39 protein-coding genes, 1 tRNA gene and 1 riboswitch (1 of these 41 running past the window's edge) are annotated in these 57,671 nt (G+C 46.3%); of the genes, 24 read left to right on the forward strand and 16 right to left on the reverse strand.

Annotated features, from left to right (window positions below; translation table 11 throughout):
• Nucleotides 1-376 precede the first annotated feature (376 nt).
• From Q0110_RS12735 to Q0110_RS12790, 12 genes are all read left to right on the forward strand, one after another.
• Nucleotides 377-3,757, forward strand: coding sequence for a TonB-dependent receptor (locus Q0110_RS12735; protein WP_297906864.1), 3,381 nt, complete (start codon nt 377-379; stop codon nt 3,755-3,757).
• Between the two features lie 46 nt (nt 3,758-3,803).
• Nucleotides 3,804-5,651 carry a RagB/SusD family nutrient uptake outer membrane protein gene (locus Q0110_RS12740; RefSeq protein WP_297906867.1) on the forward strand — a complete coding sequence of 616 codons (1,848 nt, stop codon included), beginning with the start codon at nt 3,804-3,806 and terminating at the stop codon, nt 5,649-5,651.
• A gap of 162 nt (nt 5,652-5,813) precedes the next feature.
• Nucleotides 5,814-6,536, forward strand: a complete 723-nt coding sequence (locus Q0110_RS12745) for an MBL fold metallo-hydrolase (RefSeq protein ID WP_297907007.1) — start codon at nt 5,814-5,816, stop codon at nt 6,534-6,536.
• Between the two features lie 47 nt (nt 6,537-6,583).
• Nucleotides 6,584-6,961: a VOC family protein gene (locus tag Q0110_RS12750; protein ID WP_297906870.1), complete on the forward strand. Its 378-nt coding sequence runs from the start codon at nt 6,584-6,586 to the stop codon at nt 6,959-6,961.
• Between the two features lie 168 nt (nt 6,962-7,129).
• Nucleotides 7,130-8,116 (forward strand): ROK family protein, encoded by a 987-nt coding sequence (locus Q0110_RS12755; protein WP_297906872.1) that lies wholly within the window; start codon nt 7,130-7,132, stop codon nt 8,114-8,116.
• Between the two features lie 103 nt (nt 8,117-8,219).
• Entirely contained in the window at nt 8,220-8,747 is a 528-nt protein-coding gene (locus Q0110_RS12760) for an NUDIX domain-containing protein (RefSeq protein WP_297906875.1), read from the forward strand.
• 306 nt (nt 8,748-9,053) lie between these two features.
• On the forward strand, nt 9,054-12,053 hold the full coding sequence (locus Q0110_RS12765) for a tetratricopeptide repeat protein (protein WP_297906878.1): 3,000 nt from the start codon (nt 9,054-9,056) through the stop codon (nt 12,051-12,053).
• Nucleotides 12,054-12,062: 9 nt separating this feature from the next.
• Nucleotides 12,063-13,859, forward strand: a complete 1,797-nt coding sequence (locus tag Q0110_RS12770; protein WP_297906881.1) for a TonB-dependent receptor — start codon at nt 12,063-12,065, stop codon at nt 13,857-13,859.
• Between the two features lie 15 nt (nt 13,860-13,874).
• Entirely contained in the window at nt 13,875-14,975 is a 1,101-nt protein-coding gene (locus tag Q0110_RS12775) for a HAMP domain-containing sensor histidine kinase (RefSeq protein ID WP_297906884.1), read from the forward strand.
• Between the two features lie 14 nt (nt 14,976-14,989).
• Complete coding sequence (locus tag Q0110_RS12780) at nt 14,990-16,120, forward strand: HAMP domain-containing sensor histidine kinase (RefSeq protein WP_297906887.1); 1,131 nt, start codon at nt 14,990-14,992, stop codon at nt 16,118-16,120.
• 2 nt (nt 16,121-16,122) lie between these two features.
• Nucleotides 16,123-16,974, forward strand: a complete 852-nt coding sequence (locus tag Q0110_RS12785) for an ATP-binding protein (RefSeq protein WP_297906890.1) — start codon at nt 16,123-16,125, stop codon at nt 16,972-16,974.
• Between the two features lie 11 nt (nt 16,975-16,985).
• A complete protein-coding gene (locus tag Q0110_RS12790) occupies nt 16,986-18,149 on the forward strand; it encodes a SpoIIE family protein phosphatase (protein ID WP_297906893.1) in 1,164 nt (387 codons plus the stop codon).
• An 18-nt stretch (nt 18,150-18,167) separates the two neighbouring features.
• Here Q0110_RS12790 and Q0110_RS12795 read toward each other — a convergent pair whose 3' ends face one another.
• Together Q0110_RS12795 and Q0110_RS12800 are read right to left on the reverse strand one after the other, a co-directional pair.
• Nucleotides 18,168-20,156: an SUMF1/EgtB/PvdO family nonheme iron enzyme gene (locus Q0110_RS12795; protein ID WP_297906896.1), complete on the reverse strand. Its 1,989-nt coding sequence runs from the start codon at nt 20,154-20,156 to the stop codon at nt 18,168-18,170.
• Between the two features lie 5 nt (nt 20,157-20,161).
• Nucleotides 20,162-20,425 (reverse strand): tetratricopeptide repeat protein, encoded by a 264-nt coding sequence (locus tag Q0110_RS12800; protein ID WP_297906899.1) that lies wholly within the window; start codon nt 20,423-20,425, stop codon nt 20,162-20,164.
• A 170-nt stretch (nt 20,426-20,595) separates the two neighbouring features.
• Here Q0110_RS12800 and topA point away from each other — a divergent pair, with 170 nt between their 5' ends.
• Nucleotides 20,596-22,944, forward strand: coding sequence for a type I DNA topoisomerase (topA, locus tag Q0110_RS12805; protein ID WP_297906902.1), 2,349 nt, complete (start codon nt 20,596-20,598; stop codon nt 22,942-22,944).
• 135 nt (nt 22,945-23,079) lie between these two features.
• On the opposite strand, the gene Q0110_RS12810 is transcribed toward topA, so the two are convergent.
• From Q0110_RS12810 to Q0110_RS12820, 3 genes are read right to left on the reverse strand one after another with little or no spacing between them, the layout of a single operon-like run.
• Nucleotides 23,080-24,855, reverse strand: a complete 1,776-nt coding sequence (locus tag Q0110_RS12810; protein WP_297906905.1) for a glycoside hydrolase domain-containing protein — start codon at nt 24,853-24,855, stop codon at nt 23,080-23,082.
• 49 nt (nt 24,856-24,904) lie between these two features.
• On the reverse strand, nt 24,905-25,981 hold the full coding sequence (locus tag Q0110_RS12815) for a TIGR04133 family radical SAM/SPASM protein (protein ID WP_297906908.1): 1,077 nt from the start codon (nt 25,979-25,981) through the stop codon (nt 24,905-24,907).
• 15 nt (nt 25,982-25,996) lie between these two features.
• On the reverse strand, nt 25,997-26,830 hold the full coding sequence (locus Q0110_RS12820; RefSeq protein ID WP_297906911.1) for a radical SAM-associated putative lipoprotein: 834 nt from the start codon (nt 26,828-26,830) through the stop codon (nt 25,997-25,999).
• A 129-nt stretch (nt 26,831-26,959) separates the two neighbouring features.
• On the opposite strand from Q0110_RS12820, the gene Q0110_RS12825 reads away from it, so the two are divergent.
• Nucleotides 26,960-28,807 carry an ABC transporter ATP-binding protein gene (locus Q0110_RS12825; RefSeq protein ID WP_297906914.1) on the forward strand — a complete coding sequence of 616 codons (1,848 nt, stop codon included), beginning with the start codon at nt 26,960-26,962 and terminating at the stop codon, nt 28,805-28,807.
• A 152-nt stretch (nt 28,808-28,959) separates the two neighbouring features.
• Nucleotides 28,960-31,389 carry a glycoside hydrolase family 95 protein gene (locus Q0110_RS12830; RefSeq protein ID WP_297906917.1) on the forward strand — a complete coding sequence of 810 codons (2,430 nt, stop codon included), beginning with the start codon at nt 28,960-28,962 and terminating at the stop codon, nt 31,387-31,389.
• 128 nt (nt 31,390-31,517) lie between these two features.
• Here the strand turns inward: Q0110_RS12830 and Q0110_RS12835 are convergent, their stop codons facing one another.
• From Q0110_RS12835 to Q0110_RS12865, 7 genes are all read right to left on the reverse strand, one after another.
• Nucleotides 31,518-32,741, reverse strand: a complete 1,224-nt coding sequence (locus Q0110_RS12835) for an OprO/OprP family phosphate-selective porin (RefSeq protein WP_297906921.1) — start codon at nt 32,739-32,741, stop codon at nt 31,518-31,520.
• 40 nt (nt 32,742-32,781) lie between these two features.
• Nucleotides 32,782-33,456: a phosphate signaling complex protein PhoU gene (gene phoU / locus Q0110_RS12840; protein WP_297906924.1), complete on the reverse strand. Its 675-nt coding sequence runs from the start codon at nt 33,454-33,456 to the stop codon at nt 32,782-32,784.
• 38 nt (nt 33,457-33,494) lie between these two features.
• Complete coding sequence (pstB, locus tag Q0110_RS12845) at nt 33,495-34,247, reverse strand: phosphate ABC transporter ATP-binding protein PstB (RefSeq protein ID WP_297906928.1); 753 nt, start codon at nt 34,245-34,247, stop codon at nt 33,495-33,497.
• A gap of 18 nt (nt 34,248-34,265) precedes the next feature.
• Nucleotides 34,266-35,153, reverse strand: coding sequence for a phosphate ABC transporter permease PstA (gene pstA, locus Q0110_RS12850; RefSeq protein ID WP_297906930.1), 888 nt, complete (start codon nt 35,151-35,153; stop codon nt 34,266-34,268).
• 7 nt (nt 35,154-35,160) lie between these two features.
• Nucleotides 35,161-36,348, reverse strand: a complete 1,188-nt coding sequence (gene pstC / locus Q0110_RS12855; protein ID WP_297906933.1) for a phosphate ABC transporter permease subunit PstC — start codon at nt 36,346-36,348, stop codon at nt 35,161-35,163.
• A 185-nt stretch (nt 36,349-36,533) separates the two neighbouring features.
• The gene (locus tag Q0110_RS12860; RefSeq protein WP_297906936.1) at nt 36,534-38,030 is read right to left on the reverse strand and encodes an acetyl-CoA hydrolase/transferase family protein; all 1,497 of its coding nucleotides are present in this window, start codon (nt 38,028-38,030) and stop codon (nt 36,534-36,536) included.
• Nucleotides 38,031-38,131: 101 nt separating this feature from the next.
• Complete coding sequence (locus Q0110_RS12865; protein ID WP_297906939.1) at nt 38,132-38,587, reverse strand: hypothetical protein; 456 nt, start codon at nt 38,585-38,587, stop codon at nt 38,132-38,134.
• A gap of 264 nt (nt 38,588-38,851) precedes the next feature.
• Between Q0110_RS12865 and miaB the strand changes: the two genes are divergently transcribed.
• Together miaB and Q0110_RS12875 are read left to right on the forward strand one after the other, a co-directional pair.
• Nucleotides 38,852-40,222 carry a tRNA (N6-isopentenyl adenosine(37)-C2)-methylthiotransferase MiaB gene (gene miaB, locus Q0110_RS12870; protein WP_297906942.1) on the forward strand — a complete coding sequence of 457 codons (1,371 nt, stop codon included), beginning with the start codon at nt 38,852-38,854 and terminating at the stop codon, nt 40,220-40,222.
• Nucleotides 40,223-40,746: 524 nt separating this feature from the next.
• Entirely contained in the window at nt 40,747-44,100 is a 3,354-nt protein-coding gene (locus Q0110_RS12875; protein ID WP_297906944.1) for a TonB-dependent receptor, read from the forward strand.
• A 114-nt stretch (nt 44,101-44,214) separates the two neighbouring features.
• On the opposite strand, the gene Q0110_RS12880 is transcribed toward Q0110_RS12875, so the two are convergent.
• The 4 genes from Q0110_RS12880 to Q0110_RS12895 all read right to left on the reverse strand — a co-directional run bounded on the left by Q0110_RS12880 (nt 44,215) and on the right by Q0110_RS12895 (nt 47,175).
• Entirely contained in the window at nt 44,215-45,069 is an 855-nt protein-coding gene (locus Q0110_RS12880) for a sugar phosphate isomerase/epimerase family protein (RefSeq protein ID WP_297906946.1), read from the reverse strand.
• A 100-nt stretch (nt 45,070-45,169) separates the two neighbouring features.
• A complete protein-coding gene (locus tag Q0110_RS12885) occupies nt 45,170-45,385 on the reverse strand; it encodes a winged helix-turn-helix domain-containing protein (RefSeq protein WP_297906949.1) in 216 nt (71 codons plus the stop codon).
• A 126-nt stretch (nt 45,386-45,511) separates the two neighbouring features.
• Complete coding sequence (locus Q0110_RS12890) at nt 45,512-47,005, reverse strand: NAD(P)-dependent oxidoreductase (RefSeq protein WP_297906951.1); 1,494 nt, start codon at nt 47,003-47,005, stop codon at nt 45,512-45,514.
• A 98-nt stretch (nt 47,006-47,103) separates the two neighbouring features.
• Nucleotides 47,104-47,175 (reverse strand) — tRNA-Glu (locus Q0110_RS12895).
• A gap of 395 nt (nt 47,176-47,570) precedes the next feature.
• On the opposite strand from Q0110_RS12895, the gene mutA reads away from it, so the two are divergent.
• From mutA to Q0110_RS12930, 7 genes are all read left to right on the forward strand, one after another.
• Nucleotides 47,571-49,430 carry a methylmalonyl-CoA mutase small subunit gene (mutA, locus tag Q0110_RS12900; RefSeq protein WP_297906953.1) on the forward strand — a complete coding sequence of 620 codons (1,860 nt, stop codon included), beginning with the start codon at nt 47,571-47,573 and terminating at the stop codon, nt 49,428-49,430.
• A gap of 12 nt (nt 49,431-49,442) precedes the next feature.
• Nucleotides 49,443-51,590 carry a methylmalonyl-CoA mutase gene (gene scpA / locus Q0110_RS12905; RefSeq protein WP_297906955.1) on the forward strand — a complete coding sequence of 716 codons (2,148 nt, stop codon included), beginning with the start codon at nt 49,443-49,445 and terminating at the stop codon, nt 51,588-51,590.
• Nucleotides 51,591-51,720: 130 nt separating this feature from the next.
• The gene (coaW, locus tag Q0110_RS12910) at nt 51,721-52,563 is read left to right on the forward strand and encodes a type II pantothenate kinase (RefSeq protein ID WP_297906957.1); all 843 of its coding nucleotides are present in this window, start codon (nt 51,721-51,723) and stop codon (nt 52,561-52,563) included.
• Nucleotides 52,564-52,594: 31 nt separating this feature from the next.
• Nucleotides 52,595-52,798, forward strand: a riboswitch (cobalamin riboswitch).
• Nucleotides 52,799-53,092: 294 nt separating this feature from the next.
• Nucleotides 53,093-53,701 carry a porin family protein gene (locus Q0110_RS12915; protein WP_297906959.1) on the forward strand — a complete coding sequence of 203 codons (609 nt, stop codon included), beginning with the start codon at nt 53,093-53,095 and terminating at the stop codon, nt 53,699-53,701.
• Nucleotides 53,702-53,788: 87 nt separating this feature from the next.
• Nucleotides 53,789-56,251 (forward strand): primosomal protein N', encoded by a 2,463-nt coding sequence (gene priA / locus Q0110_RS12920; RefSeq protein ID WP_297906961.1) that lies wholly within the window; start codon nt 53,789-53,791, stop codon nt 56,249-56,251.
• 34 nt (nt 56,252-56,285) lie between these two features.
• Nucleotides 56,286-56,798 (forward strand): low molecular weight protein-tyrosine-phosphatase, encoded by a 513-nt coding sequence (locus Q0110_RS12925; protein ID WP_297906963.1) that lies wholly within the window; start codon nt 56,286-56,288, stop codon nt 56,796-56,798.
• Nucleotides 56,799-56,888: 90 nt separating this feature from the next.
• Nucleotides 56,889-57,671, forward strand: the 5' portion of a protein-coding gene (locus Q0110_RS12930; RefSeq protein ID WP_297906965.1) for a 6-bladed beta-propeller. Its footprint extends 429 nt past the window's final position; the window shows 783 of its 1,212 coding nt (coding positions 1-783); the start codon lies at nt 56,889-56,891; its stop codon lies beyond the right edge, outside the window.

Genomic DNA, 57,671 nt, shown 5'->3' on the forward strand with positions numbered 1-57,671 from the left:
AAGCTATTCCTTTCTCTCTTTCTTAAATATGGAAAAACGACTAGTGAAAACGATCGTTTAAATCTTGCGTTTTTAAAACAAGAAAAAGAATATTTGAGAGAAAGAAAACTTTTTAGGAAGATTGAAGCGTATCCTTCCCATTTGCAATAAGATAAAATAAAAAAAAATCAACAAAAAGTTGTATGTATCGAAAAAAAAACAGACCTTTACAAACGACTAAAAGAAATGATCGTTTCGATTAGTCGTTTATGAAAAAACATTTAGACCATAATATTCGGAGATTTTTTGAATTCAGGAATGTTATTGTATATGAAAAGATCATTTTTCTGTTAGATTGTGGTTTTTAATTGATTTATACCTTAAATTCTAATGTTGTATGAGTAATGTAGTATTTTGGAGACAGGTGTTTCTAGGAGCCTCTTTATTCCTTTGTGGCGTAAGTCCAGCCATGGCCGCAGAAACAGGCGATTTAACACCAGATGTAAGGAGGAATGCCTTACAACAAGATGGACGTAGAGTCACTTGCACTATTTCGGACAAAGCAGGACCAATTGTTGGAGCGAATGTTCTTGTAAAGGGAACAACTATCGGGAATATTTCCGATATGGACGGACGGGTTATACTTGAAGGTGTACCGGATAATGCCATATTGGTAATATCTTACATTGGCTATGTAACTCAAGAAATTTCCCTGAAAAATAGCCAGAACAATGCCAAAATTAAATTAGTGGAAGACACACAAGCCTTGGATGAGGTGGTTGTTGTCGGTTATGGTACTCAAGCGAAAAAAGACATTACGGGGTCTGTCGCTGTCGTGTCTACGGAGGAATTGAAGGAAACTCCGGTAGCGACATTCTCCGAGGCCTTGCAAGGAAAGGCTTCCGGCGTGTATATCTCGAATTCTGGAGGTCCCAGTGGTGAGACAACTATTCGTATCCGTGGTGTCGGTTCATTGAATGGTTCGGACCCGTTGATCGTTGTGGATGGTGTCTCGAACGTAGATATCGATGCGGTTAACCCGAATGATATAGAGTCGTTGCAAGTTTTGAAAGATGCTTCTGCTACCGCTATATATGGTGCGCAAGGTGCGAATGGCGTAATTATCATCACGACTAAGCAAGGAACCAAGAGCGGCCGGGTACGCGTGTCTTACGATGGCTATTTCGGTGTGGCGAAAATGGCAAATAGCGGGTATGATTTGTTGAATGGATGGGAAGCGATGGAATGGCAGGCGCAAGGTATGAGAAATTTACGGGATTACCGCGGGCAAACTCCTGCCGCTCATCCTCAATTCGGCTCGTTGAATGATAAAGATGAATTGACGATGCCCTATGCCATTAAACCGTCTGGTTTGTCGAGAGATCAGGTAATCTCCCAATTTGGCAGTATAGACGCATGGGTGGCTTCGTATAAGCCGGATGGCAGTAGCTCTTGGTCTCGTTCCGCTTACTATCAGATGCTGGAGGATGGTTATTCGGAAGCTGAGGCTAGGGAAGGAACGAATTGGTATGATATGGTGACACGCACAGGTAAGGTGCAAGATCATCAGGTCTCTTTACTAGGAGGTGGAGAAAAAGGAACATATTCTGCATCTTTAGGTTATACGAACCGGGAGGGAACGATTATCTCCTCTTTTTTCAAACGCTATTCTTTGCGCGCTAATTCTACATATAATGCGAATAAATACTTTACGATAGGTCAGAATTCTAATGTCGCCGTAATGGAAATGGGAGGTGAGCGTGGTCGTCAGGGAGATGATAACGTATTCGCCCAGACATATACGATTCAGCCATGGGTACCTGTTTATAACGTAGGTGGTGATTATGCGGGTTCGCAAGCTTCGGAAGGTGGACGTGCGAATACGGCTTACCAGACTGCTATGAACCAGCAGGACGATTGGACTCGTTTCATGCGATTGCAGAGTGCTGCGTTTGCGGAGTTGAAACCAATCAAGGGGTTAAGTCTTCGTACGCAGTTCAGTGTCCGCTTGATGGGTATGTGGAGCCAGGCGTTAAGTGAGAAAACGATCGCTACTAATAAGGAGGGGCAATCTCAAAATTATTTGGAGGAAAATGCGAACTGGAGGTTGGATTATCAGTGGACCAATACGGCAACTTATAAGACCAAATTCAACGATGATCATGACGTGACATTTATGATCGGTACGGAAGCCATGAAATTTGGTGTCGGACGAAGTATGAAAGCCATTCGTTATGATTATATCTTCGAGAATAATCCTAATACATGGATATTGAATAACGGTTCGTCCGATAATATGAAGAATGAGGGAAAAATGTTTGACAAAAGTACGATGTTTGGCATGTTTTTCCGTGGCGATTATTCCTACAAAGGTAAATATTTAGCTACCGTTACGGTACGTCGGGACGCTTCTTCTCGCTTTGGTGAGGATAATCGTTGGGGAACTTTCCCTTCTGTTTCTTTAGGTTGGCGTATGTCGGATGAGTTCTTCATGGAAAAAACACGTTCGTGGCTGGACGATTTAAAGGTTCGTTTGGGGTATGGTACAACTGGCAACTCCAATATTGGCGCCTATAATTATGCGTTTCAATATGCGACCGGGAATGATTATTTATATGGAATTACGGGGGCAGACTCTGGTGCGTCTCCGGGCTATGCGATCTCTAACCTGGGAGATGTGAATGCCAAGTGGGAAACAACCAAGATGTTTAATGTCGGTTTAGACGTAACCGCTTTGAATAATCGTTTGACTGGAAGTTTAGACTATTACATCAAAAAGACTTCCGATTTGTTGGTAGACGCAAACTGGTCCGCTTTAGCCGGTAACGCGACAAAGCCAAAGATCAATATCGGCGATATGCAGAATAAAGGACTTGATTTCAGTGTAGGTTGGAGAGACAAGGTGGGTGATTTTAGCTACTCGGTAAACGCTAATATTTCGACCTATCGAAATAAGGTGACCAAACTAGGCTCCTCGGATCTGTTTACGAATACGCGTTTGAGTAAAGTGAACATTACTACGGTAGGCCAACCGGTCGCGATGTTTTATGGTTATCAGGTAGATGGAATTTATACAAGCGAACAAGATGTATTGAACTATAAGACTGCGGATGGTAAAACGATCTTGCCGTATGCCGTGGCAGACGAGGCCAGTTTGAATCCCCAATCATGGGTAGGGCGTTATAAAATTCGCGACGTGAACGGAGATGGGAAGATTGGAGCGGAAGACCGCACGATTATCGGTAACCCTCACCCGGACTTCACGGGAGGCGTGAATCTCAGTCTCGGTTGGAAAGGGTTCGATTTAAGTACCTTCCTCTATTTCTCTGTGGGTAATGATTTGTATAAACATTATCAATATTATACACACTTCGGGGCGTTACAGAGTAACTTCTCTAAAGACCGTGTGGATAATTCTTGGGATCCCGTCACGAATCCGGATGGAATCTATCCATTGTGGGCTGGTACGTCTAATGAAGGTACAGAGGCGGCCAACGAGTCTAATTCTACTTATATTGAGGACGGCTCATACTTGCGTATGCAGACATTGACACTCGGTTATACGTTGCCGAAGAGTATCTTGAATAAGATCAAATTTGAGAAGATCCGTATTTACGGCCAAGTATCGAATGTATTTACATTGACGGGTTATTCAGGCTTAGACCCGGAGGTCCGTAGCAATAATGGAGATAACAGTAATGATATGATGAAAGGTATCGACTATGGTTCTTATGGCATGCCACGCCAGTTCATTTTAGGCGTGAATATTTCTTTCTAGAAAGGAATTTCGATAAAGGGTATTGATAACGATTAAAAAAAACAGTATGAAAAGACTATTTATATATTCAATATTAGTGGTGTCTTCGCTGGGAACGATGAGTTCTTGCTCGGACTTTTTGGATGTGAAACCGGTAGGTGCGGTAAGTGAAGAAGAGTTACTGAATCAGGAAGGCATAAATTATGCGATTACGGGAATGTATTCGTCTATGCTTACGCAGGAGTATTTTGCGGCTCCTTTGACCAATTATGCCTATGGCGACGTACTGGGTGGAAGCGCTAATAAAGGATCTACGTTTACAGACCAGTCTGATTTCACGAATCTGGAGACGTATGCGATCACTACGGACAACGGATATTTGAATACAAAGTGGAAAGTGGTTTACGAAGGAGTCTACCGTGCGAACAACGTGATTAATATGATTGAGAAAATCAAAGACGAGCTTTCCTCGGTAAAGGGTGTGTCGAAAGACTTTTATACCGAAGCGATCGCTCAAGCCCGGTTCTTCCGAGGATTCTGGCATTTTGAGGGGATGAAGTTGTTCGGGGCCGCTATCCCTTACGTAGGTAGCGAGGAATTCGTTAGTGATGTGAACCCGAAAGTCTCCAATGTGGATGAGTCTGGTAACTATATTTACATTTGGGATAAGGTCGCCGAGGATCTACAATTCGCTTATGACAATTTGCCGGACGTTTGGTCGAGCGATAAAGGACGTGTCAATAAATGGGCGGCTGCCGCTTTCTTGGCGAAACTGAGATTGTATCAATCCTCTCCCTATAACGGAACGAATGGTACTTCCGATCATTGGGCAGATGCGAGGGCTTTATTGGAGACTATTATCGCGAATGGACAAGATAATAATGGCACGAAATATGACTTGGCGGATACTTATGAGGAACTGTTTACGGCTGGTAGCGCCGATTGGAGCGGTGAATCCGTGTTCGATATACAACGGACTATCTCCGGTTCTCAGGTAATCACAAACTCTATCGAAGGTTCATGGCATACGGCTCCTCCGGGGGGTATGGGTACGTCCGGTTGGGGATTCTACCAGCCTTCCTATGAATTGGTGAACTCGCATATCGTAAACGAGAGCGGTTTGCCGTATCTGGATAGGTCATATCAAGATAAACCAACATTGACAACTTTGACGGATAATATCCCGCATACGGATTTGGAGGTTTATACCGATCCCCGCCTGGATATCAGTACCGGTCGTTTCGAGGTTCCCTATTGGGACTGGGCGGTTCCTTCTATATTGGATGGCTGGGTACGTGATATTGCGAATGGCGGTCCTTATATGAATAAGAAACGGCAACCGAAAAAGGCCGATAAAGGAGGTACGAGCGTTTCGACGGAGACGAGTTCTACGGCCAAGAATTATCATTTGATCCGTTATGCGGATGTCTTGCTTTGGTATGCGGAAGTTTTAATCCACGATGGAAATTATAAGGAGGCCGGAAATTATATAAACCGGGTACGTGCTCGTGCGGCTAACTCGTATGTGAAAGGAGTTGACGCTGCCACGATGTTGCCGACTTCTACCTCTTATGTCTTAGATGATAAAGTGAACGGGAAAGTAGATTCGAACGCCGCCGCTAATTACCGTGTAGGTCTATATCCGGATTCACAATTCAACAGCAAAGAGGGGGCTTGGGCTGCTTTACGTTTCGAGCGTAAATTGGAGTTGGCGATGGAGGGGCATCGTTGGTATGACTTGGCTCGTTGGGGTATAGTGTACGACGAGATAAGTAATTATATCGCTTACGAGAAAAAGTATCTCGGAAAGTTTGCCAACAGCGTCTATAACGCTAAATGGGTGACTCTGCCGATCCCGAACGATCAGATCGTGACTATGGAAGGCGTTTTGGTCCAGAATGAGAATTGGAAATAAATCAGGGGTTAATAATCTATATCGGCCGGGCATCTCGCATGCCTGGCCGTTTTTAGTTTTAAGCAAACCATTTCATGTTTTTTGAAGGCTTTCGTATATTTGCGGCGTGAAGTCAACAACCCGGAGGATTTCGATGTTTTTAGGTAAACAAGGAGAAACATGATGAGACTAGTGTATATTTATCATAGCGGATTCGTAGTGGAGGCAGAAGGCTTCTCGATCTTGATCGATTATTTCAAGGATACGAACGCAGATCCGGCAAATGGATTTGTATGCGGGGAGTTATTAAAGCGTCCGGGTACGTTGTACGTATTGGCGTCGCATTTCCATCCGGATCATTTTAATCCGGACGTGTTGAAATGGAAAGAGGAGAAAAAGGATATCAAATATGTTTTCTCCAAGGATATTCTGAAGCGCCGCCGTGCGAAAGCCGAGGATGCCTTTTACATGAAGAAAGGAGATATCTACCAAGATGAACATTTAACGATTAGGGCATTCGGATCAACCGATGTAGGTATCTCTTTTTTGATCGAGGCGCAAGGAAAACGGATCTTTCATGCCGGAGACTTGAATAATTGGCATTGGAAAGATGAGTCTACGCCGCGGGAAGTAGCGGAGGCAGAAGGAAATTATCTGAAAGAACTGGATATGATAGCGAGATATACGCAGGCGATGGATGTTGCCATGTTTCCGGTAGACCCTCGTTTAGGGACCGATTTTATGCGAGGCGCCCAGCAATTTGTCGATCGGATAAAGACCGGTATCTTTGTTCCGATGCATTTTTGGGAACGTCCGGCGGAAGTCATGGCTTTTGCCCCGTATGCCGAATCGAAAGGTTGCCGGTATGTCGTTCTGTCCGTACCGGGTGAAGGCACCGATATATGACATATATTAATGTATAGGTTTTTAAAAACATATAAAATTATTTAGGTATGGAAATTAAAGGCAGATTTGACCATTTCAATATTAATGTGTTGGATTTGGAGAAAAGTATCGCTTTTTATAATAAAGCGTTAGGATTGAAAGAACATCATCGTAAAGTAGCGGAAGACGGTTCTTTTATCTTGGTTTATTTAACGGATGAGCAGACCGGTTTCTTGTTGGAACTGACTTGGCTGCGCGACCGGAAAGAACCTTATGAACTAGGAGATAATGAGAGCCATCTCTGTTTCCGGGTAGCTGGCGACTATGACGAGGCGCACGAATACCACAAGGAAATGGGAGCGGTTTGTTTCGAGAATACCGAGATGGGATTATATTTTATTAATGATCCGGATGACTATTGGATCGAGATATTACCGTTGCGATAATTCCCTATTATTATAGAACAATGTTGCTTAACATAAGTTTTTGGAAAAAGAAGATAAAATGACAGGAATCTGTAAAATTTTCTTCAAATCGTATTGCAACTTGTGTTAAACCTCTTATATTTGCTACCCAGAAAGAAGAAAATCATTATTAATCCTAAATATAAAATCATGGAGAAGCCTTATGTAGTAGGTATCGATATAGGTGGTACCAACACTGTTTTTGGGGTAGTTGACGCAAGAGGAACAATCTTGTATAGTGGATCAATTAAGACGGGTAAATATGCGGACATTAATGACTATGTCGCAGAACTGGCTAAAGGATTGAAATCTGTTATTGATCAGGCCGGTGGTCCGGACAAGATAAAAGGTGTGGGTGTAGGTGCTCCGAACGGAAACTTTTTCAACGGATGTATCGAATTCGCCCCGAATTTGCCTTGGAAAGGTAAAATTCCTTTGGCTCAATTGATCAGTGAACAGATCGATGGTATTCCTGTTGCTTTAACAAACGACGCCAACGCTGCCGCTATCGGTGAGATGACTTATGGAGCCGCTCGCGGTATGAAAGATTTTATCGTGATCACTTTGGGTACCGGCGTAGGTAGCGGTATCGTAATCGGTGGTAACTTAGTATACGGACACGACGGTTTCGCGGGTGAGTTAGGACACGTTATCATGCGTCGTAACAACGGCCGTCAATGCGGTTGCGGTCGCCAGGGATGTTTGGAGGCTTATGCCTCGGCTACCGGCGTAGCTCGCACGGCTCGTGAGTATCTGGAGATCCGTAAGGACGAGAGCGTCCTTCGTGATCTGGATCCGGATGAGATCACTTCAAAAGACGTATACGATGCGGCTATGAAGAATGACAAGATCGCTCTTGAGATTTTCGAGGCTACCGGTTCTATGCTGGGAGAGGCTTTTGCCGATTTCGTCGCGTTCTCTAGTCCGGAGGCTATCATTTTGTTTGGTGGTCTTACGAAAGCGGGCGATTTGATCATGAATCCGATTAAGCGTGCGATGGAGAAGAATATGTTGAAAGTATACGCAGGTAAGACTAAATTATTATTCTCTCAATTAAAAGAGAGCGACGCTGCCGTTTTAGGAGCAAGTGCTTTGGGTTGGGAAGTAAGAGATCAAAGCGCAGGTCTGGAAGTCTGATCCTGTTTTCCGTGAATTACGAGAGAAATAGAAGTATAATAAGGCAAGCCGCATCTGTTAAGGTGCGGCTTGTTGTTTTTTAATCGAATTATAATCATAGTGTATGAGACATCCGTTCTATCAGTTTCAGTTTTGCCCGGTTTGTGGGGCAAAGTCTTTTGTGGAGCATAATGAGAAGGCGAAAAAATGCTTGGTATGTGGTTTTGTCTATTATTTCAATCCGTCGTCGGCCGTCGCTTGTTTTATAAAAGACGCGAGAGGAAATCTGTTGCTGGTACGTCGTGGGAAAGAGCCGGCTAAAGGTACGCTGGATTTGCCCGGAGGCTTTGTGGATATGTTTGAGTCGGGAGAGGAGGCCGCTTGTCGGGAAGTAAGGGAAGAGACGGGATTGCGAATCCAAGATTGCCGTTATTTGTTTTCCCTGCCTAATTTGTATATGTATTCCGGCTTTGAGGTACATACGCTAGACATGTTTTACGAGTGTCTGGTGGATAACTTCAACAACGTACATGCGGAAGACGATGCCGCCGAGATCGTGATCCTCCGTCCGGAGGATATGAATCCGGCAGATTTCGGACTCCATTCCATACAGCGAGCCATCCCTTTGTATAAACAATCTTATCTTATATAATAGAATATTGATTATTAACATATTGCGGTTCTCCTCAATTTCTTGTGCGGGAAACTGTGGTTTCTTGCTATGGAAACTACAGTTTCTTCTAATAGAAACTATAGTTTCCTCTAGGGAAAACTGGTACGTTTTCCGGGTGAGGCAAAGGGAAGCTTATGGAATGGCGTTACACTTGGAGCGGTAAATCCGTAAATCTTGTGATATATTAATTATAACTTACCTTCTGTTTGGCGCATATTCCTTATATTTGCGATTTAGAACGAATAGGCACTGATGTAAGTGCCTGTATTAAAAAGCAAATGAGTGATGAAAAGAATACTTATTCCGCTGTGTCTGGTAGTAGGCAGCCACATGGCAAGCGGGCAAAGATCGTATCAGTTTGATGCGCCAAACCGTTTGTTTGTCGAGGGCAAGGAGTTGTTTAGTTTGAAGAATTATTCAGGTTGCATCGATAAATTGGAAGCGTATAAACAACATTCCACGGATGCCGACTTGATTCAGGAAGCCGATTATATGCTGGTCTACTCCGCTTATGAGCAAGGCCGTCCCAATGCCGTAGAGTTATTGAAAGATTACCTGGATGTGTACCCTGATTCCCGCCATGCGGACGAGGTGAGCTTCTTGATCGGTTCGGCCCATTTCGGGAAGGAGGAATATCAAAAAGCGATCTTCTGGTTTAATGAGTCGGATATCGATATGCTGAGCCTGGAGCAACAGGAAACCTATTGTTTTCGTCTGGCATACTCCTTGTTGCAAACCGGGGATATGGATAAGGCCCGTGGTTATTTCGCTCGGATCGAGCAAATCGGGACGAAATACCGGGAAGCCTCTACCTATTATGTCGCTTATATCGATTACGCGACCGGTAAATACAACAACGCTTTGGTGGAATTTACCCGCTTGAAAGATTTACCCGATTATAGGAAACAATCTTTATACTATATCACGCAAATTTATTTTATCCAGAATAAATACGAGAAAGTAGTCAGCGAAGGCCGGGAATTGCTTGCCTCTTATCCGGATAGCGAGAACAATGGCGAGGTATACCGTGTCATGGGTAACGCTTTCTATCATCTGGGAAATGAGGAGCAGGCAATCAAGATGTTGAGTAAATATGTATCCTCCACGAATGATCCGTTGAGAGGAGATTTATATATCTTGGGTGTATGCTATTACAACAGTGGCAACTACAGTAGCGCCGTGAACGCCTTGGGACAAACGGTTCGTGAGAACGACGCCCTTTCGCAGAATGCTTATCTGTATCTGGGGCAAAGCTATTTGCGACTGAAAGATAAAAATAACGCTCGTATGGCCTTCGAGTCTGCCGCTACTTCATCTTTCGACAAGCAAGTGAAGGAGGCGGCTATGTATAATTATGCGCTATTGATCCACGAGACAGCTTTCACCGGCTTTGGCGAGTCGGTGACGATCTTCGAGGATTTCCTGAATGATTTCCCGAATTCCAAATATGCCGATAAGGTAAACGATTATCTGGTAGAGGTTTATCTGACTACCAAGAATTATCAAGCGGCTTTAAACTCTATCGAGAAGATCAAGCATCCGAGCACGAAGATACTGGAGGCGAAGCAAGATATCTTGTTCCAGTTAGGAACACAAGCGTTCACGAATATGGAATTAGACAAGGCGGTCGATCTTTTCAGCCGCTCGATCTCGTTGGGCGCTTATAACCTGGAATCTCGCAACGACGCTTATTTCTGGCGCGGTGAGTCTTACTATCGACAAGGAGAATATAACCAGGCGATTTCCGATTATCGCACTTATTTGAATAATACCCGCAGGCGCGATACGGATATGTATGCTTTGGCGCATTATAACTTAGGTTACAGTTACTTCAAGTTGAAAGACTATAGCGAGGCGTTGAATCGTTTCCGTCAATACGTGAATCTGGAGAGCAATCAGCAGACTCCGGCGTATGCGGACGCTTATAATCGTATCGGCGATTGCTTGTTCCACAACCGCCAGTTCGCTATGGCGGAAGAGAATTATACCCGGGCGGCGCAATTGCAACCATCTGCCGGAGATTATTCGGTATATCAGAAAGGCTTCCTGCTGGGATTGCAGAAAGATTATAAGGGAAAGATCAGCGTGATGGATCGTCTGATCCGTGAGTTCCCTGAATCGCAATATGTAGACGATGCCTTGTTCGAGAAGGGACGTTCTTATGTGTTGCTGGACAACAACCAAGCGGCCGCGACAACTTTTGAACAGTTGGTACGCGATTTCCCGCAAAGCAGTCTGGCCCGTAAAGCCGGCGTACAGCTAGGTTTGATTTATTTCAACGACAACCAACCGGAGAAAGCTGCCGAGGCTTATAAGGCGGTGATTAGTAACTATCCGGGTAGCGAGGAAGCAAAAGTGGCCTTGCAAGACTTGAAGTCCGTGTATATCGAGCTGAACGATATCAACTCGTTCGCCGCTTATGCGAACTCATTGGGTGGAAATATCCGCTTCGAGGTAAGCGAGCAGGATTCCTTGACCTATCTGGCGGCCGAGAAGTTATTTATGCGAGGCGATAATGAGGGGGCTCGTCGTAGTTTGACGAATTATTTGCAAACATTCCCGCAGGGAGCGTTTAGCTCGAACGCCAATTTCTATTTGGCAAGTATCGCTTTCGCCAAGAATGAATATGAGGAGGCGAAACGTTTGTATTCGTTGGTATTGGAAAGCGGTGATACGAAATTCAAGGAAGAGTCTTGGGCCCGTAAAGCCGAGATCGAGTATCTGGATAAGGATTACACCGCCGCTATGGAAAGTTTCAAGCGTTTGCTGGCGGTAGCGGAAAACCCGGAGAATAAAGAGGCCGCTAAGTTGGGCCTGATGCGTTGCGCCGAATTGACCGGGCAACCGCAAGAGGCTTTGCTTGCCGCCAACGATCTGTTGAAGGAACCGAAACTGTCTCCCGAGATCATGTCCGAGGCCCGTTATGTGCGTGCGAAGGCTTATATCAGCTTGGAGCAGGAGAATAAGGCGTTGGCCGACTTGAAAGAGATTAGCAAGGATACCCGTACGGTGCATGGGGCAGAGGCTAAATATCTGTTGGCTCAATTGTATTATGATAATAAGGATGACAAGAACGCCGAGACAGTCTTGATGAACTTCATCGAGAATGGTACGCCTCACCAATATTGGTTGGCGAGGGGATTTATCTTGTTGGCTGATATTTATATCCGCCAGGGCGATGATTTCCAGGCTCGTCAATATCTGACCAGTTTGCAAAACAACTATAAGGGCGATGACGAGATCGCCGCGATGATCGAAGACAGATTGGGTAAACTAAAGAAATAAAAGAAAGCGATGAAGACTATATATAATGTAAAGGCGTTGTGTGTGGTAGCTTTGCTGGGTTCGGCTGCTGCCGCGAGCGCGCAAGAGGATGTCACGAAAGAAAAGAACCTGAACCGAGAGATGACGCTTGAGCGGGAGTATGATCCTTCCGTACAGGATGCCAGCAAGGTAAATACGCTTCCCGTGGTAAAAGAACCGGAGGTGCGTAAGATCCCGATCGATTACTCGGACTATACGATCGCCGCTGATCCGCGGAAGGAGATCAGCTTGTTGCCTTCCGGAAATATCATGACGCAAATGGATTACAACAAGCGTCGGGGATATTTCAATTTTGGTATCGGCACGTATCTGAATATGAACGGAGACGTGGGCTATCATATCTTGAGTACCGAGAAGAATCAGTTGAATGTTTGGTATTCGCATCGTTCCACGAATGGGAACGTGAAGTATATCCAATTGGACGACGAGAAGGTAAAGGCGAAGCTCAACGATAATCTGGGGGGTATCAACTTCAGGCATGTTTTTGATAAGACGGTGTTTAGTATTGGCGCGAAGTATGGTTATTCTGCGTTTAATTACTACGGGTTGCCTATTGACGTGACATCAACCGCGAACGTGGGGTTATTAGATAGAGCGGATCGGGAAACCAACCAAGTGAACCAGACGATAGCCGCCAATATCGGATTTGAGTCGAAGGAAGATGCCGCATTCGGGTACTTGCTGGATTTGGGTTATATAAATTTCTCTCATAAATACGGATTGGGTAAACCTGCGGATGGTCCTACGGAACATACCTTCGACGCTAAGTTTGACTTGAACGCCGGTTTTAACGGTGATATGAAGATTGGTCTGGGTGGACAGGTTGAGTATTTTAATTATAGCCTGCCCGGAAAAAAGAAGACTTCGAAGGGAGACTATTATACCTATGAGTTTGAGAACCATGCGGAGGTAACCCTTTCTCCTTATTATAAAGTCGAGGGGGATAGCTGGAACCTGAAATTGGGTGCCAACGTGATGCTGGTGACCGGCGATGACAGTAAGTTCATGGCCTCGCCTAATATAGCGGCAGATATAGAGGTCGCGGATAAGACTTTGCTCTATTTAAATGCTGGCGGTAAGTTATATTCCAATAGCATGTATGAGACCTCTTTGGTGAACCGTTATGTAAACCCGACGGAAGAGATCGCTCCGTCTCGTAATTGGTTGGACGCGATTCTGGGTATTAAGAGCGGCGTGGCTCCGGGATTTTGGTTCGATGTGTTCGCCGGTTATAAGATAACCAGTAGCGATGTGCTTTTCTTGCCGTCGAGAGTTTATAATAGGGATCATTTCGGGAATTTCTGTGAGGCGATGTATGATATCGATACGAAACAGCTTTTTATTGGCGCTAACTTGAAATATAGTTATCAACAGTTGTTTGATATCTCTTTGAAGGGAGTCTATAATAATTGGAAAGCGAACTTCGGTGATACCTGGATCGGAGGGAAGGTTAATGGAGAGCTGGAACATGCTTGGGGCAAACCGGAGATGGAGGTGACTGCGGGCTTGACGGTCCGTCCGGTAAAGAACCTCTCCGTTTTATTGGATTATTATCTGGCTACCGGACGTTATACCCAATTGGATGGTGCCGGAGAATATAAGATGAACAACATCAATGAGTTGAACCTGACTGGTACTTATACTTTCAATGATACCTTCGGTGTTTATGCCAAACTGAATAATATCCTTTGCCAGAAGTACGAGGTATATTATGGTTACCCTTTGCAGAGCTTTAGCGCGATGATCGGAGTGAATATCAATTTTTAATATGCGAACGGAAGGATGAGCGACATAAATATCAAACAACTGGAAAGCCTTCGCTGGAGGATACGGGTGATCGAGACGCTGACCGTAATCGGGACGGCGTGGATCGCCTTGGCGGTTTACCAGAGGAAGGAAGAACTGGTCTATTATTTGGTGGGAGCCGTAGTCCTTCTATTCCTGTTAAAGTATTATACGCAATTTTGTTTGCGGAAAAGGCAGTTTGTGTCTAATCTCGTTGAGCAGCGTACAATGGAGTTGCGTTTTCAGCGAGACGCGATGCAAGCGGAATCGGAGAAACTGTCTCGGGCGCTTTCTGCCTTGGCAGACGCTCAAGACGAGCTGGTTCGCAAAGAACGTCTGGCCTCGATCGGCCAATTGACAAAAGGGCTGGTAGACCGCATCTTGAATCCGTTGAACTACATCAACAACTTCGCCCATTTGTCTACCTCCTTGGCGAAAGACATCAAGCAGAATATCGACGAGGATGAAAAGACCGGTAAGCACGATAATTATAATGATACGCAAGAGTTGTTGGTGCTTTTGACGGGTAATCTGGATAAGATTGCCAAGCATGGCGATAATACGGTGCGGATCGTGAAAGCGATGGAGGAATTGCTGAGAGATCATTCCGTGAATCGTACTTGCGTGGATATCAATGATCTGTGTAAGGTCAATCTGGATATATTGCGGAAGAATTACGCGAAGGAGATCGAGAGGAATCGAGTAAATATATCATTCTCGGGGCTTTCCGTACCGCTGACGATCGAGGTGAATATCGATCAGATGGGGAAAGCGTTGCTACAGATATTGGATAATAGTATATACGCGGTCTTGAAAAAAGCGGGAGAGCCGGGTTATCAGCCTTCTGTCTCGTTGGTATTGCGTATTCAGGCAGATAAGTTGCAAGTGGTGATTCGAGATAATGGTGTTGGCATAGAAGAAACGATAAAGTCAAAGGTATTTTCTCCTTTCTTTACAACCAAGCCGACAGCGGAGGCGGCGGGCACAGGACTTTACCTCAGCCGTGAAGTTGTGTTGAACCATAAAGGGACGATCGCTATCGAGTCGGAGAAAGATAAATATACGGAAGTTACGGTTACGTTGCCTATTTATAGCTAGGAAAGGAGGTCTTCATGATACAGGATTTACATATCGAGATCGATAAACTAAAGAGCCGGATCAAGCTATGCGAGCGGGTAACGTTGGCTAGCTTGGTGGGTATCTGTGTATCTGTGAAGTTCGGTCATAATGAATGGATCTGGTTGATCTGCCTTATCTTGATCTGCCAGATAGGTAAATTCATTTTTAAGCGGAAGCTGAGGCAAAAGGAGTATTTGGTAAAAGAGGTAGAGGAACGCACGCAGGAGATCCGTTCGGAGAAAGACGCGATCCAAGAGGAGTCCGAGAAGTTGGCGGCAGCCTTGAAAGCCTTGGGCGAGGCGCAAGACGAGCTGGTCCGTAAGGAACGGATGGCTACCATAGGACAGTTGACTCAAGGTTTGGTAGACCGTATCTTGAATCCGCTGAATTATATCAATAACTTCGCTAATCTGACATCGGGCTTGGCCAAGGATCTCCGGGAAAATCTGGATAGCCAGAAAGAGAACCTGAAACCGGAGGTATACGATGACTCCGTGGATTTGCTGAATATGATGACCGGTAATTTGGAGAAGATCTCCGAGCATGGTTTCAATACGGTGCGTATCGTTAAGGCGATGGAGGAATTGCTGAAAGACCGGAGGGGTAATCTTACGCTTACCAATATCAACGGATTATGCCGGGTCGCCTTGGATAAATTGAAGAAGACCTATGAGCAGGATATCCGGGAGAAAAATATCCGGATTATTTTCGATAACCTGACGTTGTCTTTGATGATGGAAGTGAACGTGGAGCAATTCAGCAAGGTCTTGACCGGGATGTTGAAGAATTCCATGTATGCCTTGTTGAAGAAATCAGAAACCGTGACTTTTAGCCCGGAGATTTTCCTTGGCTTGAAAGTCAATAAGGATATGCTGGAAATAACGATCCGTGATAACGGGTCTGGTATCGACGAGAATATAAAAGACAAGATATTCGCTCCTTTCTTCACGACGAAGACTACCGGGGAAGCGGCTGGTGTAGGGCTTTACCTATGCCGTGAGATTGTGCAGAACCATCGGGGAACTATCGAGGTGGAGAGTAAGAAAGGGGAATATACCAAGTTTCTAATTACTATCCCGGTGTATCAACCGAAAACGGTTACACCGCCTAAAGAGGAGGAATAGATATGGAAGACCAGAGTAAGGAAATAGAACGGCTGCGTTTGCAAGTGAAGAACTTAGAGAAATTATCTTCTTTAGGTATGTTGAGTGCCGGGATCGCGCATGAGATTCAGAATCCGCTCAACTTTGTCATCAATTTCAGTAAATTGTCTTCTAAGCTCGTAGATGATTTGGAGGATATATTGGAAGAAGAGAAAGATGTCTTACCGCCGGAATCTTGGGAGAAACTTACCGCTCTTCACGAAGAGTTTAGCGAGATCGTGGGCGATTTACATGCTAACTTGAAAAAGATCGAGGAGCATGGTAACCGGGCGACAAGCATCATCCGGGGGATCTTGCTTTATTCCAGAGGAAAGGACGACGAGTATATCCCTACGGATGTCAAGAATCTGGTGAAGGAATACGTTTGGTTGGCTTACCATTCGATGCGAGCGAACTATAAAGGTTTCAATATCGCGATCCGGGAGAATTACGAGGAGGGACTTCCGGCGTTGAAGGTGATCCCGCAAGATTTGAGTCGTGCGGTATTGAATGTCATGAATAACGCTTGCTATGCGGTCTATAGTAAATCCAAGCTCTCGCCGATCGGATATGAACCGGTTATATCCGTGGATTTACGGAGGGAGGGGGATCATCTAAGATTAAGTATCGAGGATAACGGCATCGGTATGCCGGAGAGTATACGGGAACAGATATTCTCCGCTTTTTTTACCACCAAACCAGTAGGGGAGGGAACAGGTTTAGGGCTGTCTATTACCCGGACTATTATAGAGGAGAAACATGACGGGAAGATAAAAGTGGAATCGAAAGAAGGCGAGTTTACCCGTTTCATATTCCTTATTCCATTAACGAAATAAATAGAAGAATTATGGCTATCAAGATATTAAGTGTAGACGACGAACAGGATCTGGAGGCGTTGCTAACCCAATATTTCCGCAGGAAGATCCGTAAGGGAGAGTATGAGTTCTCTTTTGCCCATAATGGTTTGGAAGCGTTGAAGATGATGTTAGACCATCCGGACTTTGATATCATATTGAGCGATATTAATATGCCGGAGATGGATGGCCTGACTTTGTTGACGAAGATCAACGAGATGCGTAACCCTGCCTTGAAATGTATCATCGTATCGGCTTATGGGGATATGGAGAATATTCGTACCGCCATGAACCATGGGGCTTTCGATTTTGCCACCAAGCCGATTGATATGGAAGATTTGGAACGTACGATCGAGAAGGCGGTCGAGCAAATCTCTTTTATCAAGGAAGCCCAGAAAGAACATCATCAGTTGGAGGAGATCCAGTACGACTTGAATGTGGCGCGCGAGATACAGCAGTCGATCTTGCCCAAGCAGTTCCCCCCGTTCCCGCAATATAAACAATTCGATCTCTATGCGACCATGAGCGCCGCTAAATCAGTGGGAGGCGATTTCTATGATTTCTTCCTGGTAGATGATAATCATCTGGGATTTACGATCGCGGATGTGTCGGACAAAGGGATTCCTGCCGCTATTTTTATGGCGATTAGCCGTACGGTAATCCGTGCCACGGCACTCAGGCAGCTTTCCCCGGCGGTTTGCATGAAGGAATCGAATGATTTGTTGTGTCGTGAGAGTGTCAACGGGATGTTTGTCACTACTTTTTATGCGATCCTGAATATCCATACCGGCGATGTGGTTTATTGCAATGGAGGACATAACCGTCCGGTTTGGATCCGTAAGAACGATAAGGTTTCTCTTTTGCCGATGACCGGCGATATGGCTTTAGGGGTCGTGCCGGGATTAATCTATAAAGAGCAATCCTTGAGGTTGGAGGCGGGCGATAGCTTGTTCCTTTATACGGATGGGATCAGCGAGGCGATGAACCCGAGAAACGAGCAATATGGGGACATCCGTTTGGTAGAGGCATGTTGCTCCGTAAGAGGCCAATCCCCGTGGTCTATGATTGAGGGGATATCCGAGTCTGTCCGGTCTTTCGTAGACGGGGCGACGCAGAGTGATGATATCACGATGTTGGCACTGACTTATAAAGGGTAAGACCATAAGCTGGAAGATCTATCGATCTTCCAGCCATGCAAGGTTGAACTTGTAATATAGACGGCTGCTTACCAGATGGATCATATGATCCGGGCTTTGAGTGGCAGCCATATAACCTCTTGGTTCCGCGTGCGTTTTGTCCATCTCGAAGAATTGAGTCCATGCGCCGCCATTTAGGAATCGATGAACACCATCCGTCATTAATTTTTTTACGGGCCAAGTTTTCCCTTCATCATAAGAAAGAGCCGCATATAACCCGAAACCTCGGTATGAGTTCCCATCTTTATCAGGGAAGATAAGGCCTCGTTCGTTTTCCGGTGTCCTTAACGGGTGGTCGGTGAATGAGATTAATAACAAAGGCCCCTCCTGCAATCGTAATAAAACCAATCTTTGGCCTCCGTCGATCGGAGGAAGCTCTGAGGCGAAATAAGTCCATGTCTTACCCCAATCCTTGGATATGCTCATGGGCATGCGGAGTTGCCCTTCTTTATTCTTGATACTATTTCCACGTCCCAGTGCCATAAGGCTTCCATCTTTCAACTGGACGATTCCGGCATGGATTCCGGCGATCGTACTTCCGGTACCCCCTTCCTTAAAATCGGGTAAAGGCGCTCCGTCCCAAGGATCTATCCAAGTCTTGCCATGATCCTTGCTGATGTGGATCGCCGCACCGTCATGGCTACCCGGACCGGCGTCACAGGCTTGGATAAACCAACCTTCGCGGGTCTGGATGGTTCCGGCGATAACCTGGTGGCGTTTGGTGTGCTCCGGCGCTATGATCTTGGGGGCAGACCAGGTTTGTCCGTTGTCCGTACTGGTACGCTGTACCATGATTAGGTTTTGCCAGTCTCCGGCGGCTTCTACGCCGTTGATGTGATAGAGGGTTCCGGCACCGTCGTTGAAAAGAGCTAATCCTGTCATATTGCGATCGGGGACTTTAAAGAACAAAGAGGCTTTTTCCCATTCGTCGCTTCCTGCCCGTAGGCGGGAGGCAAGGACTACCATCCCGCGGCCATTCTCCTCGTCGGCAGAGAACCAACTTGCCAATAGATCTCCGTTGTCGCACCAAGTGATGGCTGGTTGGTGGTTATGTTTGAAGAAAGGTTCGTTGGAGGAGCAATCCGGAGGTATCACATAAACGCGGGGTGGTATAAACAAGGGACTATTTTCAGCGTCTCGCCAGTGGAATTTCTCTTGTTTCACATTGGTGGCGTTTAAATGAGATGCTTTATTGAGGTATGAAGGTTCCGGTGGATAATCAGCTTGTACGACACGAAAACCGGTTAAGGCATGCTTATCTTCCGGTATCATGGCCATACGGTTTCCACTTCTTAGGTATTTCTCTGGTGTATTGTGGCTACCTCCCCGAGTCACTCGGAAGTCTCCGTTCTTATATCCGCAAGGGTCTGTTTGATCTTCCTGCCTGTAGGGGCCGTACCAATCCAAGCACCATTCTTCCACATTTCCATGCATATCGTATAATCCGAAAGCATTGGCTGGAGTTTGCCCTACTTTTAAAGAAACGGGTGCGTAATTGCGTACATTTTTTTGATTTTTGTGATAGTCTCCGGGCAGGCCGTCACCCGTATGAAAAGCGTAATAGGTACCGGCCCTGCAAGCATATTCCCATTCGGCCTCGGTTGGAAGCCGGTAAGTTTTTCCCTCTTTTTGGCTGAGCCATTCACAGAAAGCGATCGCATCATGGTAACTGACGTAGACCACGGCTTCATCATCTTCTTTAGATAAGCCGTTTTTACCCCGCAAGGCCTTGTGCTCGGGTCGGAATAATTCGAATTGAGCGTTGGTTACCTCTGTTTGTCCCATCCGGAATGGCTGGGTAAAAGTTACCTTATGTACCGGGGCCTCGTCGGAATCTTCTCCGAGCCCTTCCCCGCCCATGTAAAAACTTCCCGCTGGTATATCGACCAAAGGGATAGTGGGGTGTTGCGCGTATATTCCGCAAAAACAGGCGCTAGTCAAAACTGAAATAAATAGAAACCTTCTCATATAGTTCAATGGTTATACATATCTTTATTATAAAAATCCAATACCTTAATTGCCATATTGTAAGCTTCTCGTGCCGGGCTTTCCGGATTGATCTCTATGGCCTGCAGGTAACTGTTGAGGGCTAGGCGCACATTACCTAGCTTATAATATACTTTCCCGAGAAGAAACCAGGCCTCGTCGGATTTCGGTTGTTTCTGGAGGTATTCATTCAAAAGTCGGATCGCTTCCTCTGATTTGTTATCTGAAATAAGTCGCTTTATTTCTTCCATATTTTTGAATAATTATTTTATTTTTTGTTCTACAAAGGTATAACAGAAATGTATCTTTGCTATTATAATGTAGTTAAAAAGCGGTTTTTTTACAGACGATGTACTGTTACGTTAATTATTTATGTATGTTTGCACTCGATTTCTAACAAGCAAACAAGCAAAAATTAGATATGCAAAAGAACCTGGTAATAGTGGAGTCACCCGCCAAAGCGAAAACCATCGAGAAGTTCCTAGGGAAGGACTATAAGGTTATGTCTAGCTACGGCCATATCCGCGACTTGAAGACGAAAGATTTTAGTATAGATCTCGAACACAATTACGCCCCGGAATATGTAATTCCCGCTGATAAGAAGAAGCTCGTGACCGAACTGAAAAACGAAGCGAAAAAAGCCGAGCAGGTTTGGTTGGCTTCCGATGAGGACCGCGAGGGGGAGGCCATATCTTGGCATCTATATGAGGTATTGGGGCTGAAGCCTGAGAATACTAAACGAATTGTTTTCCATGAAATTACCAAGAACGCCATATTACATGCGATTGAGACTCCGAGAGACATTAATATTGATTTGGTAAATGCGCAGCAGGCTCGCCGTGTCTTAGACCGTATCGTGGGTTTCGAGTTATCTCCGATCTTATGGCGTAAGGTGAAACCTGCTTTATCTGCGGGACGTGTACAATCTGTCGCCGTACGTTTAATCGTGGAGCGGGAGCGGGAAATCAATGAGTTTGTCTCGGAAGCCGCTTACCGTGTGATCGCTAGTTTTGTCTTGCCGGATGGCACGACAATCCTTAAGACCGAATTAAACCGTCGTTTAAAAGATAAGAAAGAGGTTGAGGCATTCCTTGAATCTTGCAAGGATGCTTCCTTCGTGATTGATGATATCTCGAAAAAACCGGTGCGTAAGACACCGGCTCCTCCTTTTACTACATCTACCTTGCAGCAAGAGGCTGCCCGCAAGCTGGGCTATTCGGTTTCCCAGACCATGATGATCGCCCAGCGCCTGTATGAGTCCGGGTTGATCACGTATATGCGTACCGACTCCGTGAACTTAAGCGATCTGGCATTGGGTACGGCTAAAGAGACTATCTTGGATACCTACGGCGAGAAATATTATAAATTCCGTCAATATCATACCAAGAGCAAGGGAGCGCAGGAGGCACACGAGGCGATTCGCCCTACCTATATCAGTAATGATGAAATAACCGGTACTGCCCAAGAAAAGAAATTATACGATTTGATCCGTAAACGTACGATAGCCTGCCAGATGGCAGATGCCGAGTTGGAACGTACGACTATCTCTGTGGGTATTGGCGGTAAGAAAGAGAAATTCATAGCTACGGGCGAGGTCATTACTTTCGATGGTTTCCTTCAGGTATACCGTGAGAGTTTTGATGAAGAGAATGAGAAGGAACAAGAAAACGGTTTGCTTCCTCCTGTGGTTTTGAATGAGGTGCTGGAGATGAAGGATATCGTTGCGACCGAGCGTTTCACGCAACGTCCTCCCCGTTATACGGAAGCTAGTTTGGTACGCCGTTTGGAGGAACTGGGTATCGGTCGTCCTTCTACCTATGCGCCTACGATCCAGACGATTCAGAACCGCGAGTATGTCGTGAAGGGGGATCGGGAAGGAATAGAACGTTCTTATAATATCATAACCTTGGCTCAGGGGACGATCAAGGAAATCCAGAAAACCGAGATCGTGGGGGCAGACCGGAATAAGTTGATGCCTACTGATATAGGTACGGTCGTGAATGATTTCTTGATGGAATATTTCCCGGGGGTTATGGATTATAATTTCACGGCAAGCGTAGAGAAAGAGTTCGATGCCGTAGCGGAAGGCGAGATGGTATGGACGGATGCGATCGATAAATTCTATAAGCTATTCCATCCGATCGTGGAAGCGGCGGCCTCTGTCCGTACGGAGCATAAAGTAGGTGAGCGTGAGTTGGGTATCGATCCGAAAAGCGGTAATCCTGTTTTCGTGAAGATCGGTCGTTATGGCCCGGTCGTACAGATCGGACAAGCGCATCCGGAGGACAAAGAGGCTCCTAAGCCTCAGTTCGCGACTTTGATGAAAGGACAGTCTATTGAGACGATTACCTTGGAGGAGGCTTTGAAATTGTTTGATTTGCCGCGTACGATCGGTGAATATGAAGGCAAGGTGATGGTTGCCGCTGTCGGTCGTTTTGGTCCGTTTATCCGTCATGATGGAAAGTTTGTTTCCATCCCGAAGAACTTGAATCCTCTGACGATAACTGCGGATGAGGCTATCGAGTTGATCAAGGCAAAGAAACAGAAGGATGAACAGCGATTTATCCGGGGATTTGATGAGGAACCGGAATTAGAGATCTTAAATGGTCGATTCGGTCCTTATATCTCTTATAAGAAGAAGAATTACAGAATACCGAAGACTATAGAGAAACCGGATAATCTGACCTTGGAGGAATGCCAGAAGATTATCGCTGATGCGGATGGAAAGGCAACAACCGCGAAAAAACGAACGACAAGAAAAAAGGCTTGATTATAAGTGTAAGGTATCGGCGATAAGGGTTTCGTTTCTTGATGAAATCAAACGTTTAGTTATATACTTAGGGAAGGAGGACACAGGTAACACAAGGTATGGAAAGAGATCTTGTGTTACCTGTGTCCGGTTTATTTATAAAGAGTTCAATAACTTGTGAATCTCATTGACCATCTGCGTGGCGGATTCTTGTGTCTCAGACAAACCTTCCGGGGTGATCTTGGCAACGGTTTTGTTCAGTTTCTCAAGCTTGCCCTTAGCGCCTTTCTCGGTCAGCTCTTTCCGGAGGATACGGATTTTCTCGCAATCTTGTATACCCTCGATCAGACGCTCGAAGCGGATACTGCTGCGCGGGCCGGGATAAATACTGTATGTATCGCCAGCCGCCCAAGTCCGGAAACGTGAATCGCGGAGAGGATCGGCGGTCCAGCTATTAACAGCCCAGCGTAGATAACCATCGTAACCACCGGCTACGGCATGCAAGACTGTCCACGCCGCTTCAGCCGGATCGGAGAAAGTGAAGGTGTTCGGGAACGCTTCCGAGCAACAGGTATAAACGGTACTGATCTGCCCCGCTTTATCCCGGGCGGCTTTTACGTCTTCAGGAAATTTATGTCCGTAAGGGATACTTAAATAGTATAAGTCTGATTGGATTTCCGGATGATAATTTCCGGCCAGCGTGATCTTGAATTCCGGATCGGCTTGCTTGATAACCTTGATCGCCTCACGCATCGCCTCCATAGGGCGTTCGTCCATAGAGATGGCGGTTTTCTCGAACCAGCCTTTTTGCCGGAGGTGACGGGAGAAGTCTTTCAGGAAAGTACCCCAATAGTCTGCGTAAGCAGCATCGCCTGGTTTTGTGTTGAGGAATTGTACCCGGTTGGTCGCCTCGTCGTAATAATCGAAAGATAAAGCCCAAGGGATCATGGTATAGCAACTGATCATATCATCGATACCGATCTCATTCATCATAAACTCCACCCATTTGTCGAATACGGCGTAGTCATATTTCCAAGTGCCGTCTATTCTCTTGATTCGGGTAATCATGCTGTCGAAATGATCTTCCGTTTGTCCGGCCCAAGGCTTGTGCATGATACTGGTCGTGATAGAGCGTTGTCCGGCATTTGCCAACATCTTCATTATCGGTCGCATCGCGTCAAAATGCTCTTTACTCCAAAGAGGAACTTGGTAATAGCGGGCCACGGCATATGGGTTCTGCCATAAATCCAAATGAAAAGCCCAGTCTTTCGGGGCGGGAAGCGTGCGGTTCAATACGTCTACTTCTATCTGTAACTCCATGGGGGAGGTGTCTTTTCCCGTGACGGTCAATGTTCCTTTATATTTGCCGGCTTTAGCCGATTGAGGAACCCAAATATTCATCCAGATCGGTTGGGTAGTACGTGCTTTGATATCACGGATCTTTACGATATCCAAGACATCGGCGACAACCGAGGAATCCCATTCCGCTTTATTCTCACGATGGCCACAGCCGCCTTTACGGTCTTTATTCAGCTCATCGGTCATGACGTAACGGACAAAATGGGTCGTGATCGCTGAGGAAGGGATGACAGAAGAGCCGCTCTTTAGATCGCTTACGCTGATGGAGGCATCCTCAAGCCCCGCCTTAGTCCATAACACGGCTTGGGCGTTTACTCGCTCCCCTTTCCATGCTTTAGCCTGCCAGCGATTGCTTTTCTTGACATCGGGGATACTAAGCTTCGGATACCGTATATCGGTCGTACCCCAACTTAATTGGGTAGGGGTCGATAACTTGTCCCAGACCTCATCGCTGTCATGTGGTTTCGTATCAGTCAGTTCCGTATAATCGCCAAGCGGATACTTATCGGATTGCTGGGCTACGGTAAAAGAACTTAGTGCCAGAAAGACACAAAGGATGAAAGTGTTTTTCATACGATTACTTATTTTAGAATATTAACTAGACAAAGATAGGAATTAGTTGTCAACTATCAACTAACCTTTTGTAGTGGCATACAAGTAAATTGCCTTCGTCATCGTATAAGTGCATACCGTTGCCTTCACAATAACGGAACATATCGCAATTGGCGCATTCACCTTTCTTTGTCCAGCTACGGTCTCGGTATGGCTTGAATTTATTATTCCAGATATCGATGAATTTATCTTTATAGATGTTTCCTTGATGGAAATTCGCCCGTATGCTGGGGCAACCGGAGATAGTACCATCCGCTAGGACAGAAGCCGTGTTGATACCAGCGTTGCATTGGAAGATCGAGTCTCTCACCTCTGCCTCATAATTCCCGAGAAAACCTTCACAGCCGTAGCTTGTGTGGATTTTACCCTCTTTCCGGCAGAAACGGATAAAATTCATGACCCATGTGAACTGCTCGTTTGTCAGTTGCAAATCCTTATCGGTCGCGGCACGTCCGACGGGGAAAATTGTAAAGATGCGCCACCGTTTTGCGCCCATCTCGATCAAGAAGTCCTTGAAGAGCATCAAATCCTTGATGTTACGTTGGTTTACACAAGTCACCACATCCCAGATGATATCCTTTTCCTCGGCCAACATGCAAATGGCATTCACAGCCTTCTCGAAACTTTTTGGATTACGGCGGAGCCAGTTATGCGCCTCTTCGAAACCATCCAGACTGATAGTCGCGGAATGCAACCCGGAAGCCAAGAGTGAATCTAGCCGTTCCCGGGTCATCAGGTAACCGTTGGATACGATCCCCCAAGGATACCCCCTGCGGTACAATTCCAATCCGCATTTCTCGATATCCTTACGCACCAGCGCCTCTCCTCCGGTAAAGATAACGAGCACTTTGTTGGGCTCCACATAAGGTGTGATATCGTCTACGACTTTTAGGAAATCCTCGATAGGCATATCCGGTACTGCGGCCGAGACATGGCAGTCGCTTCCGCAATGGCGGCAAGATACATTACAACGAAGCGTACACTCCCAAAAGAGCGTACGCAATTCATGTAATTTGGCCCTGTTCTTCTTGATACTTCGAAAAAGCTCAAGGGCGATACGTTTTTTGATGTTTGGGCGTTTGTCCATATTATATTTTCAATATTACCTGCATGTTAGCTGGAAGTTGATTTCTTTTGAGCCTTTACCGATTAACATCCCTTTCCCGCCAGATAGTTCAATTTCGGCGAAATTTACGATAATCGAATCAGTTTTGCAAGTATTTGGGTCATTCCAGTAGGAAGATAATTTTGTGTAGATGGTATGTTCGGTGGCGGTAGCTTTATCATAGGTGAATTGGTACCGCCCAGTCTCATCCGTGATTGCGGGAAAACTAAACGGGTCATTCTCTTGGTTGGGGGTGTAGGCCGGTGAGGTCAGGATAGCTACTCCGGCCATCGGGTAACCATCCTCGTCTGTTACCTTACCGTAAATTGTGTATAATGCGTAAGGTTCCGTATGTGTATCTACATATTTCTTAAGCGTGATCTTGATTTCTTTGGAAGCGCTACCTGCGTACCAGTTATCGCCTCCGGTAAATTCTTCGCTACCGAAAGTTACTTGGGTCGTATCGGAAGCGAATTGTCCCCCGTTCTTCTCGTCATCGATATCTTCCGTGATCAATCGGTATCTCAAGATCGGGAAGTCGCTTTTCTTCCACTCGAATTCTCCGTTAGCATCGGTTTTTATGGTATCGGTATGTAACCATCCGTAAGAATAAACGTCTGCGTCGTTCTGGTTGATACGTATTTGAGCATTAGGTATCGGGTTCTCGTTTGTATCCACGACCTTTCCTTTTATCTGAAAGTTGGCATAGGGAGTTCCGTATTCGCAACTACCCCCTCCTTCTTCATTGGAACAAGAGAAACCTAAAAGCATTAATAAACTCGCCAATATATAATTGGCTTTTTTCAACAATTTCAAGTGCATCCTTTTCATAACGCGAATTATTTTTATTTACGATTCTAATTACTTGATGAATGGGGCAACGAAATAGTTGCATGCGAATGCGTAAGAAAATGCGATGACTTTTTGTATCTTTGCCACTTCAATGTAACAGATCAATTTATGAGAGATTTCATACGTATTTTAAAACGTTTCGTTCCCCCTTACAAAAAGTATATGGCTCTGAACATCGTGTTCAATGTTCTTTCCGCTATCTTAAACTTGTTTTCTTTCGCCTTAATTATCCCGATCCTTCAGATATTGTTCAAGATCAATGAGGGTGATTACACCTTTATGGACTGGAACTTTAACGCGGGGAGCTGGGAATCATGGAAGGCTTTGCCGGAACTGATCAAGAATAACTTTTTTTGGTACGTATCCGATATAATAGAGATACATGGAGGTTCTTTTGCCTTGATTATGCTGGGTATTTTCTTGATCGTGGCCACCTTCATGAAAGTAGCCACGATGTATCTGGCTTTTTATACGATGATTCCGATACGTACCGGAGTCGTTCGCGATATCCGTAACCAGATAAACAGGAAGATTACGCAGTTGCCGTTAAGCTTTTTCTCCGAGGAACGAAAAGGGGATATTATCGCCCGTGTTTCCGGAGACGTGAACGAGATAGAGACTTCCATCATGAGTTCGTTGGATATGTTATTCAAGAACCCGATACTGATCTTGATCTATTTAGTGGGTATGATTGCGATCAGTTGGCAGCTTACCGTATTTGTCTTGATCTTGCTGCCGCTGGCGGGCTACGTGATGGGACAGGTCGGCAAGAAATTGAAGCGAAAATCCTTGGAAGGGCAGCAACAATGGGGATTCCTTATGAGCCAGATCGAGGAGACATTGGGTGGGCTTCGGATTATCAAGGCTTTTAACGCCGAGAAAAAGATACAAAACCGCTTTGAACGGAGTAACGAGACTTTCCGTCGGCTGACAAACCGGATTTATCGTCGCCAGCAAATGGCGCACCCGATGAGTGAGTTTTTGGGGACCGTTACGATCGCCATCGTACTTTGGTATGGAGGCACGCTGATCTTGAGCGCGGATAGCCCGATCGACGCTCCTACGTTTATTTATTATCTGGTAATCTTCTACAGTATCATAAATCCTGCGAAAGATTTGAGTAAGTCGGTGTATGCGATCCAGAAAGGTCTGGCCTCCATGGAACGTGTCGATAAGATATTGAAAGCGGAGACGGATATCCATGATCCGGAACGTCCGAGAGAGATTTCCTTGAAAGAGAAAATCAGTTATCAGGATGTTTGGTTTAAATATCAGGAAGCTTGGGTATTGAAAGGGATCAATCTGGAGATCCGTAAAGGAACGACCGTAGCTTTAGTCGGTCAATCCGGTTCGGGTAAAAGTACGTTGGTGGATTTATTACCTCGTTTTTACGATGTGAATAAAGGAAGTATCCGTATCGATGATACGGATATCCGGGAGGCTACCCTATTCGATCTTAGGGGATTGATGGGGAATGTCAACCAAGAGGCTATCTTGTTTAACGATACATTTTTCAATAATATCGCCTTTGGAGTGGAAGGAGCCACGATGGAGCAGGTAGAGGAAGCCGCACGTATTGCCAACGCCCACGATTTTATTATGGCGAGCGAGAAAGGTTACGATACCAATATCGGCGACCGGGGAGGAAAACTATCCGGCGGGCAACGTCAGCGGATCAGTATCGCCCGTGCGATCTTAAAGAATCCCCCGATTTTGATCTTAGATGAGGCCACATCCGCTTTGGATACGGAATCTGAACGCTTGGTACAAGAAGCTTTGGAGAACTTGATGAAGAACCGTACGACAGTGGTGATCGCCCACCGCCTTTCTACGATCCGCAACGCAGATGAGATTTGTGTGATGCATGAGGGAGAAATCGTAGAACGAGGCAAGCACGAGGAGTTGCTGGCCTTGGACGGTTATTATAAACGACTTTGTGACATGCAAAGCTTTTAAGATGTCACCGCAACGGCCTTGCGGTGACATCTTAAAAGCTTTGCGGAAATACAGCATCGGCGCTGCGGTACAACTGTACCTCTGATTGTGGTGAAGCGCCTCTTTGGGCCTTTGATGGGAAAACAATATAACTAAGGAATAATCGTATGAATATGAAAGGAATTTGTTTGATTTTATTATCGTTCCTTTTCGGTTGCAATTTGCCGGATATGAAAACGGGGAAGAAAGAGTTTTATTATTTTGACCAACCCGCACATATCTGGGAAGAGACTTTGCCTTTAGGGAATGGTCGTATCGGTATGATGCCGGATGGCGGTATCGAACGGGAGAACGTGGTTTTGAACGAGATTTCCCTATGGTCCGGGAGTAAGCAAGATACGGACAACCCATACGCTTATTATTCCTTGGCGAATATTCGTCGTCTTTTATTCGAGGGACGGAATGATGAGGCGCAGGATTTGATGTACAAGACCTTCATTTGTAAAGGGGCCGGAAGTAACTTGGGTGACGGAGCGGATGCTCCATATGGCAGTTACCAATTATTCGGGAATCTGGTATTGAAATATACGTATCCGAACACTTCGGATTCTATCGCAGGATATCGTAGGATGTTGAACTTGAGTGAAGCTATCGCTTCGGTCTCTTTTAAAAGGGGAGATGTAAATTATCTGCGGGAAATGTTTACCTCCTTTTCCGGGGATCTTGGAGTCATCCATCTGATGGCAGATGCGGATCGTGCCTTGAGTTTTTCATTGGGCATGAATCGTCCGGAGCATGCCTCGGTCTCTTTGGATGGAAAAGACCTGCTGTTGCAGGGACAATTGCCGGACGGGGTGGATACGCTGGAGATGAAAGGGATGCGTTTCGCCTCTCGTGTCCGTGTGGTCTTGCCAAAAGGTGGCGATTTATCGACTACGGATAGTAGCCTGTCGGTACAAAGGGCTTCGGAAGCGATCGTTCTGGTAAGTTTGGGAACCGATTATTTCGATAAAGACGATATCGACGAACAATTGAAAAAACAGTTATCGCAAGCGGAATCCAAGGATTTCCCCACATTACGCCGGGAACATACGCTTGCCTATCGTTCCTTGTTTGATCGGGTCTCTTTGGATCTGGGAAGGAGCGAGCGGGATAACCTTCCGATCAATGAGCGCCTGGCTGCTTTCGCACAGGATAAGAATGACCCGGGCTTGGCGGCCTTGTACTTTCAGTTCGGCCGGTATTTGCTGATTTCTTCGACCCGGCAAGGATTACTTCCTCCGAATTTGCAGGGATTGTGGTGTAATACGATCCATACGCCTTGGAATGGGGATTACCATTTGAATATCAATTTGCAGATGAATCATTGGCCTGCGGAGGTGGCGAATCTCTCCGAGTTGCATCTTCCGTTGATCGAATGGACAAAGCAACAAGTGCCTAGCGGGGAACGCACGGCTAAAGCTTTCTATAACGCACGGGGGTGGGTAACGCATATTTTAGGTAATGTCTGGAATTTTACCGCTCCGGGCGAACATCCGTCGTGGGGAGCCACGAATACTTCTGCCGCATGGCTGTGCGAGCATTTGTATACGCATTATCAATATACGTTGGATAAAGAGTATTTAAAAGAGGTTTATCCGACGATGAAAGGGGCTGCCTTGTTCTTTGTGGATATGTTGGTACAAGATCCCCGAACCAAATATTTGGTGACAGCTCCCACGACCTCTCCGGAGAATGGCTATAAGATGCCAAACGGTAATGTCGTAAGTATTTGCGCCGGATCGACAATGGACAATCAGATTTTGCGTGAATTGTTTACGAATACGATAGAGGCCGCTGGAATTTTAGGCGTGGATAGCGCATTCGCAAAAGAACTGACTGAGAAACGAGATCGCTTGATGCCTACGACTGTTGGTAAAGACGGGCGTATCATGGAATGGCTTGAGGCGTATGAGGAGGTAGAACCTACCCATCGCCATGTCTCCCATTTGTATGGGCTTTATCCCGGTAATGAGATCTCGGTGGAGCATACGCCGGAGTTGGCAGAGGCTGCTCGTAAATCCTTGGAGGTTCGTGGCGATCAAAGCACGGGTTGGTCTATGGCTTGGAAAATTAATTTTTGGGCACGTTTGCATGATGGTGATCACGCTTATAAATTACTGGGTGATTTGTTGCGCCCATGCGTAGATGAACGGACGAAGGAAGTTAAAGGAGGAGGTTCTTATCCGAATTTATTTTGTGCTCATCCTCCTTTCCAGATCGACGGGAACTTCGGGGGAACAGCCGGTATCGCGGAGATGTTAATACAGAGTCAATCCGGATTGATTGAGTTCTTACCTGCTTTGCCTTCCGCTTGGAAAAACGGAAGCTATAGCGGTTTGAAAGTCCGGAACGGAGGAATCGTTTCCGCTAAATGGGCAGAAGGGCTATTGACAGAAGCCCGATTGAAAGCGATCGTTCCCGGTTCTTTCCAGATCAAGCTTCCGGCGAATTCCGCGAACATGAGCCTCAAAAAGAACCAAAAGCCGGTTTCCCTACCTGTAGTCGATGGAATAGTAACGGTAGACTTGCTGCAAGGGGAAGAGATTGTGTTACAATTCTAGCTAATTTTATCTGGATTTGTTGTAGAGACGCAGCGTGCTGCGTCTCCCATCGTCTGATAGTATTCTAAGTTACCATTCTGAGGAGATGAGACGCAGCACGCTGCGTCCCTACAACAAATGAGGAAAATTTAATATAAGGGTAATCGATAGATAAAGCCGATTGAAAGGCGCACGGTATCGTACAAAGAGGCATCGAGCGCCTTCGCTCGTTCAGTGAGGTGGTATTTTTTGCCTATGGCAGTCAAGAAAATATGTAGATTGCCATCGGCCATCGGATAGAATTCAAGTCCCCCTTGATATCCCCACGCCGTACGGTATTTTCCTTTTTCATAGACATCGTAGGCTTTATAGATCGATGCGCTTTCATACATACCTTTTGCGAATAGTTGCCATTTGGGGTGGAAACGATATTGTATTTCCCCCACCAAGGAAAGATAAGCGGCATTTTGCGTGCGAACAGGAATTTCCGGTTCCTCTTCTTCTGATACTCCTGATATTTCGGGCTGGACCAACTCGGTCAATAACCCTAGCGGATCTAATTTACCCTGCGAATACATGACATCGAAATAAGCATATACCGGTCCGGCCTCTATGCTTTGCCCCGTGAAGACGCTATACATATATTTCCCCTGGGCTTGCTCTGCGGCAGATACGGAGTACCGTAAGAGGACCGATTCATCCAGAAAGCAACCATTCCAGTTCAATGTGTAAAATAATGGAACTCTCGGTTTCTTAAATCCTGCCGGTAAACGTCCGTACTCATCTTCCATAGACCCCATGCGGCTATTTGTCACTTGTATGCGGATCTCTTGCGATTCGCTCGGTTGATACCCTAGTCCGACTCCCGTCAGGTAACAAAGAGAATATTCGTTCATATCGCTGTATTCGTAAATAAGCAGAGGATTCTCATCATATTCGAAACCTCCATAGAACACGTCTTGTTTTCCTGCGGTTAGGGTAAAACGCTCATTCAGTTTGTAGCCGATATATGCATACTCGATCGACTCGTTCAGATTCTCCAAGGATAATCCTTCATAGCCACCATTCAACGTTTGACGGTACCAGTAGAATAACCGGTCATTCACTTCCCCGGTAACATCAATCTTGACATCCCTGAAGCGAAAGGCGGCTTCATCGAGTTCCCCGGAAGAAAAATCCGCGTTGAATCCTGCGTGCATCTCCAAGTCTAGATTGAATACCTTGTTACGTTTTGGGATCTTGGTCGCATATTCAAAAAAAGACACCGAGGAAGAATCCCACTCCGGGATCGAGATATTTGTCTGAGCGTAAGAAGTCAATACGGAACTGATAAGTAAGAAGCCCGATAGCCAAGCCACTGTTAATCGTTTCATTCACTGATGTTAATCATTAAAGTGGCCGCAAAGATATAAATTATTGCTCAGTTTTGCCCATATGCTTCATGACTTTAGCGTCCAGATAGAAAATAAGCTCTTCCGCAATGTTTGTACAATGATCGCCGAAGCGTTCCATTTTCCGGATTACGCCGGCCATATATAGACCTGCCAGCGCGCTGCTCTTATGTTCCTCAATATACCGGGCGATGATAGCGGTGGAGTTATGATTGATCTCATCGATCAAATTATCTTTCAAGAAGATACGGGAGGCGATCTCCGAGCTTTCTTTCTCGAAAGCCTCTTTGGTAAGTGAGATCATACTCAGTAACTCCGACAACATTTCTTCAACCCGGGTCTCCTTGATCAATTGCGGGTCAAGCGGTTCCCCTTCGGGAAGGTTACCGGCGAAGCGGGCGATACTTTCGGCAAAGTCTCCCAAACGCTCCAGATTTGTGTTGATCTTGTACATTGCCAGCACGAAACGCAGGTCGATCGCTACCGGTGCGTATAAGGCGATGATATCCTCACAATCGCTATCGATCTTTAGCTCGAAAGCGTTTACCCGGCGTTCCCGGTTGATTACCTTATAGGCGAGCTCTTTATCTCCGGTAAGCATGGCCTCCCCGGCATTGTATAATTGTTGGTGGACTAATGCCCACATCTCACTGATACTATTTTTTAAGGCTTGAATCTCTTGCTCTATAACCTTCATAATCCTTTAATTTTCAATTTTAAATCCTCAATTTTCAATTACCCAAACCGTCCGGTGATATAATTCTGCGTAGATTCTTTCTCCGGATTGGTAAAGATCTTCCGGGTATTGTCGTACTCGATCAATTCTCCTAAGTAAAAATACCCGGTCTTGTCGCTGACACGAGCCGCTTGTTGCATGTTGTGGGTGACGATAACGATCGTATAGTCATTTTTAAGCTCATGTATTAAATCCTCGATCTTGCTGGTAGAGATCGGGTCTAACGCGGAAGTGGGCTCGTCCATCAATAAGATAGAGGGAGAGATCGCCAAGGCACGGGCAATACATAAGCGTTGTTGCTGTCCGCCGGAAAGAGCGAATGCGGATTCTTTTAGCTTATCTTTAACTTCCTCCCAAAGAACGACCTGTTTTAAGGTCTTGACCACCGTTTCCTCGATATAGTTCTCGTCTTTGATACCGTTTACCCGCAGGCCGTAAGCGACATTCTCGTAAATCGTCTTAGGAAACGGATTGGGTTTTTGGAATACCATTCCCACGTTTTTACGTAAGCGGTCTACTTTCTCACTTTTCGTATAGATGTCTCGCCCGTCGATCAGGATTTGCCCTTGCATGCGGGTACCCGGGATCAGATCATTCATACGGTTGAACAGACGTAAGAAAGTAGACTTCCCGCAGCCGGACGGCCCGATGAAGGCGGTTGACGTATTCGGCTCAATCTCCATGGAAATGTTTTTCAACGCATGGAAATCCCCGTAATAAAAGTCTACGTTTTTAGCATCGATCTTTATCATAATTGTCTTGTTGTTTTTTTAGTTCATTTTTACCTTCTTTGCGAAGTAACTTCGCAAGGCATTCGCTAAAAGGTTTACCAATAGTACGATGACGATAAGCACGAGGGCCGTGCCATAAGCCATTCCCCGGGAAGCCTCGATATCCGTGCCGCTTGTAGAGATAACATATAAGTGGTACGGTAATGCCATACATTGGTCGAAGATACTTTTCGGTAATTGTGGCAAGAAATAAGCGGCTACCGTAAAAAGGATAGGAGCGGTCTCGCCAGACACACGACCGATCGAAAGAATCAACCCCGTGATGATATTTGGAAATGCCATCGGCAACACGACTCTGCGGATGGTTTGTAGCTTTGTAGCCCCTAAAGCCAAGCTGCCGTGGCGGAAAGAATCGTCGATACTCTTCAAAGCCTCTTCCGTTGTACGGATGATAAGTGGCAAAGACATCAGCGCCAAAGTAAACGAGCCTGCTATGATAGAATCTCCCCAGCCCAAGGTACTTACGAATAGAGACATTCCGAATAAACCGAAAACAACGGATGGAACACCGCTTAGGTTATTCGTCATGATACGGATGAAACGGATGAGTTTCCCGTTCGTAGCGTACTCATTCATATAAATACCACTCATGATACCGATCGGGAAACTGATCAGGCTGCTTCCGATCACCAAATAGAGCGTACCTACGATAGCCGGAAAGATACCGCCGGAGGTCATACCCTCTGATGGAGCTTGCGTCAGGAAATCCCAACTGATCACGCTCGCGCCCTTTAGGATAATGAACCCAAGGATCACGAATAAGATCGCTACGACTAAATAACTCAGGAACGAGAAGAAACCGAACGCGATCTTTTGTGAGGCCCGCTTCCTCTTATCAATATTTCCTAGATGTTGAATAGGTGCCATATCTTTATTAGATTTTACGTTTGGATGAAATATATTCTACGGCGATACTTAGCGATAAGGTGATGAGGAACAATACGGCCCCCAACAAAAACAAGGCTTGGTAATGTGCGCCACCTGCGGGAGCTTCGCCCAATTCTGCCGCTATCGTGGCGGGAATCGTTCGTACCGGCTCGAAGAACGAGGTGGGTATAACGGCGGCATTTCCGGTTACCATCAATACAGCCATCGTCTCACCGATCGCACGCCCTATGCCCAATACGACGGCAGAGGTGATACCGGATATGGAATAGGGAATGATTACCTTGTAGATTGTTTGCCATTGTGTGGCGCCTAATGCTAAGCTGGCTTCTTTCATGGCTCTAGGTGTGGTTCGCATGGCATCTTCCGCAACCGTGATAATAGTCGGCAACGCCATGATCGCCAAAACCACGCTTCCCGCGAAGGCCGTCTCGCCTACCGGAAGGTTTAATGTTTTTTGGATAAGGGGAACGATCACTACCAGCCCGAAGAAACCGTAAACGACCGAAGGGATACCTGCCAGCAACTCGATAACCGGTTTTAAAAAATTACGGGTTCTTGTGTTAGCGATCTCTGCCAGATAGATCGCTACCGCTATTCCGAAAGGAAGAGATAGGACGATTGCGCCTATACTAACTAAAAGTGTACCCAGTAATAGGGGGATTAGCCCAAAGATCGGGGCAGGAGTAGAGGTTGGATACCATTTGGTCCCTCCAAAGAACTCTGATGGCTTGATAGTGGCTCCGGATATGATCTTTCCTTGAAAATTCTCCGCTTGGTATTGTTCAGGGAAGAATGCGATGATCCCGGGTTCCTTGTGGATAAGTTCATTGATTTTCTCGGGAACGTATTGGAATTCGTCACCCAGCTCTTCTTCCGTGTAATAGTTGGTTAAGTCCGAAAGCCGGAAAACGAGTATATCTTGGTTCTTCCCGTTTAAATCTGCCCAATTGGTAATATTGGCATCGAAGACATCCATGATTTGTTCGGGCGATAAATGTTCGACCGGGTTTTCTGGATTGACTGCCAGTACATACCCTTCCTCTACCTCGGGACTGTTAAAAAGACCTGTGGCCTCTTTAAATAAGAAGACGATGATCAATAAGATCGTAAAGCTGCTGACGCTTCCGCTGATCAAAAGCCCTCCTTCTACTAATTTCTCGATAAACTTTCTCACGATCTTTGCCTATTTGTTCTGGTGCAAAGAAATGGCTTCTATATTAAGGAGTGATTAAACTCGCTTGAAGGAATTGTTTCAAAACTATTACAAATGTGTTACGCGTTATCTGCCATAAAAATAGGGCATGAGTTTGATCAACCCCATGCCCTATTATATGTCATTCTATTTGTAATACGTTTGTATTACTTATTATATTTACTCCAAACTACATTGTGCATATCACCGCTAGCCGCCAATTCCTCATGGAAAGCGAAGCAACATTTCAAGTTCTGAGGAGTATGTCCCTTGATACCCATGGCGAGATACTCTTCCAATAATGGCCTGTAATCCGGGTGAACGCAGTTATCGATGATGCAACGAGCGCGTTGGATCGGGGATTTGCCGCGTAAGTCCGCTACACCATATTCGGTGATAATGATCTTTACGGAGTGCTCGCTATGATCCAAGTGAGATACCATCGGGACAAATGCGCTAATCTTTCCCTCCTTCGCTGTAGACGGAGTCGTGAAGATCGACAACATAGCCGAACGGGTAAAGTCGCCGGAACCACCGATACCATTCATCATACGAGTACCGGATACGTGCGTAGAGTTGATATTACCGAAGATATCTGCTTCCAAAGCCGTATTGATCGCAACCAAACCTAAACGACGGGCAACTTCCGGGTTGTTAGAGATCTCTTGCGGACGAAGCAAAATCTTATCCTTGAAGAAATCAAGATTTGCGTAGATCTCACGGATTACCTCGTTACTTACGGACAAAGAGCAACCACTGGCGAATTTAACGCGCCCTTGTTTCATCAACTCGATGACAGCGTCTTGAATAACCTCTGTATATACATTGAACGCAGGGATAGACTCATTCGCTCCCATACAACCCAAGACCGCATTAGCCACGTTACCCACGCCACTCTGCAATGGAACGAACTCTTTCGGAAGACGGCCGGCCTTGATCTCGCTAACCAAGAAGTCCGCTACATTTTTACCGATCGCCATCGTGACATCATCCAGCGGGGAGAATTTTCCACCCTCGTTCGGCTCGTCTGTTTTTACCACGCCGACGATTTTTGCCGGATCTACTTTTACGCAATCCTGACCGATACGATCGGACGGAGTGTAAATAGGAATCTCACGGCGATAAGGGGGATCTGCCGGCTCGTAGATATCGTGCATACCACGGATCTCCTTCGGATGGCGGCAGTTCAACTCAACGATGATGCGGTCTGCCATACGGCAGATAGTAGGTAGGATACCGACACCGGAAGTCGGAACGATCTCACCGTCCTCAGTGACATCTGCAGCCTCTACGATCGCTACATCGATCTTACCCAAGAATCCATAACGCAAGCTTTGTGCCAACTCGGACAAATGTAAATCGAAATATTGTGCCTGATGAGCATTTAATGCCGCACGTAAGTCTTTGTTTGATTGGTATGGTGTACGGAATTTAATAGCGTTAGCGCGAGCCAACTCTCCGTCTAGCTTGTCACCGGTAGAAGCACCGGTAAACATCCCGATTTGGAAAGGGTTACCTTTAGCGTGTTCTTCCGCAGCTTTCCGGGCGATTGCGCCGGGAACAACTTTCGGGCATCCTGCAGGTGTAAAACCACTGAAACCGACATTGTCATCATGATGTACATAAGATGCGGCTTCTTCAGCTGTAATGAATTTTAATGCCATGATAATTAGTTTTTATGTTTTTAGGTAAATACTTACTGTTCAATATTTCGGGCGCAAACTTACATAAAATTACGCTGAATCAGATATAAGTGTGGCGTAAATTAATACTTCCTATTTAGAATCTCTGCGCAAATGATCGCTTTCTTTAGTTCCTCGATGTTCCTGAATGTATCTTCCGGCATAAGTCCCGGTTCTTCCTCGATAACGCCCATTTTTACGGATGGCCGGGGTACGATATGTTCGGGTATATTCTTCTCGGTGGAAAGGAATGGAGACGGGGAAGGCGATGGGGTTGCGACCTTCGGTTTCTCGACCTTGGGCTTTGCTTGCTTTTGCCGGGGGGAAGGTTTAGGCTTTTGTGCTTCCTTTTGTATATCTTCCAGTATCTCCCAGAAGCCTTTTTCTTCCGATGGTTGGTCATTAGGCACGATTTCCCTGTCGGGTTGCCCCAATATATCGGGGCGACTCTTCTTTTTTTTGTCTTTCGAGTTGAATAAGCCACTGACTGCGGCAATGACCAGGAAAACAATATATAACCAATCTCCTACGTTATCCATAAACTTTGATTATTTTTGCACCTCAAATGTAAGAAGAATAATTGAGAAGTGGAAAAAATGGGAGTATATAAAACATCTTGTAGGGGTATAAAAGTAAATAAGGGTAACTTCACAGCCACCCTTATTCGATTTAACCAAAACCTTAACTATGAAAAAATTTACGTTTTTCGAATGCAAATATAACGGTGAGATTTGAACCGTGCAAGCTTTTATGTGATTATTTTTCAGAAAATCTATTATTTAAACTCTATTAACATTAAAGGGATGAATCAAAAAAATGGTGTGGACTTAAAATCCACTACCCAAAGTGCTGAACGAAAGTTATTTATCGAGACGTATGGCTGTCAAATGAATGTTGCGGACAGCGAGGTCGTAGCCTCCATCATGAAGATGGATGGTTATAGTATGACGGAGAATATTGAGGAAGCAGACGCTATCTTTGTGAACACATGTTCCGTACGCGACAACGCCGAGCAGAAAATTTATGGGCGGCTACAGTATTTTCAGTCTTTAAGGCGGAAAAAGAAGTCTTTGATTGTCGGTGTGCTGGGATGTATGGCCGAGCGGGTGAAAGAAGATTTGATCAACGTACACCACGCAGATTTGGTGGTCGGCCCGGATTCCTATCTGGATTTACCGAATTTGGTGGGAGCGGTAGAGCGAGGAGAGAAGGCGATCAATGTGGAGCTTTCTACTCAAGAGACTTATAAGGATGTTATTCCTTTGAAATTGCCGGGTGTGCATATATCCGGTTTTGTATCCATTATGCGCGGCTGCAATAATTTCTGTACATATTGTATCGTACCTTATACAAGAGGACGTGAGCGTAGCCGGGATATCGAAAGTATCTTGAATGAGATACGGGATATGCGCGAGAAGGGCTTCAAGGAAGTTACACTGTTAGGGCAGAATGTAAACTCTTATTCTTTTGAGAAGGAAGGGGAGACTATCACTTTCCCGGTCTTATTGGATCGTGTGGCGAAAGAGGTACCCGATATGCGAATTCGTTTTACTACCTCCCATCCGAAAGATATGAGCGATGATACCTTGCGTGTGATTGCCGCGAACGACAATATCTGTAAGTTTATCCATCTGCCCGCCCAGTCCGGTAGCAGTCGTATCTTGAAAGTGATGAACCGCAAATACACCCGTGAATGGTATTTAGACCGCATAGCGGCGATTCGCCGTATCATTCCGGATTGTGGTATCTCTACCGATTTATTCTGCGGTTTTCATTCCGAGACCGAGGAGGACTATCAAGAGACTCTGTCTTTGATGCGTGAGGTGGGGTATGATAGTGCCTTTTTATTTAAGTATTCCGAGCGTCCTGGTACGTACGCCGCTAAGCATTTGGAGGATAATGTGCCGGAGGAGGAGAAAGTGCGCCGTCTGCAAGGAATGATCGATTTGCAGAATAAGTTATCGGAGGAAAGTAATCTGCGGGATATCGGTAAGGTTTTTGATGTATTGATCGAAGGTTTCTCCAAGCGTTCGCGCGAACAATTGTTTGGTCGTACCAGTCAGAATAAAGTGGTAATCTTCGATAAGAAAAATTATCATGTAGGCCAATTTATAAAGGTCAAGATTTATAAAGCTTCTTCGGCTACCTTATTTGGGGAACCGGTGGAGGAATAGGAAGAGAAAACGCCAACATCGCCCGAAAAAAGGTGTGTTGGCGTTTTTCTGTTATTTTATTTTTCTTAAAGGGAATATCCGTTCATTGCTTAGTGTGGTTAACATAATAAAAACTTTTGTAAAGTTATGCGCTATTTTGCGTATGATCGTATGTGTTCTTGTTTGATATTCTGCTTCATCTCTGTGAAGTTGTTGGAATGGAGGTGACTTTTGCGATATTCTTATCCCGGAAATAGACGATTTGCCTTGATGAAAAAGATCGAATAGTGATAGAATTTTAATTTGATGATTCCTGACAAATTTATCCTTTAAGGAGATAGATTGAAAGAGAAATGGAAGATAGTCTTTGATTTGAATGCGTTATAGGTGATATTTTATTGAAAATGTTATAGTTGGTGTAAGAGTCGGGAGTGTTAACGCGATGAATATTATATGCTATTTGTGACAAAAAGAAATATCTAATCCCTATCTTTGTGGCGGTGTATAAAAATGTTATAATTATTTTTAATATAAATACTTTTTGTATGAGGAAAGCTTATCTACTTTTAACATTACTATTGTTGTGCGTGGGAATATCCATACGTGCGCAGGTAACAACGGCTAGTATGAGTGGTAAAGTCACGGATATCTCTTCGGAAACAATGATCGGAGTGAATATCAAGGCCACACATACGCCGACGGGTACCGAGTACTACACGATTACCCAGCCAAATGGTTCTTATTCTTTTAATAACCTTCGTATCGGAGGGCCTTATGTGGTGGAATTCTCTTATATCGGATACAATACGGAGAGCCGGACAGGGATAAATTTGGTTTTAGGAGAGGATCTGAAACTGAATGTAGTCATGCGGGAAGATACCCAAAATCTTGACGAGGTAGTTGTGGTAGCGGATAAAAACCCGATTATTTCAGGAAGCCGTACCGGGGCGCAGGAAATCATCACCCGGGAGAAGATGGATAAATTACCTACGATTAACCGTTCATTGGACGACTTCGTAAAATTGACCCCGATGAGTAGCGGCAAGAATTTCGGCGGTGTCTCTTATCGTTTTAATAATGTGACGGTAGACGGCGCCTCTTTTAATAATTCGTTCGGCTTGGCTTCTGCTTTGGGCGCTTCCGGTACGGAACCGATTTCCTTGGAGGCGTTGGAACAGGTACAGGTGATGATCGCTCCTTTTGACGTTCGAAATGGTGGATTTACGGGAGCGGGTATCAACTCGGTGACGAAGTCTGGTTCTAATGAGTTCCATGCATCTGTGTATATGTATACGAAAAGCCCGTCGATGATGGGGTATCGTGTGAAGGATGAGACGGTCGGTGTCTCAGAATTTTCCAATCACCAATATGGTATCAGTTTATCCGGTCCGATCATTAAGAATAAATTGTTCTTCTTTATCAATGGTGAGATGGACCGTCAGGAGGAGCCGATTTCTTATACGACCGCTAATTCCGCGGCAGATGCGACTGTTTTGCAGGGTTTGTCCGATTTCTTGGGAGAAGAGCTGGGTTACAATCCGGGAAAGTTCGATGTGAATAAGACGAATACCCAAGCGGATCGAATCACGGCCCGTCTGGATTGGAATATCAACTCGAACAATGTGTTGAGCTTGAAATATTATTATTTGAAATCGTTTAATACGAATAACCCGTCTACTTCCGGTGCGCCGAATAACGGACGTGGACCGAATGCGTTCGCTATTCCCTTCTCTTCTTCTTTCTACCGGACGAACAATAACTTCAATATTTGGATGGCCGATTTGAATACCACCATTAACGACCATATGTCTAACTATTTGAAAATAGGTTATTCCCGTTTACGCGACTATCGTGATATGGATGGCGGTTACTTTCCGCAGGTAGATATCCTGGATGGCGATAATAACGCTTATACGACATTTGGAACTGAGGCGAATTCTTATAACAATCAGTTGAACACTGATATCTGGCAGATACAAGATAACTTCTTGATGAATTTTGGTAAACACCAGATTACGGTCGGGACACAAAGTGATTATCGCGCATTTAAGAATGGTTTCGCCCAAAACTATCCGGGTTCCTGGGTATTTAACTCGGTCGATGATTTCAAATTCAATGTGCTGGCTACCAAACAATATATGGCCGCTCATAACGGGAGTGTACAAGGGTTTGACATTCGGGAGTTTAACCCGGGAGATTTTGGGTTTGGCCCCAACGTGACGGGTATTACGAATTCCGCTTCTACGGGTTATCAATACTATGCGCAGAGGTATTCGATGACAGACGATTTCCCGTTCGCCGAGATAAACGTTTTCCAGTTGGGATTGTATGCCCAAGATAAATGGACGGTAAGTGATAAATTGAACTTAACGTTTGGCCTACGTGTCGATGTCCCCTTCTTTATGACAGATTTACAGTCGAATGATAAGGTTGCCGCCGAGACATACCGGGATGGGATCAAGATCGATGTCTCTAAATACCCGAACACTAAGCCTCAGTTCTCTCCGCGATTTGGCTTTAATTACAAGCCGTTCGACGATGAGAATGGTAGTTTGCAGATACGTGGCGGTACAGGTCTTTTCACGGGCACTCCTCCTTATGTATGGATTAGTAATCAGGCCGGGAACAATGGCGTTTTGTTTGGCGACTTGAATATCCGTGCGGTAAAGGATAAAGATGATAACATCATCAGCGATGGCCGGCCTTCGCTTGGCTTCACCGGAAATATGGATACCTATAAGCCGGAAAAAGGTAGCGCTACCCGTTCGGATATAGCGATCACGGACCCGGACTTCAAGTATCCGAGCTTATGGAAAAGCAATATCGCTGCCGATTATAAGTTTGGTGATGGCTGGGTCGCTACCGTGGAGTTGCTCTACTCGAAAGACATTAACGCTATATACCACGATAACATCGGATTATACCGGACCGAACAGTTTGTAAATGATGGCGGTACGGGTAATGTACGCCCTTATTACAATGGTTATTATAGTGATAGGGAAGGAAATCAGGAAGCGGCGAACCATGTCGTGATGTTGCGCAACACCAGCAAAGGCCATTCTCTTTATACGACTTTCCAGTTACAGAAGAATTTTATTAATGGAATTCTGAAAGGCCTATATTTGAACGGGTCTTACTCGTTCGGACAGTCTAGGGGGGTGACAGACGGGACATCGTCTGTAGCGACTTCCGCTTGGAAATACCGTGCTGCCTTGGATGGAAACGCGGAGGAAGTTGGTTATACGGCGGGTTCATTTGATGGCCGTTTGTTATTGTCCGCTTCTTATACGGCAAACTGGAGTAAATACGCGGCGACAAGCTTTGGCTTGATCTACCAGCGTTATCGTCCGTTCCGTTATTCTTATTGTTATAATGGCGACGCGAATGGTGATTCTCAATTCTCCAATGACTTGATATATATTCCCGCGAGTTTTGACGAGGTAAAAGACCATTTGTTACCGGGAGATTTCGCTAGCCAAGAAGAGGCGTGGGAAGCGATGGATGCCTTTATCGAGCAAGATCCTTATTTGAGCGAGCACAGGGGTGAGTATGCGGAGCGTAACGGTGCGGTCGCCCCGTTTGCGAATCAATTGGATTTGAGTGTTTCTCATGACATAAGGATTTACCAAAAGAATGGCCGCTCCCATACCTTGCGTTTCAGTTTCAATATCGCTAATTTCTTGAATCTGCTAAATCGTAACTGGGGCGTGGTGCAGACCACCGTTTTGGGAAACCAGCAATATCAATTCTTGACGATCCCGAAAGGACAAGGCCCGAGTGCCGCGAACAACTATACCTTGAAATATACTATGGCGAAAGATTTAGACGAAACGTTCAAGGATAATTTAAATGATGTGTCTCGCTGGCAAATGCAGTTCGGTATCAAATATATCTTCTAGCGAGAGGATACCCCTGTTATTAAAGAAACTAACGATTGGAAGAGGTTCGCTGTTTTAGCGGACCTCTTCTCTATTAAAATACGATGTGAATAATCTTCTCTCCCCCGACGGGTGCTAGTAGGATTGATATTTAGCGGTCATTTCGCGCATAAACTCCAAACTACCTTTCGCCAACTCATCGGCATTGTATTTAGACGGACGCCACAAAGATACGGCTTCCGCCATGCCGGGGATGGAGTTGGAGAAATTCTCCAAGACTAGGTTTCCGTTGAAATCAATTTCCCGTAACCCCCGGAACAAATCATCCCAACGCACGTTTCCCTCGCCAAGCATGCCCCTGTCGCTTTCGGTCATGTGAATATGGCGAAGCTTGTTACCTGCCATGACCACGGGCTCATAAAAGCTTGTCTCCTCTATGTTCATATGGAAAGTGTCTAGATGCAAGGATAAGTTTGCGGCGCCAGTACGTTTGATAAAACGCAAGACCTCCTCCGCGGATGTACACATATAGCTTTCATAGCGGTTGATCGGCTCGATACCGATCGTGATCCCGGATCGTCCGGCATATTCCGCGACCTCCTGCCATACTTCGCAGAGCGTATTCTCCTCTTCCTGTGTCCGCTGTTTGCCGGAGAAGACTCCGATGCCGGAATGTAAGACACCTCCCAAATAATCCACCTCCAGCTCGCTCGCTTTGTCCAGTGCCTCCTTGATCAGGCGAGTCGCCTCCTTGGGATAAAAGGGGATATGCGCTTCTTGGGGAAGGTTAAGCGAACAAGTGGCCTTTAACCCGTATTGTTTCAATTGTCGTTTTACGGTTGGGGCGTCGAACTCCATGGAAGGGGGTAATAAGATTTCCAGTAAATCAAATCCGGCGGCAGACGCTTGCTGGATGGCGAAAAGACCGCCTTCTGGTGTCCACAAGGGTGGTATCCAAGAAAGGATGGAAGCTCCGAAAGTAGGATTCATAATCGTATTATTTTTGTTAGGGTTACAAAGTAAGTGCTTTTTTGAGGATTTCATTGCGAAGAAAGTGAAATCCTTCGCAATGAAATACCATAAATGTCATTTAAAAATAAAAGTTGGTACCCGGACAGAAAATAGGGTGACTGCTGGTGTTATCAATTTCAATCTTGTTTTCTCTAGCGAGCCAACCGATAGCGGACCATAGATCCGCGTCTGTTAGAGCGGATTTTGCCTTCAACGCCTCAAAACTCCAATGTTGGCCATCTGAAAGCAAATTCCAGATAGCTCCTGCATTTAATCCGATCGATCCTTTTGTCATGATAAAATCTGTTTTTTTGTTTATGGTATATAGTGCTTATGTTGTTATAACAGATAATATCCGGTAAAAGTATGTTGCGTTGAGATAAATAATCTAAAAAACAAAAAACTCTATATACGTTGGATTTCATTCTTTGAAGTTGGCGAATATGGATTCATCGTATACGTTGTGCTCCTTTTTGTCATGGAACGGATACCATACTTGGGCGAAGAACGGATTCCCTTTGGCTATCTCGTCGTAATTCCAGGGAAGCGGCAGGCATTCCGGGCACCAATGGCCTCCTAGCAGTACCAAAGCGGGAGAGGCCTTGAATTTATGCCCGAATTGGCATTCCCACTCAAGCGGGGTTGATAAGTCTCCCTTTTTCATGGCTGGCGACAAGCATTTGCCGCCCCTGAATTCCGCGGCTTTACGCATGTCCTCGATCTCCCATTCCGATCTCGGTTTACTCTCGTCGTAACCATGATCTAGAAAGGCCGGCGTTTGCGAGGGGCGTTCTGTACGGATCTTATCCCATCCCGGGATGGCTTGCCAAGCCTCGTATGAGCCAAAATATGCGGAGATACGATCCTGGTCTCTATTCTTGATCCAGTTACGGGTTCCCAAGCCCGGTTTTTTAGCGATCGCTCCCATACCCAGTTTTATAAGGATAGGAGGGACGATCTTGGCCAGATGGAAATACCAAGGGACTTGGCTGGCCATCCATTTAAAGTAGTCGTCGCAAGTTTGGTTACCGCGGAAATGCAGATAATTTTCCAGCAGGTCTGAGTCTGTATACCATTGTCCGTGGAAATTCCGGATAGCGAACCAATTCGGTTCGAATATTTTCTCCGGTGGGGGGCAACCGATCGCCTTTAACAGCTTACTCTCGAACTCGTAATTCGTCAGCCGGAAAGATGGGCCGCTACTGATATTATAAAAGCGGTTCCAGAACTCGTCTGGCACCTCCTCCTCGCATACGTTTGCCAACAAACGTCCGGAATCCTCGGCGGTAGCCCATTCCAGCACGCCGTTTAGGGGCACATGAAACGTGATAGGGTCTGAGCCTTTAAACAATAATTCGGGGCATAAGATACCGGTTTGGCGGAGGCACGCCCAATGCTTGATACCCGACTCCACGAAAATACGTTCCGCTATCGTTTTCGAGATGGCGTAATGGTCGTATACGCTTATGTTGATCGGATCTCCCGTGCGCCCCCAGTGAATCGGCGCGTTACGATGGCCGGTTTGCGCCACGGAACCGATATAGACCACCTTTACCTGGTCTGCGTTCGGTTGCGCTTTTACGGCGTCTACGATATATTGGGCGGCGGTCGTGTTTACTTTTAATGTCTTTTTGGGAAAATAATCTGCCGCGGGAGAGACCATTCCTCCTACGTGTAATACATAATCTGCCCCCGTTACCCCATTTAAGACATCCCGGTAATTTGTCAAGTCTCCCCAGACGATACGGACTCCCTCCATGGCTTCATATGCGGCCAATTTTTTTTTATTGATTTTACTCGGACGGGCCAAGAGCGTTATGTTAAAGCGGTCGAGCCGTTTGGATAACTCGACTAATCCCGCGTGGCCCATCGTCCCGGTAGCCCCGGTCAGAAAGACGGTTTTTTTACTTTTCATGATATATTTAGTGTATAAAAAAGACTTAGGATACTGATATTATCGGATAGCGAAGATAGATAAAAAAAAGCTCCCAACCAACATGTTGAGAGCTTTTGTAGTGGATACGAGAATCGAACTCGTATTGCATGCGTGAGAGGCATGTGTCCTAACCGTTAGACGAATCCACCATTTGAATGTCATTGTTTTTGTTTGACGATGCAAAGGTAAGCATATTTTTTAAACCTGCAATACCCGGAGCGATTTTTTTTCAAGAAAGCGTGCTTTTTTTGTTTTTTGCCAGGGAATACATATAATAAAAAAGGGGGAGAAACGGCTCAAAAAAACACGTACGTGAATTTTGAAAAACATGTACGTGATTTCCCAAAAACATGTACGTGTTTTCCGGAAGGGGTTGACAAGTTTAGGAAAAAAGGAATATGTACCTCTAAAAGGCGTTAAAAATATTAGCGATTTCATTCTTATACCATTGTTGATCCTGTTTATTTATTCTACCTTTGCCATCTGTAATTGAACAAAATAGTATTGAACATTACTAATACCAGTTTAATAAACAACTAATATTATGGCAGAACTAAAAGAAAAACTTTTCTCAGAATTCGCTCCCGTGTCTACTGAAGAGTGGATGGCGAAGATAACGGCCGACCTGAAAGGGGCTCCGTTTGAGAAAAAGCTTGTCTGGAAGACAGGCGAGGGATTTAATGTGAATCCTTTCTATCGTGCAGAAGACATTGAGGGCTTGAAGACAGCGGAATCTCTTCCCGGCGAATTCCCTTATGTTCGCGGAACAAAGAAGGACAACGATTGGAAGGTACGCCAGAACATTGAGGTTTGCTGCTTCAAGGGCGCTAACGAGAAAGCGCTCGACCTTTTGACGAAGGGTATTACTTCTCTAGGCTTCATCATCAAGGGTGAAGACGTGAATGAGGAGAATATCGCTACTTTATTGGAGGGTATTTGCCCGGCTTCCGTAGAGTTGAACTTCAATACTTGCAATTGCAAGGCAGGGAAGTTGATCGGGATCTTGGCAGATTACTTCAAGGGAAAAGGTATCGACTTGGAGCAATGCTATGGTTCTGTAAACTATGACGCTTTTAAGAAACCTTTGGTGAAAGGTAAGGAAAACACGGAATGGGTAGAAGGTGCGGTGGCTGTGCTCAAAGCCGGACAAGCTTTGCCTAATTACCGTGTATTGGCGGTTAACGCGTTCCTTTTGAACAACGCGGGCGCTTACATTACCCAAGAGTTGGGGTATGCCTTGGCTTGGGGTAATGAATTGGTGGCTAAATTAACGGAGGCTGGTTTTGCGGCTGAAGAAGTGGCCGGCAAGATTAAATTTAATTTCGGTATCAGCTCCAACTACTTCATGGAGATCGCCAAGTTCCGTGCGGCCCGTTGGTTGTGGGCAGAGATCGTAGCCGCTTATAAGCCGGCTTGCGAATGCGCTTGCAAGATGCATGTACATGCCCAGACTTCCGAGTGGAACATGACGATTTACGATGCTCACGTAAACTTGTTGCGTTCTCAGACGGAAACTATGTCTGCCGCTATCGCCGGAGTGGATTCTATCACTGTTCGTCCGTTCGACAAGACATATCAGACTCCTGATGATTTCTCTGAGCGTATCGCTCGTAACCAACAATTATTGTTGAAAGAGGAATGCCATTTCGATAAGGTTGTCGATCCTTCCGCAGGTTCTTATTATGTAGAGGTATTGACCAACTCCTTGGCCGATGTAGCTTGGAAGTTGTTCTTGGAAGTAGAAGAGAAAGGTGGTTTTGCGGCTCAGGCGAACGCCGGCGAGATCCAGGCCGCTGTCAACGCTTCCAACGCGGCCCGTAAAAAGAACGTGGCTACTCGCCGCGAGGTCTTGCTGGGTTCCAACCAGTTCCCGAACTTCACGGAAGTCGCTGCCGGAAAGATCAAGGAGACCGCTTCTTGCTGCTGCGGCGGTAACCATTGCGGTGAGTCTACGATTACGGCTCTTGATTTCTCTCGCGGAGCGTCTGAGTTCGAGAAGTTGCGTTTGGCGACGGAGAAGAGCGGTAAGACCCCGAAGGTATTCATGTTGACGATCGGAAACTTGGCGATGCGCCTGGCCCGTTCTCAATTCTCTAGTAACTTCTTCGCTTGCGCAGGGTATAAGGTGATCGACAATTTGGGCTTCGAGACTGTCGAGGCTGGTGTTGAGGCCGCTGTTAACGCTGGCGCGGAGATCGTAGTTCTTTGCTCTAGCGATGACGAGTACGCAGAGCTTGCTCCTGCCGCTTACAAGGTCTTGGCCGGACGTGCGGAGTTTGTCGTAGCCGGCGCTCCCGCTTGCATGGAAGACTTGAAGGCGCAGGGAATCGATCAATTTATTAATGTGAAGAGCAACGTGCTTGAGACATTGAAAGCATTCAACGCTAAATTAGGAATCGCTTAAGTTTAAACAATCATGAGACCAGATTTTAAAAATATAGATATAAAGAACGCCGGATTCGCCGCTCACAACGCTGCGGAATGGGCGAAAGCCAATGGCATCGAAGCCAATTGGAAAACACCCGAGCATATCGAGGTGAAACCCGTATATACAAAAGAAGACTTGGAAGGCATGGAGCACTTGAGCTATGCTTCCGGCTTGCCTCCTTATCTGCGCGGCCCGTATAGCGGAATGTACGCTATGCGTCCGTGGACGATTCGCCAGTACGCTGGTTTCTCTACCGCCGAGGAGTCTAACGCATTCTATCGCCGTAACTTGGCTTCCGGACAAAAAGGTTTGTCCGTTGCGTTCGACTTGGCTACACACCGCGGATACGACGCGGACAACGAGCGTGTGGTAGGTGACGTAGGTAAAGCGGGTGTGTCTATCTGCTCTATCGAGAACATGAAGGTCTTGTTCGATGGTATCCCATTGAATAAGATGTCTGTCTCCATGACAATGAACGGTGCTGTCCTTCCGGTTATGGCGTTTTATATCAACGCCGGTTTGGAGCAAGGCGCCAAGTTGGAGGAGATGGCCGGTACGATCCAGAACGATATCCTGAAAGAGTTCATGGTGCGTAACACCTATATCTATCCACCGGAGTTCTCTATGCGTATCATCGCCGATATCTTCGAGTATACTTCACAGAAGATGCCGAAGTTCAACTCTATCTCAATCTCCGGTTACCATATGCAAGAGGCTGGCGCTACCGCCGACATCGAGATGGCTTATACGCTGTGCGACGGTTTGGAATATCTTCGTGCCGGTGTAAACGCGGGAATTGATATCGATGCGTTCGCTCCTCGTTTGTCATTCTTCTGGGCGATCGGTATGAACCACTTCATGGAGATCGCAAAGATGCGTGCGGCCCGTATGTTGTGGGCGAAGATCGTGAAGAGCTTTGGCGCCAAGAACCCGAAATCATTGGCGTTGCGTACACATAGCCAGACTTCAGGTTGGTCTTTGACGGAGCAAGATCCGTTCAATAACGTAGGCCGTACTTGTATCGAGGCTATGGCCGCCGCTTTAGGACATACACAGTCTTTGCATACGAACGCGTTGGACGAGGCGATCGCTTTGCCGACCGACTTCTCCGCCCGTATCGCTCGTAACACCCAGATCTATATCCAAGAGGAGACTAAGATCTGTAAGGAGATCGACCCGTGGGCCGGTTCTTACTATGTGGAGAGCCTGACGAATGAGTTGGTTCACAAAGGTTGGGCCTTGATCCAGGAAATCGAGAGCATGGGTGGCATGGCGAAGGCTATCGAGACCGGCCTTCCGAAAATGCGTATCGAGGAAGCTGCCGCCCGTACGCAAGCCCGTATCGACTCCGGCGTTCAGACGATCGTCGGCGTGAACAAGTATCGTTTGGCGAAGGAAGATCCGATTGATATCCTTGAGATCGATAACACGGCTGTTCGTAGCGAGCAGATCGAGTTGCTGAATAAATTGCGTGCGAACCGCGATGAGGAGGCTGTTAAGAAAGCCTTGGCCGATATCACGGAATGCGTGCGTACGAAGAAGGGCAACTTGCTGGACTTGGCGGTTAAGGCTGCCGGCTTGCGTGCTTCTTTGGGTGAGATCTCCGATGCTTGCGAGGTCGTTGTAGGTCGTTATAAAGCAATTATTAGAACTATTTCAGGCGTGTATTCATCAGAAACTAAGAAAGACGCAGACTTTCAGAAAGCTTGCGAGCTTTGCGAGCAATTCGCTAAGAAGGAAGGCCGTCAGCCTCGTATCATGATCGCTAAGATGGGGCAAGACGGACACGACCGCGGCGCTAAGGTTGTAGCTACCGGTTATGCCGACTGTGGTTTCGACGTAGATATGGGACCGTTGTTCCAGACTCCGGCCGAGGCTGCTCGTCAGGCTGTGGAGAACGACGTTCACGTGATGGGTGTTTCTTCTCTGGCTGCCGGCCATAAGACATTGGTTCCGCAGGTTATCGAGGAGTTGAAGAAGCTAGGTCGCGAGGATATCATCGTTATCGCTGGCGGTGTGATCCCAGCTCAAGATTACGACTTCTTGTATAAGGCGGGTGTTGCCGCTATCTTTGGTCCGGGTACTTCTGTTGCGAAGGCCGCTTGCCAGATCCTTGAGATCTTGCTGGGCGAGTAAATACAGAGCTTAAACCCTACGGTTTTTTAAATAAAGAGAGGCCGGGCAATTGATTTTGTCCGGCCTTTTTTAGTATTGTATGCGGGTTTGTGTACATTTGCGGAGATTATTCAATTAAAGGGATAAGACCATGGGAATCGTTATAGGTATAGACGTGGGAGGTAGTACGACCAAGATAGTCGGTATAGAGGATAGGAAGATCAAGAATCCTATGTTCGTGAGAGCTACCGATCCGGTGACCTCTTTGTTCGGGGCTTTCGGCAAATATATTTATGATAATAACATTTCGCTCTCGAATATAGAGAAAGTGATCTTGACGGGTGTAGGTAGCGCCTATATCGACCAGCCTTTGTATGGCCTGCCGACCGCCAAGGCAGATGAGTTCCTCGCGAATGGGTTGGGGGCGCAGTATAATACGGGGCTGGACCGTTTATTGGTGGTCAGCATGGGAACGGGAACCTCCTTTGTCAAGGTACAGGGCCCCGTGATCGAGCATATCGGAGGCTTGGGTATCGGTGGCGGTACGATCCTCGGCTTGTCTAAGTTGTTGTTGAAAACACATGATTTCCACCAGATAGCCGCTTTAGCCGAGCATGGTTCCTTGAATGATATCGACCTGCATATCCGGGATATTACGCCGCATCCGCTGCCGGGCCTGCCGCTGGACGTGACGGCCTCTATTTTCGGAAAGGCCGACGCGAACGCCAAGGTGGAGGATATCGCCCTTGGTATAGTCCATATGGTCTTGCAGACAATCGGGCAAGGAGCAGTTTTCGCCTCCTTGAACGGTGATATCAAGAATGTGGTCTTGATCGGTAATCTGACTCGCTTGCCACAATGCCCGGATATATTTCCCCGTTTGGAGGAGATGTGCGATGTACGTTTCAAGATACCGGAGTACGCGGAATACCGTACGGCTATCGGGGCCGCTTTGTGTTATATCCGGGACCGGGAATATCGGGATATTTTTTAGGGAAAGTATTAGGCTACGTCAAAACTTTATGTATCTTTGCTACATGCTTTGTTCCCTTCCGGTAATCACCGGATAGGGATTAAAAGGGAACCGGGTGAGAGTCCCGGACAGTCCCGCTGCTGTGAGCTTCATAAACGGGTTGAGCAATACTGTTGCCACTGTTCATTCATGTGAATGGGAAGGCGCTTAAGACCGGAAGTAAGTCAGAAGACCTGCAAGGCATGTATATTTTCGACGGCTTCGAGGAAAGGCCGGAAGAGAACGCGAGAACCGTATCCGGTTTTTATCATTCTTTATCCAACGTCTCCTTATCATGTCGTCTCTATGGGTATCGGATAATTATTTTGCCATAATAATTAGGGAAAGAAGCATGAATCTAGCCGACGGGATGAGCTCCGTATGTAAGATACATGCTTTCTTTGCGTTTAAAAGGAATGGGGTATCCCGTGAACACTCTATAGGGAATATTTGTTTATTATTAGAAAAGTGCGTTTATTTGCAGCGAGTAATTAACAAAAGAAGTATGAATATGAAGAAAATTGTAGGACTTGTTATGATTGCCTTGCTAGCGTTGATGGCGCTTCCGGCAAACGCTCAGCTTAAATTCGGTATCAAGGGAGGTGTGAATATATCGTCGGTTCATTTCAACTCGGACGTGTTGAAAGCGGACAACGTAACCGGCTTCCAGGTAGGTCCGATGATCGAGACAACCCTGCCGCTGGTGGGCGTAGGGATCGACGCTGCGGTGCTGTATTCGCAAAAAGGCTTGGAGACTACCTCGGTAGGTGGGGTGAAGACCTCGATGAAGACGGATTATATCGACGTTCCCGTCAATTTGAAATGGAAGTTCGGCTTGCCGATCGTCAAGGTATATATGGCGGCCGGCCCGTATATCGGTTTCCGTGTTGGCGGTGATAAGTTCTGGGATATCCCAGGCTCCGTGGCAGATCAGGTAAAGGCGAAGAATTTCAGCGCGGGTCTTAATTTCGGTGCCGGCGTGGAATTGATCAGCCACTTGCAGGTTGGTTTTAACTATGGGCTGGGATTGACTGATAATTATAGCGTTGAGAAGGTTAACCTCTCCGAAGGTGCCGGAAAGAACCGTGGATGGTCTATCACGGCAGCGATCTTGTTCTAAATAGGTAAAAATAAAATGAGAGAGGCCGGGCTTTAGAAGTCCGGCCTTTTTTGTTATTTTTGGGCTCGTAATGAAACACCTGTTTGAATGAAATACGCGGATGTCATACTTCCCCTTCCTTTGGAGAATAGCTATACCTATCGGATACCCGAGGATCTGGAAAAAGCCGTGACTCCCGGTTGCCGGGTGATCGTGCATTTCGGGAAGAAACGATACTATACGGCCATCGTCATGGAGGTACACGGGCGGGAGCCGGTATCCGGTTTCGAGACGAAGGAGATTTATGCTTTGCTGGATGCCACGCCGGTGCTTCGCCGTCCGCAACTTCGTTTCTGGAAATGGATCTCTTCTTATTATATATGCAAGCTGGGAGATGTGTATAAGGCGGCCCTGCCTTCTGGCTTGAAACTGGAAAGCGAGACGGCGGTTACCTATAACGAAGACTTCGAGGCTACCACCCCCTTGCGCTCGAATGAGCAGGCCGTGCTGGATGCCTTTAGCGGGGTATTGAAATTGACGATCTCGGAGTTGGAGAAGAAGACCGGCCTCCGGAATGTCGTCCCGGTTATCTCTTCCTTGATGGCGAGAGGGGCGGTCGAGGTAAGCGAGGAGTTAAAGCGGGGATTCGTACCCAAGACACAGACGTTTATCCGTTTGGCCGGAACTTACCGGGATGAGGCGAAATTGCGGACGGTGTTCGAGGATCTGAGACGGGCGAGAAAGCAGGAGCTTCTGCTGGTCAGCTTCTTGGATTTGAGTCATGCCTTGAATCCCGCTTTATCAAAGGAACTCTCCAAGAAGGAGTTGTTGGAACGCAGCGGCTATACCTCCGCTGTATTAGACGGCCTGCTGAAACGGGGCATCTTGGAGAGTTACGAGAAAGAGGTAGGCCGTTTGCAGGTATCCGTCTGCCGTTTGCAAGAGCCAAACCCGCTTAGCCCGGCGCAGGAGAAAGCTTACGGGGAGATTCATGAGGCCTTCAAGACGAAAGAGGTCTGCCTGCTTCATGGCGTGACCTCCAGTGGCAAGACCGAGATATATGTCCGTTTGATCGATGAGGTATTGAGGTTAGGTAGGCAGGTTCTATATATGTTGCCGGAGATCGCTATCACGACCCAGATCACGGAGCGTCTGGCGAAACTATTCGGGGATAAGCTGTTGGTCTATCATTCTAAGTTCTCGGACAACGAGCGGGTGGAGGTATGGAATAAGCTGTTGCATAGCGATGAGCCGATGTTGGTATTGGGGGTTCGTTCTTCCCTGTTCCTTCCGTTTAAAGATCTGGGCTTGATTATCGTAGACGAGGAACATGAGAATACCTATAAACAGCAAGACCCGGCCCCCCGGTATCATGCCCGTAACGCGGCCATTGTCTTGGCAGGTATGCACGGCGGTAAGGCCTTATTGGGTTCCGCTACCCCTTCCATCGATTCCTATTTTAACGCTATGGCGGGGAAGTACGGCTTGGTCGAGCTGTCCACTCGCTACGGCGATTGCCTGATGCCGGAGATTATCACGGCAGACGTGAAGGAACTGAGGCGTAAGAAGATCATGAAAGATACCCTTTTCTCCCCCTTGTTGGTAGAGAAGGTACGGGAGGCCTTGGCTCGGGGCGAGCAAGTGATCCTTTTCCAGAACCGCCGGGGATTCGCCCCGATGATCGAGTGCCGGGGATGTGGCTGGGTGCCTCATTGCGTGAATTGCGATGTTAGCCTTACTTATCATAAGGCGCATAATCAATTGGTTTGTCATTATTGCGGTTATACCTACCGTTTGCCGCAGGTCTGCCCCGAGTGTGCGGGGACGGAGTTCAGGATGCAAGGCTTCGGCACGGAAAAGGTGGAGGAGGAGATCGCCGGGCAATTCCCAGCGGCGAAGGTGGAACGGCTGGATTTCGATACGGCCCGTACCCGTACGGCTTACGAGCGGATCATCTCGGACTTCGAGAAGGGAAAGACACAGATATTGATCGGTACCCAGATGTTATCGAAAGGATTGGATTTTGGGAATGTCAGCGTGGTCGGAATCCTGAGTGCCGATAGCTTGATGAACTTCCCGGATTTCCGGGCGCACGAGCGGGCTTACCAATTGATGGTACAGGTCAGCGGGCGTGCCGGACGGCGAGACAAACGGGGTACGGTGATCTTGCAGACCACCCAGCCGGAACATCCTCTGATCCGTATGGTACAGCATTTCGCTTACAAGGAGATGGTACGCCTGCAATTGAGCGAGCGTAGCATGTTCCGTTACCCGCCTTATTACCGTCTGATCGTCTTGATCCTCCGGAGCCGGAACGAGGAGGTCTTGGGAGAGATGTCCGCTTTATATGCCGAGAAACTCCGCGCTCGTTTAGGCGAGCGGGTGTTGGGGCCGGTTACGCCACCGGTCACCCGGGTACAGACTCTTCATATCAAAAAGATCGTCTTGAAGATCGAGATATCTGCCGGGATCGCCCCGCTTCGGGAGATATTGGAAGGAATTCATGCCGAGATGCAAGGGTATGTGCCGTTTAAGCAGTTGTTGGTTCATTATGACGTAGATCCGGCTTGAGAATTGAAAATGGAGAATTGAAAATTGAAAGTTAATGGAAAGGAGTTTAGTGATGAAGGAGAGGAAGGTACGGTTGTTGTTTGTGTGTTTGGGGAATATATGCCGCTCCCCGTCGGCGGAGGCGGTGATGAAGAAACTAGTGGAGGATGCGGGATTGGACGCTTGGATTGAGATTGATTCCGCGGGTATCTCCGGCTATCATGAGGGAGACCGGGCAGACTCTCGGATGCGGGCGCATGCGGCTCGTAGGGGATATTCATTGGATTCGATCTCCCGCCCGGTGCGTCAGTGGGATTTTCATGATTTCGACTTGATCATCGGCATGGACGACCAAAATATAACAGACCTGAAACGAATGGCTCCCGATCTGGAGTCTGTCGCCAAGATACACCGGATGACCGAGTTTTCCCGGAATAAGTTGTACGATCACGTTCCCGACCCTTATTATAGCGGTGCCGAGGGGTTCGAGCTTGTCTTGGATTTATTGGAAGATGCTTGTGCCGGCTTATTGGAGTACTTGGGAGAAAAAATAGATGTACGAGAATAGAATGTTTATTACGATTGTGTCGTAATTCGTTTAAGATTTGTATATTGCGATATTAATAAAGAGGATAGAGAACTTTAAATTAATATAGCAATGAAGAATGAATTTCGAACATGGACAATGGCGCTTACGCTTGCGGCTCTGACAGCCTGCGGTGATAGGATCGAACAGGTAAACTACTTAAAAGATGCCCCGGTAGTGGCGACACGCATGATGATCGACGGAGAGGAAATGATTGAGCTAGACCCGTCTCTGTTGAAAGATACGGTGCTTTTCCCTCTTAGCTATTTTACGGAGGAACTTGAGATTATCAAATTGGATGACCGGGATGAGGCGTTGACCGGAGCGCCTTATGCCTATGTCTCGGATCATTATATCATGACGGGGATGGTGAATAATATTCCTTTTAAATTATTCGACCGGAAGGGTAAGTATATTGCGGATGTGGGAAGTATCGGGCAAGGTCCCGGAGAATATAGGTTTGTATATGCCGCCCAGATAGATGAACCTAGCCAACGGATTTATATGTTACCTTTCTTTGGAAAGGAGTTGCTGGTGTATGATTTTAAGGGGAATGTCTGTCCGTCGGTGCCTTTGGTACACGAGGGTGTTGTCGCTCAATTTGCTTTGCGGGGAGATACGGTGGTTATATTGGGTTCTCCTCAACCTGATAAGTTTACTTCATGTGTTTGGGCGCAAGATTTGAAGGGGAACTTGATTCATGAGTTTCCGACTGGCCGGCTGGACTTCGATTTTTGCGGGGTGACGGTTAATTCCCAACAGAACACGGAATGCATTGATTTGAGTTTCTGGATTCCAAAGGCTCAATTGGACTCTCTGTATGAGGTGAATTTAGAGAAGGGAATCTTGATTCCT

This window comes from uncultured Parabacteroides sp., from assembly GCF_947855115.1.
GTDB lineage: Bacteria > Bacteroidota > Bacteroidia > Bacteroidales > Tannerellaceae > Parabacteroides.

What these genes read in the sequence shown, in the direction of transcription:
- Q0110_RS12815 (WP_297906908.1), bottom strand. Translation starts at nt 25,981, where the DNA reads ATGGACAAACGCCCAAACATCAAAAAACGTATCGCCCTTGAGCTTTTT.
- Q0110_RS12885 (WP_297906949.1), bottom strand. Translation starts at nt 45,385, where the DNA reads ATGACAAAAGGATCGATCGGATTAAATGCAGGAGCTATCTGGAATTTG.
- Q0110_RS12770 (WP_297906881.1), top strand. Translation starts at nt 12,063, where the DNA reads ATGAAGACTATATATAATGTAAAGGCGTTGTGTGTGGTAGCTTTGCTG.
- Q0110_RS12740 (WP_297906867.1), top strand. Translation starts at nt 3,804, where the DNA reads ATGAAAAGACTATTTATATATTCAATATTAGTGGTGTCTTCGCTGGGA.
- Q0110_RS12750 (WP_297906870.1), top strand. Translation starts at nt 6,584, where the DNA reads ATGGAAATTAAAGGCAGATTTGACCATTTCAATATTAATGTGTTGGAT.
- Q0110_RS12785 (WP_297906890.1), top strand. Translation starts at nt 16,123, where the DNA reads ATGGAAGACCAGAGTAAGGAAATAGAACGGCTGCGTTTGCAAGTGAAG.
- Q0110_RS12775 (WP_297906884.1), top strand. Translation starts at nt 13,875, where the DNA reads ATGAGCGACATAAATATCAAACAACTGGAAAGCCTTCGCTGGAGGATA.
- topA (WP_297906902.1), top strand. Translation starts at nt 20,596, where the DNA reads ATGCAAAAGAACCTGGTAATAGTGGAGTCACCCGCCAAAGCGAAAACC.
- phoU (WP_297906924.1), bottom strand. Translation starts at nt 33,456, where the DNA reads ATGAAGGTTATAGAGCAAGAGATTCAAGCCTTAAAAAATAGTATCAGT.
- Q0110_RS12825 (WP_297906914.1), top strand. Translation starts at nt 26,960, where the DNA reads ATGAGAGATTTCATACGTATTTTAAAACGTTTCGTTCCCCCTTACAAA.
- pstA (WP_297906930.1), bottom strand. Translation starts at nt 35,153, where the DNA reads ATGGCACCTATTCAACATCTAGGAAATATTGATAAGAGGAAGCGGGCC.
- Q0110_RS12745 (WP_297907007.1), top strand. Translation starts at nt 5,814, where the DNA reads ATGAGACTAGTGTATATTTATCATAGCGGATTCGTAGTGGAGGCAGAA.
- Q0110_RS12820 (WP_297906911.1), bottom strand. Translation starts at nt 26,830, where the DNA reads ATGAAAAGGATGCACTTGAAATTGTTGAAAAAAGCCAATTATATATTG.
- Q0110_RS12790 (WP_297906893.1), top strand. Translation starts at nt 16,986, where the DNA reads ATGGCTATCAAGATATTAAGTGTAGACGACGAACAGGATCTGGAGGCG.
- Q0110_RS12800 (WP_297906899.1), bottom strand. Translation starts at nt 20,425, where the DNA reads ATGGAAGAAATAAAGCGACTTATTTCAGATAACAAATCAGAGGAAGCG.
- priA (WP_297906961.1), top strand. Translation starts at nt 53,789, where the DNA reads ATGAAATACGCGGATGTCATACTTCCCCTTCCTTTGGAGAATAGCTAT.
- coaW (WP_297906957.1), top strand. Translation starts at nt 51,721, where the DNA reads ATGGGAATCGTTATAGGTATAGACGTGGGAGGTAGTACGACCAAGATA.
- miaB (WP_297906942.1), top strand. Translation starts at nt 38,852, where the DNA reads ATGAATCAAAAAAATGGTGTGGACTTAAAATCCACTACCCAAAGTGCT.
- Q0110_RS12765 (WP_297906878.1), top strand. Translation starts at nt 9,054, where the DNA reads ATGAAAAGAATACTTATTCCGCTGTGTCTGGTAGTAGGCAGCCACATG.
- Q0110_RS12795 (WP_297906896.1), bottom strand. Translation starts at nt 20,156, where the DNA reads ATGAGAAGGTTTCTATTTATTTCAGTTTTGACTAGCGCCTGTTTTTGC.
- Q0110_RS12880 (WP_297906946.1), bottom strand. Translation starts at nt 45,069, where the DNA reads ATGAATCCTACTTTCGGAGCTTCCATCCTTTCTTGGATACCACCCTTG.
- Q0110_RS12735 (WP_297906864.1), top strand. Translation starts at nt 377, where the DNA reads ATGAGTAATGTAGTATTTTGGAGACAGGTGTTTCTAGGAGCCTCTTTA.
- pstB (WP_297906928.1), bottom strand. Translation starts at nt 34,247, where the DNA reads ATGATAAAGATCGATGCTAAAAACGTAGACTTTTATTACGGGGATTTC.
- Q0110_RS12760 (WP_297906875.1), top strand. Translation starts at nt 8,220, where the DNA reads ATGAGACATCCGTTCTATCAGTTTCAGTTTTGCCCGGTTTGTGGGGCA.
- Q0110_RS12875 (WP_297906944.1), top strand. Translation starts at nt 40,747, where the DNA reads ATGAGGAAAGCTTATCTACTTTTAACATTACTATTGTTGTGCGTGGGA.
- Q0110_RS12925 (WP_297906963.1), top strand. Translation starts at nt 56,286, where the DNA reads ATGGAAAGGAGTTTAGTGATGAAGGAGAGGAAGGTACGGTTGTTGTTT.
- scpA (WP_297906955.1), top strand. Translation starts at nt 49,443, where the DNA reads ATGAGACCAGATTTTAAAAATATAGATATAAAGAACGCCGGATTCGCC.
- Q0110_RS12755 (WP_297906872.1), top strand. Translation starts at nt 7,130, where the DNA reads ATGGAGAAGCCTTATGTAGTAGGTATCGATATAGGTGGTACCAACACT.
- Q0110_RS12860 (WP_297906936.1), bottom strand. Translation starts at nt 38,030, where the DNA reads ATGGCATTAAAATTCATTACAGCTGAAGAAGCCGCATCTTATGTACAT.
- Q0110_RS12810 (WP_297906905.1), bottom strand. Translation starts at nt 24,855, where the DNA reads ATGAAAAACACTTTCATCCTTTGTGTCTTTCTGGCACTAAGTTCTTTT.
- Q0110_RS12830 (WP_297906917.1), top strand. Translation starts at nt 28,960, where the DNA reads ATGAAAGGAATTTGTTTGATTTTATTATCGTTCCTTTTCGGTTGCAAT.
- Q0110_RS12835 (WP_297906921.1), bottom strand. Translation starts at nt 32,741, where the DNA reads ATGAAACGATTAACAGTGGCTTGGCTATCGGGCTTCTTACTTATCAGT.
- Q0110_RS12915 (WP_297906959.1), top strand. Translation starts at nt 53,093, where the DNA reads ATGAAGAAAATTGTAGGACTTGTTATGATTGCCTTGCTAGCGTTGATG.
- Q0110_RS12780 (WP_297906887.1), top strand. Translation starts at nt 14,990, where the DNA reads ATGATACAGGATTTACATATCGAGATCGATAAACTAAAGAGCCGGATC.
- Q0110_RS12890 (WP_297906951.1), bottom strand. Translation starts at nt 47,005, where the DNA reads ATGAAAAGTAAAAAAACCGTCTTTCTGACCGGGGCTACCGGGACGATG.
- mutA (WP_297906953.1), top strand. Translation starts at nt 47,571, where the DNA reads ATGGCAGAACTAAAAGAAAAACTTTTCTCAGAATTCGCTCCCGTGTCT.
- Q0110_RS12865 (WP_297906939.1), bottom strand. Translation starts at nt 38,587, where the DNA reads ATGGATAACGTAGGAGATTGGTTATATATTGTTTTCCTGGTCATTGCC.